The sequence below is a fragment of the Desulfosalsimonas sp. genome (genome assembly GCF_055149105.1).
Map to the genome: position 1 here is coordinate 1 of NZ_JBSRLA010000027.1, position 42,728 is coordinate 42,728.

Genomic DNA, 42,728 nt, shown 5'->3' on the forward strand with positions numbered 1-42,728 from the left:
CCGCACATGGGAGGTTTTTTCAATGCCGTTGTATTCGGCCGCGGTTGCAGCCAGGCCCAGCAAAACATCGCCCAGGGCCGGCTTGCAGCCCGAGTAGCTGTGGCGGTGAAACAGGGCAAACAACAGGGCGCAGATGCCGCCGTGATCGTTTTCCCCGCACAGAAACACCCGCTCCCAGGGAATGAAGGTATCTTCAAACAACAGGTAAGAGTCAGTGTATCCGCCGTCAAAGCCTCTTTGGTAAGCCTCCCGCGGCCTGGAATTGTGCGGGTGAATCACCTGGTAAAGGCCCTCGTGGTCCGCCGGGACGGCAAAGGCCACGGCATAGTCCTTTTCATTGGGCCCCAGGGCCCGGGTGGGCACCACCAGGATTTCGTCGGCAATGGAGGCCTCGGAGATATGCAGTTTGCAGCCCTTGACAACAATGCCGTCCTTTGTTTTCTCTTTGACGTGCAGGTACATGTCCGGATCGGCCTGATCCGCCGGGCGCTTTAGGCGCTCGCCTTTCATATCGGTCTGTGCGCAGCAGCCCACCAGGTCGTTTTTCTGGAAATTTTCCAGCCATTTCAAAAAGTTTTGATGGTACTCGCTGTTGCCGCTGTTGAGCTTGTCGGCTTCAAAGGAAACCGCGTTAATGGCGTTGATGGCGTCCACGCCCATGCAGCGCTGGATGCAGCCGCCGACTTTTTTGCACAGATACCGGGTCATATCCTGTTTTTTATGCAGGTCCTCGGGGGACTGGTGAACGTGGCAGAACCGGTTGATGGTCTCTCCGGTGAGATGGGAGGTGGCTGTGCACAGATCCTTTCCCTCCGGGCTGGCGGCCTGGTCAAAGGTCATGCCCATGACGTTTAAGGCACTCATCTGAACTTCATCGTCGCGGTCGATTTTGCCGCCGTTGAAATACAGGTTGCGCCGCATTTTTTTAAGGCCGTCGATATACTCCTGCTTGGTTCTCATTTTTACTTTCCTCGCTTGTATGGATTGTTGCCATGTTATTTGCCTCCTTTTTCCATTTCAGCACGCGCCTCTTCCTGGACTTTGCGCCAAAGGGTTTTGCCGGTGGCCCCTTTTGGCAGGGAGTCCACAAACAGAACCTGCCGGGGATATTTATAGGCGGCCATCTGTTTTTTTGACCAGTCGATGATGTCTTTTTCCGAGATGCTGTCCCGGTAATCCGCCTTGGGCACGATATAAGCGCGGACCTCTTCGACACGGACGGGATCCGGCACCCCCACCACGCAGGCTTCGAGCACTGCCGGATGGGCGTAAAGGCTGTTTTCCACCTCTGCCGGCCACACCTTGAAGCCCGCGGCATTGATCATCCGCTTGGTGCGGTCCACGATGAAAAAATAACCTTCTTCATCCATGGTGCAGATATCGCCGGTGCGGAAAAACCGTTTGCCGTCTATTTCAATAAACGCATCTTTGCTGTCTTCCGGGCGGTTCCAGTAGCCCTGGAACACTTCCGGTCCGTTGATGACCAGTTCTCCGGAGTTGTTCGGGCCCAGTTCCTCCTGGGTTTCCACGTCAATAATGCGGGCGTCCACCCCGAAATCCGGAATGCCGATGCACTGCATCTTGGGCCGGTCCGGGGGGTTGAAATGGGTCTGGGAAATGGTTTCGGTCAGGCCGTAGCCTTCCACGTAGGAAAGGCCCGTGAGTTCGTTTAAGCGCCGGCCGATGGCTTCCGGCAAGGGCGCCCCGCCCCCGCCGACCACCACCAGGGAACTCAGGTCCCGTCCGGAAATATCCGGGGCGGACAGCAAATCCACCACCATGGTGGAGATGTTGACCCAATGGGTCACCTGGTATTTTTCAATGGCATTCAGGGCGGCAATCCGGTCCCAGCGGGTCAGCAGCACCAGGGTGGCACCGGCAAAAAGCGGGGCCAGCATGCTGTGGATCAGGCCGGTCACATGAAAAAACGGCAGAACCGACAAATGTACGCTGGAGGCCGTGTTGGTCAGCCAGTAGTAGGCACTGACCAGGTTGGCCATGACCGTCCGGTGGGTATGAATGCAGCCCTTTGGCTTGCCTGTTGAGCCGGATGTATAGGGCAGCAGGCACATGTCATCCGGTCCGACAGTCACATCCGGCGCAGGGCTCTGCTTTGCCATCAGGGCGTTCCATTCCAGGCAGGTTTCCGGGCAGGCCGGGGCCTTGAGCATGGGATCGGGCACAGGCAATGCCGGGCTTTCCGGCAGGTAATCGGAATATCGGCCCGCAATAATGAACTTCAGCCCCGCGCTTTGTCCAACGGCCTCTGCTGCGGGCAGCAGGTCAGTGGTGGTGATCAGTGCCGATGCACCGGCATCTTTGAGGATAAAGGCCAGTTCCTTTTCATTGTTCATGGGATTGACCGGCACCACCACGGCATTTGCCCGCATAACCGCATAAAAGGAAATAATATAATGGGGCGTGTTCTGCATGTAAACCGCAACCCGCTGGCCTTTCTGAATGCCGCCTGCTGAAAGGGCACCGGCCAGACTATTGATTTCACCGACCATGCGGCGATAACTCAAAGGCTGGCCGTAATAATTGACAGCGGCTTTTTCCGGGTAAAACTCCGCGGCTGTTTCAATCAGCCGAAAAAGCGGCACTTCGGGATACGTCAGGGTTTTGGGCAGCCGGTTTGGCCAAAAGGGTTCATGAAGCCTGTTCAAGATTTTCCTCCTTGTTATAAAATTTGATATTCGACAGACTGACACTTTTGCTAGCACTGTTTCTTTATTGCACAGCAAAAGCTGTGCCGATCAAGGACAGGACCAAAAACCGGGATTATTCAAAGTTTTCAGGACGGACAAGCCGGGGGCAAAGCAACAGCAATGGCAACAGAGGCAAGCAAAGGCTGGTAAATACAGGCAACCACGCCTGTTGCAAAAAAGCAACAACCGGTGTTGCTTTTTTGCCGGCAGACTAAAGACCGTATTTTCTTTTTTTGCGAAGCACCGTTGAAGGCGCCACTTTCATGGCCCGGGCAGCAGCGCGAATACTGCCGTGGGTTTCCAGGGCCTGCTTGAGCGTTTCGCGATCCCACCGGGTTTTGACCTGCTGATAAGATGTATTTGCCGGACCCGCTGCTGACTCCGGAAAACCGGATCCGTCAATCCACCGGCAGATATCATCCGCAGAGATTTCGTCGTTTTGAACAATGGCATGCAGCCGCTGCATGGTATTTTGAAGCTGCCGCACGTTTCCGGGCCAGGAAAAGGTTTCAAGGGCTCTTTGTGCGGCCCGGGAAAGCGTCTTGCTGCTTGCGCCCCCGGCTGCGGCAGTGGTCAGAAAATGCCGGGCAAGAGGAAAAATGTCCTCTTTTCTGTCCCTTAAAGGCGGAACAAAAATCGGCATGCCGGCCATCCGGTAATAAAGATCCTCCCGGAAACGCCCCTTTGCAACAATATCAGCCAAATCCTGGTTGGTGGCACAGATTACCCGCACATCCACCTGATGCAGACTTGTTGCGCCCACAGGATAATAAGCCATGTCCTGGAGAAACCGCAGCAGCTTGGCCTGGGCGCCCATGGGCATTTCCGCCACCTCGTCGAGAAACAGGGTGCCCCCGTGGGCAAGCTTGACCAATCCCTGTTTCCCGTGGCGGCTGGCCCCTGTAAACGCGCCGCCCTGGTAGCCGAAAAGCTCGGCCTCAAACAGCTGTTCATTGATGGCCGCACAATTGACCGGGATAAAAGGGCCGTTGCACCGGCGGCCGTGTCCGTGAATAAACCGGGCCACCAGGTCCTTGCCGGTACCGGATTCGCCGAGCAGCAATACCGGCAGTTCCGAGGAAGCGATCTGGCGGGATACATCCAGAACCCGAATCATTTCCGGACTTTCCGCAACCATCCGGGGGCTGTGTGCATACGGGTCATGCCCGCAGTCCGGGGCTTCGGCCAGCTGTTGGGTCAGGCGGAGGATATCCGGGTTCCGCACATTGGTCACCACTGCCTGGATGCGGCCCATCTCGTCAAATATGGGATTGCCCGTGACCAGCACCTGTTTTCCGGTCTTGATCCGCTGGACAAGGGTGACCGGCTTTTTCTGCCTGAGCACTTCAACGGTAACAGAGGGGGTGACAATTCCATCGGCAACCAGGTGGTGCATGGGACGTCCCATGGCCGCCTGCACATCCTGATCGCTGACTTCGGTGATTCTGCGATAGCTTTCATTGAGGTTGATGAGAACACCGTTTGCATCACAAAGCACCAGACCGTCATAAGAGCCGGAAAAAGCCATCATCAGGTCCCGGAAACGATTTGCCGAAGACATTGATTTCATCTGAGCCCGCCTTGTTTAAGTTCAGCGCAGCCGCCGGCAGGGCCGGCAGATGATACATACTCCCAAACCAAGCGTTTAGGGTACTGTATTTATGTAGACGGGCAACAGGTATTTGTCAAACCCAAAGCCGGCAGTGCAATCACCCTGTTTTGCGCGGGATGGATTAAAAATGGGACAAAGCCGTATCGCAGTAAATATTGGGTGTTAAAGGCTGATGGTTTCGTAAAAAGTAAGTATTCAGATAGCGCCGTAAAAAGCTTTTTACGGCGCCATCAAAGGCTGTGATCCAGAACGATTTTTCCGGCGGATTCGGCCTTTAAAAACGCCTTTAATGCATCCCCCAGATCCCTGCGTCCGATGACTCGGGTGCGGAAAGTTGCGGGTAACGCCCTTATTGCCGGAGGCGGAAAGGGCATCCTTATAATTCAGCGATGAATGCGTGACCCGGATGAGCACATCGTTTTCAGGCAGATCGGAAATGCTGCAACGCTCTTCTGCACCCTCATACCCGCCGTTTTTCTCATGAACCCGCCATGCCGTGTAAAGATCCTGACTTGTCATATGTCTTCTCCTGCACTGGCTGTTTCAGCCGCGTGAACGGCCGATCTGTTGCAAAGGTGGTGACAATCTGTTTGAAACCCTATAAACTGATATTATCATGAAATATAAAATAACAAACCTAAAAGCCCGGAAGGAGGGAGCATGAAAAAGATCAAAGGATTGTTTTTTGATGTGGGGGGAACGATTTTTGACTGGAAAAACACAGCGCGGGAAAATATCGAAAAACTGGCTGAGAAAAACAATGAGCCAATAGACAGCGAAGCCTTTGCCGTTGACTGGCGCAATGAAATGTTTAAGGTCCATACTCAGGTCAGACAAGGCAACCTGCCCTGGATGAACTCGGATGATATGCATCTTCGGGCCCTTGAAAACATGAAAACCAAATACCCGCTGCTAACCCGCGTCGATCCGGTCTCTTTGACACGATCCACCTGGCATCGCCTCAAACCCTTTAACGGCGCTCCCGAGGCCATCACCCGCCTGCGCACGGGCTATACGGTGGTGGTGCTCACGATCCTGGGCTGGGAGAGCATTGTCAGCAGTTCAAAATCCGCCGGGGTCCAGTGGGACGGCATTCTGTCCTGCGAGTTTCTGGGCTATTACAAGCCCTCTTTGCAGGCCTACATCAAGGCCACCGGTCTTCTGGGGCTCAAGCCGGAACAATCCATGATGGTTGCCGCCCATGAGGGCGACCTGGCAGCCGCCCGGGAAGCCGGCATGCATACGGGTTATGTAAAGGTTCCGGAAAAAGACAGCATGACCGAGGGATTCGGCCAGCCCGAGCAGATTGATTTCGATATCGAAGCACCGGATTTTGAAACACTGTGCAAAAAGCTGGGCGTATAATCCGGCCGGCATGTAAGGATTCAATCAGGGGGGCGAGTTCTCAAACGCGATTTCCACGCGCCTGTTTTTCGCCCTGCCCTGCTCGGTTTCATTGGAGGCAATCGGATCTTGCGAGCCAAGGCCTCTTGAGTCGATCTTTCCGGAATCAACACCGTTTCCGATAAGATAGCTCTTGACGATGTTGGCCCTGATTCTGGAGAGATGGAGATTGTACCGATCATCTCCGAGCGAATCAGTATATCCGGTGATCTCCGCCCGGAGTCCGGAGTGTTGTCTCAGCAGGCGCTTTACCCGGTCCAGGGTTTCAACTGAATCGCTGTCCAGGGCGTAGGCACCGTTTGGAAAATTCACGGCAAATGTTTTATCGGCATGCAGGGCTGCATCGGTTTTGTCAGCCTGCTCTGCCCGGGATTCAGACAAAAGGCCCTGTTCCCCGTCAATGTCACCGGAGGGCCCGGATAAAGATCCGGTTTGTGCAGCATTCTCATCCTGCCTGTTATCCGGCTGATACCTTTGCTCCGGCGGGTCCGGTTCTGATTTGGTTTCCCGGGTGTTTGCAGCCGACGGGGCGGGGGCGGTGTTGTCTGAAACCGGTTTGAGAGTGCTTTCCGGCACAGGCTTGCGGGTTTCTGCAACCTGTTGTGTTTGTCCGGCTGATTTTTCTTTTTCGGCAACCGAATCAAAACTTCCTGTAGATTCAGGAATCCACTGATAAATCAAATAGCCGGAGACCAGGAGAAAAAACGGTATCACCAAAGCGGCCAGCGCCGCTTTTTTACGCCCGGATGGCCGCGCCGCCCCGGCCGGTTGCGACCTGCGCTGAACAGCCGGCCGGGGCGCGGGCTCAGCACTGCGGCCCGCAGGCCTGACAAAGGCCCGCAGCTCCAGGTCATGGGCGCACTCAGAGACGATTTGCTCGGAGATATTTTTTTTGTCCGCGGCATAGGCGCTTAGAAGTGCGTGATCGCAAATAATGTTGATCAGGCGTGGAAAACCCCCTGAAAATTCGTATATGCGGTCAACCGCCTTTGCGGAAAACAGATCCTTTCCTCCCCCTGCCACCTTCTGGCGGTGGCGGATATATTCGCCGGTCTCTTTTCTGTTTAAAGGCTCCAAATGATAGCTGAGGGTGATTCGCTGCCGCAGGGCCCGGCTCCTGTGATCAAGGAGAATGTCGTTGAACTCGCCCTGGCCAACGAAAAAAACATTGAAGAGTTTGGCGTTGGGTTTTTCAAGGTTGGACAGCGCGCGGATCTCTTCAAGCAGTTCATAGGTGAGCCGCTGGGCCTCGTCGATGATCAGCAATACGTTTCTGCCCATATAATGCTGACGGTTGAGAAACTTCTCAAAACTGATAAGAAAGGGGCCCCTGGAGGCAAATGACTCGTTCATGCCCAGCCTGTCGGCCAGGATATTGATAAAATCCATCAAATCAAGCCTGGGGTCGGGTATCCGGGCCACCAGGACATTGGCGTCGTCCAGATTCTGCAGAAGTGCATTTAAAAGCGTTGTCTTGCCGGTGCCCACATCCCCGGTCAGAAGCAAAAATCCCCGGTTTTCCAGAACCCCGTACCTGAGAAACGAAAGCGCCTCTGTATGCTGCTCGCCCAGCCATAAAAACGCCGGATCGGCATTAATCTGAAAGGGTTTGACGTTAAATCCAAAATGCGAATGATACATAACCGCCCTCTTTTCAGGTTTAAAGCCCGGTCAGCACCAGCCACCGGCCGATGCCGGCAGCCCCGCGTGCAAAGACGCAAATACTGCCCTGTATCAAACATAAAAGCAACTGCATCTTTGTCCAACAAAATCCGGTTACTTTTTCGAATCATCCGGATCATCGGCTTCAACCTCCTCGACCACATCCTCGGAAGCCTGCTTTTCAGAGGCAACCTCTATTTGCGGTTCGGCTTCAGGCTCTGGTTCCGGTTCCGGGCCGGGTGCGGATGACGAAGATCCGGTCTTATCCACGGCCAGCCGCATGGGCGGCGCTGTGCCGTCTTTTTCGGCTCCGAACCAGACTGTCCTGTGGGGAAACGGAATTTCAATACCCCTTTCATCAAAAATACGCTTCATCCGCTCCAGAAAGGCACGCTTTACGGCAAATTGCTGCATGGGGCGGGTTTTCAGGCGCACCCGGATTTCAACAGCCGAGTCCCCCAGGTTGTTCATGCCAAAAACCTCCAGTTCCCCGGTTATATGCTGACACCAGGTTTCATCGTCTTTGAGCTCGGCTGCCGTGTCCTGCAGGGCCTGCACCACGTCCCCGTACCGCTCCCGGTAGGCCACGCCGGCATCTATTAACGCATAGGCGTAATCCCGGTTGTAATTGGTTACGGTGGTCACCTCGCTGAAAGGAATCAGGTGCACGGTTCCGCCCAGATCGCGCAAGGTCACGGTGCGGACCGTAAGACGCTCAACCGTGCCGCTGTGCCCGCCGGCCTCCACCCAGTCGCCGACTGCCAGTGCATCTTCGAGCAATATAAAAGCCCCTGTAATCATGTCGCGCACCAGGGTCTGGGCACCAAAACCCACGGCCAGGCCGATGACCCCGGCCCCTGCCAGAAGCGGTCCGATATTGATCCCTATCCGGGAGAGTACCAGCATTGCGGTGATTACAATTAAGATTATGAGAATCACGTTTTTCAGCAGGGGCAGAAGCGTGAACTTTCGCCGGTTTGTCACGGCATCCCCGTCCTCCCTGGAAAGGGAGCGCTCTATGCGAAGATAAACAAACTCCCAGAGGACCACAGCACCTGCAATTATCAGCAAAAGCACGCCCAGTTCCGCGGCCAACGCACCGCCCATGGGTGAGAAAAGAAAGCCGAGGGTGCCAAGGCCCCATGCCTCAAGGACCGCAAAGGCGGCTATCAGGTAAATTACTCCGGAAAGCGCTCCAAGAACAAATGGCTGGTAACGATTTGCCCTTTGCTCAAGCCCGGGATAGTCCTGTTTCAGGCTGTCGCTGATGTAAAACAGTCTGGCTATGCCTTGCCGGAGCAATCGCACAAACATCCCTGCCAGAAATATCACCACAAGGGTTTTTAGCAAGCCGGCCAGTAAAAAACGGTTTCCGCCCGAGATTTCAAGAGCCCAGGTTATATAAAATCCCGCAACCAAAAGTATAGCAATGATGTGCCAGCCATCTGCCAAGCGGCGCAGAAAAGCCCGTCCTGCAAAGGGCCCGGCCATCCTGGTTTTCTTTTGCCCGGGCGCGGCCCGCGGCCGGCCCATCCAGGCGGCGACTTCCTGTTTGTTCTGCAGGAAAACCGACACCAGCAGAACCATTATGGCAAAGCCCAGAAACTTTATCAAAAAAGAATGCAGAGCCCCGGGCATCCCGGTGAGCAGGGCGGCCTCCAGGATGAAATACCCGTAGACCCCCAGAATGGTTATACGCCTTATCCAGATGTAGCAATAGCGCCCGGTTTCCCGGTCTGCGAACAAAAATGCCCGGCCCGAGACTTCATGAAGGCAGATCAGGCGGGCAACAACAAGCACAAAACGCGAGACCGCCACTGCGGCGACCAGACTGACGGCCACCAGACGGGTTTCAGGGCCGGGATCCGTGAAGGGCACAACCGCGTATGCAGCAATGACAAATCCGGCAATCGGCAGCATGTCCATCAGTGTGCGGCCCAGGGCCAGCACTATCCTGAGCCAGTCCCTGTCACCCTCACGGTCCCCGAGAGCAAGGCGGGCACGCCTCAAAAGCCGCCTCAGCACCCATGCCGCAATAAAGCCGGCAAAAAGCGCCAACACCACCTTCAGGCCGGCCGCAGCCCAGGCAAAAAGATTTTCAGGATCCTGCGCCATGACAAGCAGATCCTTTGCCAGGCCGGGAATCTCAGCAAGTCCCCGGGCGGCGCCGGACAACTGCTCTGCGGCCTCTGCCATCTGCGCTGATACAAATTCTGTCAGGCGGCCCCCAATGTCTGCCGGGTCGTCTGCCTGTTGAGAAGCCTGAGCTTCAGAGCCCTGCTGTGCCGGCACGGCTGCGGCTGACAATGCAAAGAATCCGGCAAAAACCAGGATCGCAACAATATACTTACAAGGTGACAAATGCAGCAAAACAACCTCCCTTTATCAGCAATTTTTCAGACTCCGGCTGATATAATCGGCAAATACCGATACAGCTTCATTGGCCGGGCTCGAAGATATGTGCAGGCAGATATCCACCTGCGGCAGATCCGGCAGTCCCTGATCAGGTGCAATGATCTGCATGCTTGCAGAAACCGTGTTTTCCGTTACCACTGTCACGGCCATGGCTGAAGCCACCACGGCCCGGATGCCGGCAAGCCCCCGGCTCGTGCATACCAGGCTCCATCTTCGGCCGCAGCTTTTCAGGGCATCCAGGGCCGATTGCCGGAATACGCACACGCCGTCGGGAAACAGCGCCAGGGGCAGGGGATCTTCATGATGCAGCCCGCACCCGGCCGCCTGAGCCCAGACCATCTGCTCCCTGCGGATCACCACCCCACCGGGTGACTGGGGCTGGCGGGTTGTGACTGCCAAATCCACCTCCCCTTCATCCAAAAGCTGCAGCAGATCCACGCTCAGCTCGCAGCAGACCTCCAGACTGATGCCGGGATACAGCGAGGCAAACCCGGACAGGGCCGAAGGAAGCAGATAGGCCGCGTAATCATCCGGAATGCCCAGCCGCACCCGGCCCTTGACCCGGGGGTCACCGATTTCGGCCATGACCTGGTCATTTAACTTCAGCATCTGCCGGGCATATCCCAGCATGACCCGGCCGCTGTCGGTCAACCCGGCCCCTGCTCTGTTGCGGGTGATCAGGGTTCTTCCCAGGTTCTGCTCCAGTCGCCGGACCTGCATGCTTACAGCCGACTGGGTGCGGTTTAGCCGCGCGGCCGCCCGGGTGAAGCTTTTGAGTTCCGCCACGGTGACAAAAGCGCGCAGCAGATTGATATCCAGATCCGGATTATAGACCATCGATTTCATTTTCCTGTTTTTAACATAATAAACAGGCAATTTATGCCAATATCCGGCCGGGATGCAAGACTAAACCAACCCCGATAACATGCCGTGGTTATAAATTTCCGTGATGGCCATATCACAACTATTCGTTGGCCATCACGATTTGGCTGCATTACATATCAGGGCGGGAAAACCTTGCATCAAATAAGGAGACAGCAGCATATGAAAATACTCCGCACCAGGGCGGTGCCGGCCAATGACATCAACATGTTTATTGTCATTCACTTCTGGGGCCTGACCTTTCTGTTTACCAAGCTGGGGCTCAAAAGCCTGGACCCGCTTTCCTTTGCCAATCTCCGGATGGCCAGTGCAGCCCTTGTGCTCATGATCATGACCGCATTTACCGCGGGCCATCACAGGCAGGTCCGGATGGATTTCCGGGAGCACCTGCTGGCCGTGGGACTGGGTCTTCTGGGAATGGCCTGCTTTCCGTTTTGCTTTAGCCTGGCCATGAAATATACTTCCGCGGCCAATGCAGGACTGATCTTCGGCACCACCCCGGTGGCCGTTGCCCTGATCAGCCGGGTGCTGGGCATGGAACGGCTCAACAAAATACAATGGTCCGGGCTTTTGCTTTCCTTTGCCGGCATTGCAGTGATCCTGCTTCCCCGGGGGGCGGATTTTTCATTCGCCTCCCTGAAAGGAGACCTGCTCATGACCGCGGCCATGCTCAACTGGGCCCTGTATACGGTCGCCAACCGGTTTGTCCCGTCGACACGCTCTGCTCTGAAATTTACCGCTTACGGTGCCATATGGGGATTGGCCGGCCTGAGTCTGCTGAGTTTTAACACCCTGGCGGGCCTGCCCGTGGCGGAAATCAAGCCCGAGTCCTGGCTGGGCGGTTTGTGCGCAGGCGTTCTGGGAACAGCCCTTTCCTATGTGATCTGGAACAATACCGTCCGGAACATGGGGCCGGCCAAAACAGCGGTGTATTTGAACCTGGTGCCCCTGATCGCGGCGGTGAGCGGATTTTTTCTGTTAAACGAGACCCTGGGCCTGCAGCACCTGGCGGCCGTGTGCCTGATTGTTCCCGGGGTGCTGATGACCCGCGGCAGCCGCGGCCCATTGCCGGAAACCGGAAAAAAGCGGTAAGAGCTGTTATAAAACCGGAGAATCCGCTTCCCAATCATCCCGGACCAGGGGCAGATGCACGTGAAAGACGCTGCCGCGGCCGGGTTCGGAGTCCACAGTCAAAAATCCTTTATGCACTTTGACGATACCGTGGACAATGGACAGGCCCAGCCCCGTGCCCGTGCCTTCTTTCCGGGTGGTAAAATACGGCTCAAAAATTTTGTCCAGGTCCTGTTTGTCAATTCCCGGACCGGTATCACTTACTGAAATCCTTGCATAATCTCCCTCCGCGGCATCAGAATGGCAATGCATGGTCTCAGGGTCCGGACAAAACCGGGTCACCTTAACTTCCACCACCCCGTCCCGGCCCTGCATGGCATGGCCGGCGTTGGCCGCCAGATTCGCGATCACCTGGTGGAGCTGAACGGGATCCGCGTTGACGGTCAACTGCTCATGGCAGATGTTTTCCCGCAGGGCAACAGCGGGGGGAAACCCGGCGCGTATGGTTTCCAGAGCTTCCCTGACCAGGCCGGACACGGCCACGGGCCGGAAGGCCTGTTTTTCATTTCGGGTGATGGCCAGAATCTGCCTGACCAGATCCCTGGCACGATTTCCGGCAGCCAGCACCTGGCAGAGATTCTGATGCAGCTGACTGCCTTCAGCCGCTTCATCTATGGCCAATTCGGTATATCCGATCACAGAGAAAAGAATATTGTTGAAATCATGGGCAATGCCGCCGGCCAGGGTTCCAATGGCCTCCATCTGCCGGGCATGTCTGAGCTGTGCCTGGAGCTTTTCCCTTTCCCGGACGGCGGCATTGCGCTCCGTGATATCCCGGGAGACACCGGTAAAGGATACGGGCTTGCCCCCGGCATCCCTGTGGAGCACCGCATTGACCTCCATGCTGACCTTTTGCCCGTTTTTTCCCAGATGATCGGCCTCTGTCATCACCCGGCCGTCACCGTCCGGATCCGCAGCTGCAGTTTCAAAGGCAGTCCTTATTTTCTTTTCAGTTTTTGGGTCAAAAATATCATCAAGCCCCACCCCGCTGGCCTGATCCTGGGGAATGCCAAGGATCCGCTCCACGGACCTGGAAACATAGACAAAAGTCATGGAGGACAAATCAAAGGTCCAGATAATATCATTGGATTCCTCAACCAGAAAACGATATCGCTGTTCGCTTTCCTCCAGTTTCCGGGCCGCCTCCTTTTGTTCGGTGATATCCCTGGCAATGCAGACCACTTCCAGATGCTGCTCTGTTTCCTTGACAATGGTATTTCTCGCAGAAAGCCATTTCCATTGGCCGTCTCTGGTCAGGGCCCGGTATTCCAGGGTCATGCGGCCCACGCCATGGGCGCCCCTGCTTTGATAGCGGATAAAAATCTCAGAAAGGATACCAAGAATGCTTTCCACTTCATCCGGATGCACAAAAGGGACAAAGGGCTTTCCCACAAACTCTTCCTGGCCGTAGCCCAAAATGGCCCGGCAGTTGGGGGAGATATAGACAAACTCGCCGTTTTCATTGACTGTGAAAATCAGATCAGCGGCGTTTTCCACAATCATCCGGTAATATTGCTCGCAGCTTAGCTGTCCGGCATGACTTTGCCCCGCCTCCGAAAGTCCTGACGGCCGGTGCCTGAGAGCTGCGATTTCTTCTTCCAGTTCCCGGATCCGTTGTTTCAAAGATTGTTTTGTTGCCTCTGTAGCCATATTCACCCATTAAAAATCAAGGGATTCATTTACAAGAACAAACTGGCGGCCAATCAATAATGGAAAACGAAACAGTCTTCCATAAAATTTTATTTTATGATAGAGGCCAACATTTCACATTTCCACATTTCAAAGCTGAAAATCTGTATTTGGATCGCGCCCCCAAATCCCAACACGGAGCTTTGCTTGAATATGGCAGACAAAAAATCCATTCTGATTCGCTATACCCTTTATACCCTGCTTTTGCTGCTGCTGGGCGGTTTTTTGAACTACGTGGCCGGATGGGGCGATACCGGGCAGTTCAAAGAAGGCGGCATTGTGGAATGTCTGCAACTCGCTGTTCTGTGCGTCTCGGCAGCACTCATGATGGCCGCGGCAATGCGCCGGAAGCCGGAGGCAAAATTTTTTCCCGTAATAACGGCTTTTGCGGCAATGCTTGCCATGGTCCGCGAGTGCGACGCCCTGCTGGATCAGGCCATACCCGCCGGCGGATGGAAAACACCCGCGGCCATTCTGGTGGTTTCAGCGATTTTGCTGGCCTGGTACAACAGAAGGATCTTTGGCCGGGAACTGGCACGGTTTGCTGCAACGCCTGTTTTCGCCCTCATGTGGGCCGGGCTGATGGTGGTGATATACGGCCAGTTAACCGGGCACGGGCCGTTTCTCGAACCCCTGCTGGGCGACGATTACGCCCGGGACTACAAGCGCCTTTTGGAGGAAAGCCTGGAAATGCTGGGCTACTTTTTCATCCTTGTCGCCGGTATTGAACTGTTTCTGGAACACGGAAACCCGCCTGACACGAATTGATTTTCCGGATCCCGGAAAACGCATCAATATTTTCCGCCGTGCTCATTTTTGACCTGATCCCTGTCGATTTCGCCCTTTCCGGTCTTGGGCAGGGCATCGACAAACACCACGGAGTGCGGCTTCTTGTACCGGGCGATCCGGGAGCCCACAAATTCGATCAGATCCTTTTCCTCTATGGTTTTACCGGACTGTGCCACGCACACGGCCAAAACCGCCTCGCCCCACTGCCGGTCGGGCACGCCGATAACACTGACCTCCGCAATGTCGGGGTGCTCCATGATCACGCCCTCGACCTCCGCGGGGTAGACGTTTTCCCCGCCCGGCTTGATCAGCTCTTTTTCCGGTTTTCGCTTTACATACCAAAGGTAGCCGTCTGCATCAAACCGGCCGATATCCCCGGTATGATGCCAGTTGCTGCGAAACGTATGCGCGGTGTCGGCCACCCGGTTCCAGTAACCGAGAAAAACAGAGGGGCCGCGCACGCAGATCTCGCCCTCCCCGCCGACGGCCACGGGCTGGTCATCGTCGTCAAACAGGGCCACCCGGGCAATGATGGTGGGCTTGCCCGCGCTTCCCGGCCGCTCGTTATACGGAGCCCAGGTCACGGCCATGGCCTCGGTCTGCCCAAATCCCGCACCGAATGAAACATTGGGCGCGATCCGGCTGAACTGCTCCAGGTTTTCGGACTGATCCAGCCCGCCCACGGTGCGCAGGCTCGAAAGATCAATGTTTCCGCCCAATTCCCGGTGCTTGTCGATCAGGCGCTCCAAAATCGGGGAAAAGTTAAAAAACGTGGTGCCTTTTTCCGATTCAATGCCTTTTAACACCTGCTCCGGATCAAAACGTTCAAAAATCACATTTTTCCCGCCTGCATGCATGACCGCCATGAGCCTGGCCAGCCCGGCAATATGGAAAAGGGGCAGAAGGCACATGTGGCAGGACTCCGGGCCAAACCCCTCGCTTGCGATTCGCTGAAAATTAATGGCACAGATGTTTCCCTGGCTTAGCAGCGCCCCGCGCGGCCGGCCCTCAACAGCCGCGGTATGAATGATAACAAAACCCGTGTCCGTGGTGATATCATTTTTATCCTCAGCACCGGGATCATCATACAGCGCGGAAAACGGCTCATAGCCGGCCGGCACATCCCCGCCGCCGATGGCATAATATTTTTCAATGCCGGTTTCAGACTTCAGCGCCAGCACCTGATCCCGGTAATCCGGGCCGGCAAACACGAACACAGGCGTGGCATCTTTCAGGACATATGCCACTTCGTCTGCGGAAAAACGCCAGTTTACCGGCACGACAATGGCGCCGATCTTTGCGGCAGCCCCGTAAAGAATCACGAACTCATCGCAATTGTGGGCCACTACGGCCAGTCGGTCGCCTTGACCAATGCCGGCACGCAAAAGCCCGGCTGCCAGGCTGTCGCACTTTTGCTTGAACGCCCTGTGTGTCAGACGGACGTCCTTATAAACAATTGCCTCCTGATCGGCATACAAAACTGCATTGCGGCAGATAAAATCATAAATGGTATAATCCCGAAGTCCCATCATTCCCCCTTGTTGCACAGCAAGTCATTTATGGCCCAATGATTTTCCGGATTTCCGCATCTGCGATCCAATGTTTTGTCTTGACCCGCAGGACGGATTCGATAGATTTATGGGATAATACATTGTTTTACCCCCCGAACGCAAGTCAAGCTTTCGATACGTGTGAATTCTGGTTTAAATTTATTTCAAAAAGGTTTACAGTGATTTTATTTTGTTCCCTGGTTTAACGTTTAACTGGTTTAACCTTTTTACTGACAGCGCAAGGAGGCATGCATGACGTTTCGAAAAATCGACCCCACCCCCTCGGCCTACAATTATCAGCTGCTGATCAAGCACATCCTGGAAACGCCCCTGATCTATTACCCGGACCGGGAAATCATCTACCGGGACTTAAACCGCTATACCTACCGGGACTTAAACAGAAGAATTCATCAACTGGCAAACACCCTGGCATCCCAGGGCGTGGGCCCGGGCAGCACCGTGGCGGTCATGGACTGGGACAGCCACCGCTACCTGGAATGTTTTTTTGCCGTTCCCATGATGGGTGCGGTGCTTCACACCATCAACATACGTCTTTCCCCTGAGCAGCTGATCTATACCATCAATCATGCCGAAGACGATGTCATTCTGGTAAATGAAGAATTCCTCCCGCTTCTCGAGTCGGTCAAGGACAAGTTCACCACCGTCAAAAAAATCCTTTTGATCAGCGACAGCGGCAAAAGCCCGGACACTTCGCTGACCATAGACGGCGAATACGAAGATCTGGTCAACAAGGCGGAAAAATCCTATGATTTTCCGGACTTTGACGAAAACACCATGGCCACCACCTTCTACACCACCGGAACCACCGGTCTGCCCAAGGGTGTTTTTTTCAGCCACCGGCAGCTGGTGATGCACACCTACGGCATGCTGGCCAACATGGCCGCATTCGAGTCCCAGGCGCCGATCAGCTCCAAAGACGTATACATGCCCATCACCCCCATGTTTCACGTGCATGCCTGGGGCGTTCCCTATGTCATGACCCTGCTGGGGGCCAAGCAGGTCTATCCCGGCCGCTACGAGCCGGAAATGCTGCTCAAGCTGCTGGTCTCGGAAAAAGTGACAATATCTCACTGCGTGCCCACCATCATGCACATGCTGGTCTCCAGCCCGGCCATCAAGAATTTTGATCTCACGGGCTGGAAAGTGATCATCGGCGGTTCGGCCCTGCCGCGGGGACTTTGCAAGGAAGCCCTGAAACTGGGTATTAACATCTATGCCGCCTACGGCATGTCCGAAACCTGTCCGCTGCTGACATCCGCGGTGCTCAAGCCCAAGATGATGGACTGGAGCGAGGACGAGCAGGTCAAGTACCGCTGCCGCACCGGACGTCCCGTGCCCAACGTGTACCTGCGGATCTGGGACCCCCAGGGCAACGCCCTGCCCCATGACGGCCAGTCCACCGGTGAGGTGGTGGTGCGCTCGCCGTGGCTGACCCAGGGCTACACCAAGGATGCGGAAAAAAGCGAGGAGCTCTGGCAGGGCGGATGGCTGCATACCGGGGATATCGGATACGTGGATAAAGAGGGATATCTGCAGATCACCGACCGGTTAAAGGACGTGATCAAAACCGGCGGGGAATGGATTTCCTCGCTGACCCTGGAAGACATCATCAGCCAGCACGAGGCTGTCAGCGAATCAGCCGCCATCGGTGTGCCCGACGAAAAATGGGGCGAGCGGCCCCTGGTGCTGGTGGTGGTCAAAGACAGCCACAAGGACAAGGTGACTGAAGACGAGCTGCGCGACTTTTTCATGAAGTTTGTGGACGCCGGGGAAATTCCCAAGTACGGCGTGCCCAACCGGGTGCAGATCGTTGATGAAATTCCCAAGACCAGCGTTGGCAAAATCAACAAAAAAGACATCCGGACCCAGTTTACTTCCTGATTTTCACGAAAGAACCCGAACCTGTCAACACGGCCGCCTGCACAACAGCGGCAGGCGGCCGTGTTTATCCGGCGGCAAGCCGATAGACTGACCGGGCGATCATGCGCTCTTCGTCTGCGGCGATCACCAGCAGTTTTGCGCGGCTGGTTTCCGCGCTGATGCAGGCGGCAGCGCCGGCGGCAGCCTGGTTTTTTTCCGGGTCCAAAACCAGGCCAAGGGGCTCCAGGGTTGAAAACACCGCCTGGCGCACCCGCCAGGCTTTTTCTCCGATCCCGCCTGTAAACACAATGGCATCCGCCCTGCCGAGGGTGAACAAATAAGCTCCCAGATATTTGCGCAGCACGTGGACAAACATGTCAAAGGCAAGCTTTGCACGTGGGTTTCCCCTGTCCATTTCCGCCACGATCTCACGCATGTCCCGGCTGACGCCGCTGACGCCCAGAAGGCCGCTTCCGGTGTTTAACACATTTAAAATACCGGGCACATCCATACCGGTTTTCTCCATAATATAGGGAAACACGGCCGGGTCGAAATTGCCCGATCGGGTACCCATCATCAGCCCTTCCAACGGGGTGAAGCCCATGCTCGTATCCACCACCCGGCCCCTGTCAAGGGCGGTGATGCTGCTGCCGTTGCCCAGATGGGCCGCGATGATTTTCAGATCTTCCAAAGGCCGGCCCACAAGCCGGCTTGTCTCGCCTGCCACGTATTCATAGGAAATGCCGTGAAAGCCGTATCTGCGGATGGCATATTTCCGTGACCACTCCAGGGGGACCGGATAAAGCCGGGCATGATCGGGCATATCATGGGAAAAGGCCGTATCAAAGCATGCGGCCATGGGAGTTTTGGGCAAAAGCTCCGCACAGGCCCGGATGCACATAACATTGATTGGAAGGTGCAGGGGCGCAAGTTCGGAAAGGCTTTCCAGGTCCTCAATGACATCCTCCCGGAGCATCACTGGAGAAACAAATCGGCTGCCCCCGTGCACCACCCGGTGCCCGATCAGGTCCACGGCGGTTTGCCGCCCCGGCGTTGCCGGATCTGATGCAGAAAGGACCTCAAAAAACCGCCGGACCGCAGCGGCATGGTCCCGGCATTCAAAGGTCTGCCGGACTTCATCTTCCTGTGCACTGCGGTAAGTGAGCACGGCCTTTTTCCCGGCGTTTCCGATACCGATGCCCTCCACCTGCCCCGAGGCCAGAAGGCGCTGCTCCGGCATGGCAAAAAGTTTGTATTTTACCGAGGAACTGCCGCTGTTGATCACCAGTACGTTCATTTTTCTTCCCATGTTTCTGCTGATCGGCTGCAGCCGGACCAACAGGGGTCTTTTTCGGCCGTATCAATCCGGCGGCAGGCAAACCAGGGCTTTTGCGCCTTCATGTGGCAATGCCGCACCGGGCACCACCGGATGGGGTCGCTGTCAGGCACCCGGATCGCCGGGTTTTTTGCGCACTGATTCTGCCGCACCCACTGCTCGGCGGCCTTCCTTGAATCGGCAATACCGGCGTAATAAGTGGTTTTGCCGATGCAATGCATATAACCGTAGATCAGCTCATATGAATTCATTGACAGATATCTCGGATCGGATCGGTTTACTGCAGTTCATCGACAAACTGCCGGATCATCTGGCGCTCATAAAAGCCCGGGGCCAGACGGCTCACCCAGTAGCCCAGTTTGCCCATAAAGGTGAGTACAAGCAGGGGCTTTTTCCGGCAGGCGCCCTGAAAGATGGCTTCTGCGGCGCTTTGGGGCGTATGCTGGCGCCCCACAAAACTCTGGGGCCGGTTTGTAACGCGGCCGTCGGCCCCCAAAGCCCGGTCCTGGAGGTTGGTTCGGATAAAACCGGGGCATACGATCATGACCTGGACGCCGAGATGGCGCACTTCCGCCCGCAGAGAGGTAAACAGGCCGTGCAGGGCGTGTTTGCTGGCGCTGTAGCCGGTACGGCCCACCAGGGGAGCCACGCCGGCAATGCTTTCATTGACAATGATCATGCCCTGTCGGGCAATGATGCTGTCAATGGCGGCCTTGGTGCAGTACAGGGCCCCGAAAAAGTTGACCGCCATGACCCGGCAAAACACATCCACCCGGGTGTCGGCAAACCGGCTGCGCTGAGTGATGCCCGCATTGTTAAACAGCACATCAATGCCTCCGGTCTGCCGGATCACGGATTTGACAGCAGCCTCGCAGTCGCTTTGCCGGGTCACGTCGCAGGCCGCTGTCAATATCTCATAGCCGGCTACCCGGAATTCCTTTTCCCTGAGGGCCAGATTCTGTTCATCCATATCCAGCAGCACGCACCGGGCGCCGGCTTCTGCAAACCGCCGGGCTGTGGCCAGACCAATTCCGCTGGCACCGCCTGTGACCACCACCACCTTGTTTTTGAAATTTCGTTTCAACAAAACCGTTCCTTTTCTTGTCTCAATTCATGATGGCACCGTAAAAAGTCTGATTTCAGATGGTGCCGTAAAAAGTTCAAGATCAAGACTTGCGCAATTTCGAAGAATGCAGCGTAGTTATCCGTACGTGAAATTCTGAGAAATTGCGCGTAACGCAGATATTGGACTTTTTACGGCGCCATCAATTCATGACAGCCGGCAAGCCTCGGGGTCCGTGGCCGCCTCGCCCGGCGGCAGGGGAATGCGGGTGAAAATAAACGCCGTGGCCAGCCCGGCAATGATATGCCAGACCCCCCACCAGGCCACCACAATGGCCATGCCGCCCAGGCCCTCGAAAAAATTGAAAACCAGCACAAGACCCAGAGCCGAATTCTGGATGCCCACCTCGATGCACACCGCCCTGGCATCGGCCTGCCCGAGCCCCGCAACCCGGCCGGTCCAGTATCCCAGATTCAGGGCCAGGGCATTATGGATGAACACGGCAAACATCACCATCCCCACGTAGGCGATAAAATACTTCCAGTTGGCGGCCAGGGCTCCGCACACAATGAGGATGAAAAAAACCAGGGCAAAAATCTTAAACGGGCGGCGCACCCGGTCGGCAAGCCCCGGAAAGGTGCGGGTGAGGACCTGCCCCAGAATCAGGGGGATGCCCAGGATCACAAAGACCGTGACAAACACGTCAATGGGGCTCAGGCTCACAGCCCGCAGGATTTCCGCGGTTTCTGGATTCAGGCTGCCCCAGAGCGACAGGTTCAGGGGGGTCATGAAAATAGCGGCTATGGTGGAAATGGCGGTCATGGTGATGGACACGGCGCAGTTTCCCTTGGCCAGATAGGTCATGATGTTCGACAGGTTGCCGCCCGGACACGAGGCCACCAGGATCATACCCAGGGCCATGGAGGGCAGGGGCTTCAGTATCCAGACCAGCAGAAATGTAAAGGCCGGCAACAGGATAAACTGCGCTGCAAGCCCGATACCCGGCGCCAGGGGCGCGACCAGGATCCGCTTGAAATCTTCCAGCTTCAGATCCAGGGAAACGCCCAGCATCATCAGCCCGATGGCCGCATTGATGACCATGAGCCCCTGGGGACTGAAATTGAGCCGCACCTGGTCAATCTGACCCATTACCGAAGGATCCATGTTTCCCCCTTTATCCTGCTTAGGCTTTATAGGCCCCCACATTGGCCAGGGCCATGCTGCCCGGGCTTACGGTGGTGGGATCGGTCATCACATTGATGCAGCAAACCTTGCCGGATGCAAACGCATCTTCAAGGGCCGGCCGGATATCAGCCGGCGATTCCACCAGATACCCCCTGCCGCCGATGGCTTCGACCATTTTATGATAATTGACCGGGCCGATATAGGTGCCGGCCTCAATGGCATGGCCGATTCGGATCTCCTGGCTGTGGCGGATCATTCCCCAGCCCAGATCATTTGAAATCACTGCCACCACGGCCAGGTTCTTGCGGATCAGGTTTTCAAATTCCATGAAATTAAACCCGATGCTGCCGTCTCCGGAAATCAGCAGCACCCGGCTGTCGGGATAGCGCAGTTTGGCGGCCCCGGCATAGGCCAGGCCCACACCAAGGGATCCGAATATGCCATAATCCAAATACCGGCCCGGGGCATTGATCCGCCGGGTCATTCCCATCCAGGTGGTGGTGTCTCCGCCGTCTGCGGCCACCACATCTTCAGGCCTGTTCATGAATTCATCGATCTCCCGGGCCAGGCGAAGCGGATGGATGGGTACGTGATCCGATGACCAGTCGCCCAGGACCTGTTTTTTGCCGTCTTCATGGGCCTGGTTCAGCTTTTCGATCCAGGGGGAAAACCGGTTTTTCAGGGTGTCTGACAGGTTCTGTTCCGAAATCATCCGGATGCAGGACGTAAGATAGGCCTTCAGGTCGCTGACCACCGGCAGATCCACTTTTCGGTTCCGCCCGATCTCCTCGCCGCTGATGTCCACCTGCACAACCCGGGCAGCCGGATTGAACACGTCGCCAAACATGTAATACAGACAAATGCGGGTGCCCAGCAGGATCACCAGGTCGGTCTCGATATAGGCGGCAAAAGCGCAGCCCGGTCGGATGGCCAGCGCCCCTTCAAAGCAAAGGGGATGGTCGTCTGCAATGGTGCCCCGGCCGGTCAAAGAAGTAAATACAGGCATCCCGGTCTGCTCGATAAACTCCTTGAGTTCGGCTTCAGCACCGGACTGCCATGCGCCGGATCCGGCAATGACCACCGGGTTTTCAGCCTGCTGAATCATTTCCAGCATTCCGGCGGCCGCATCCGTGTCTGCGGCTCTGGAGCAGACGTCAGTGACCGGTGTTCTGATGCTGTCGCGATCCACCTGGGCGTTTAACATGTCCACGGGAAACTCCAGATAGACCGGCCCGGGCCGCCCGCTTGAGGCGGTGCGGAATGCCAGGTCCACGTATTCAAAGATTCGCTCCGGCTTCTGACACACCAAACTTTTCTTGACCATCGGTGCAATCACGGCCTGCTGGGGCATATCCTGAAGATCCAGTTTTTCCTTGCAGTCCAGGCCCACACAGCCGGCAATCAGCACCATAGGCGTATTGGAAAAATAGGCGCTGGCAACCGCGGTCAGGGCATTGGTAAAGCCCGGGCCGGCCGTGACCATGGCCACTGCCGGAGTGCGCGTCATTTTGCCCCAGGCCTCTGCCATAAAAACGGCGGCCTGTTCATGGCGGGTGTCGTAAAGCGTGATATCCGAATTCTCAAGGTACTGATAGATGGGGGTGATATGCCCGCCGCTCAAAGTAAAAATGTATTTGACGTTTCTGGCAATCAGGGCTTCGGCCGCAAGCTGGCCGCCGGCAACAAGGGACATGGCTGACTCCTTTCAAAAAATTTATAGAATACCATTCTAAAATTGATTATTATTTTATTTTTGATAAACTGTCAATAGTCAAAAATAAAAGACCTGAATAAAAGACCTGGATCACTGCCCGGGATTGCGCGTCCGGGCCGGGCATGATATAGGGGGCGCCATTGTGATTTCATGAAAGGAAGGCTTCGGCCATAATGCCTGACATCATCTACCTGCAGCTCATTGCATTTCTCGGGGGCCTGGTCCAGGGCCTGACCGGATTCGGGGTCATGCTGGTGGCCCTGCCCCTGATGGCCTTTTTTATTGACATCAAGACCGCCATTCCGCTGATCGTGCTGTTTGGCATGCTCATCAACCTGATTTTGATCTTTCAGCTCTCCGGCCATTTTGCCTCCCGCAAATGGCTGCCCATGCTCATTGCTTCTGTCCCGGGCATCCCCCTGGGCGTCTGGCTGCACAAATCCGTGTCCCAGCGCCCCCTGGAAGTTCTGGTGGGCGTGGTGCTGATCATCACCACGGCCAACACCTGGCTGAGGATTCGGCCGAAAAACACCTTAAGCCGGCTATGGGCATGGACCGCCGGGTTTGCCGCAGGCATCCTGGCCGGCAGCATCGGCACCTCGGGACCGCCCGTGGTAATCTACACATCCCTCCAACCCTGGACCAAGTCTGAAATCAAGGCGACCCTGGTGGCTTTTTTCATGCTCAACGGCACAGGCGTGGTGGGGTTTTACCTGTTTCACGGCTTTTTTACCGGCCTGGTCCTGGAAATATTTGCATGGTGCATGCTCCCCCTGATACTGGGCGTGGCCGCCGGAAGCCGGCTTTACGGGCGGATTGATGATGAGACCTACCGCAGCGCCGTGATCTGGCTGCTGGGGGTCCTCGGGGTGCTGATGCTCCTAAAGGGGTGAATCCGGAGAACTCCGCCAGAGCCGCCGGCTCCAGAGGACCACCCCTGCGACCAAAAGTACTGCCAGCAGCACCAGACAGACCGATGTCAGGCGCCAGTGCCACCAGAGGGGCACATTGAGAAACAAGGTGAGTCCGCCCACCACCGGCACGGAGAAAATGTTCATAAACCCGATCTCCCTGGCCACCGGTGTTTCAAATTCCGGATCCACGATGCGAAGCAAAAGCAACCCCGAAGAAACCGTTCCCGTGACCACCCCGTACATGGCCACTGTGCGCTCCAGCTGATAATTGGACAGGCGACGGCCGAAAACCACCACCGCAGCCGTTGTCAAAATGCCGGCTGCCAAAGCCATGACCGCTATGGGCACCCCGTACCGGCCGGCCACCACCAGTTCGATGCCGCAGCCCGTGGCCACGATCAGGTAATCCACGGCCGTTCCGGTAATGCGCCGCTGCAGGGGCGCATCCATGAGGCGGGCCATGCCTGCTGCGCCAAAAAGTACGCGAAGCATAATGGCCACCACCAGGCCGAACAAAAAGAAAAACCCCCATAAAATTGCGCCCACATCTTCCGGCACCAGCCGGGTCAAACCAGAGAGCAGAAACCAGGTCAAAACATAGGCCAGCCCGATCTGGGCCAGGTGAAAGGCCAGGCAGTCCACCGTGGCACTGTGGGTGGTCAGGTGCCCGGCCGGCTGGAGATTTCCGCCCTTTGGCAAAATGCCCCGGAGAAAAAACCGATCCGGCGTTTTTTTGAAAAAGCGGTTTTTCCGAACCCCCAGGTTGGCCATGGGCACGCCGACAAAAAATGCAAAAAAGAAACCAATGGTGGCAAAACTCAGCCCGATGGTGGAGGCATCCGCAAAACCGGCCGTTTCCCACACCCGGCCGATGGAAAGGGCCTGGCCCGGCCCCTCGTTAAAGGCCAGGGGCACCAGAAAACCAAAGGTTTCAAACAGAGATGTTCCAAAAAGGGCAAATACAAGGACCAGCAAGCCGCCGGCCAGCGCCTGCAGGGAAAAGGTGGCGGCCTGAAGCACGGCCATCCAGACCGATCCGCGCAGGATGGTTTTTGAATGGCTGCCGCCGGCAGCAGCAGTTGCCGGCGGGGTCAGGCCCACGGAAATAAAGGAGATATTGAAAAAATGGTAGGCAAAGGCCTTGATCAGGTCCGGATCATAACCGAATTCCACGGCATTGACAGCCCCAAAGCCCAAAAGACCCCCGATCAGGCTGGCCGGAAACAAAAGCTTCTGGAAAATGCTGAGCCGGGCCCGCAACAGCACGCCGCAGAGCAGCAGCACGGAAAAAAAACCAAACATCAAAACGGCGTCAAAGGCAAACGGAGGCGTCATGGGCTTGTCTCCGGCTTACGGGTGAAAAAAACGGTTGGTCACCTCCAACAGCATCTTTTCCCGCATCTCCGGGTCCATGGCATCCAGGACCTCGTTGATTGGGGCCATGCGCTCGGGCATTGCTCCGCCCGCCACCCCGGCAAGGGCCAGCAGGTCCCCGGCGTTTTCCAAAAACGCCTGCCGGCCGGAGGCGTCCATCATTTTTTGCACTTCTTTGACAAGGGTTCCGGAAGGCAGTTTTTTGGCCGCTTCCACGCTTTTGTTCAGATCGGCCACAAACGCATCCTCCCGGCCCGCATTGGACAGGTTGATGGAAAGATGGATGTTGGCGCAAGTCCCCTGAAAAGAAAAAGAGGGCTGGATGTACCAGCCCCGGATGCGCATTTCATCAATGATATGGAATATATTGACGTTATCTGATGAAAACGACAGCAGGGTCATCTCCGGATCACCCAAAATATAGAGATCCCCGGCGGCCTCAATGCCCTGCCGGATCCGTTGGGTGGCCGCCATTTTTTTTTGCGCAAAAGAGAGGTAATTTTCATCGCCCACATAGCGGAGCACCGCCCATGCCGCGGCCAGGGGCCCCCCGCTTTTGGTGCTCTGCACTGTTGGATTGATCATGGTATAGCCCAGCCACCGGGAGAAGGCAAACATCTGATACTTTCGCAGCTCAGGGTTGCGATAAAGCACCACCGACGCCCCCTTTGGCGTATAGGCATACTTATGCAGGTCAACAGACAAAGAGCTGACACCGGGCAAAACAAAATCAAAATCCGGTACATCGCGGCCCAGGCGTCTGAAATATGGCAGCAGAAAACCGCCCATGCAGGCATCGGTGTGAAACCAGATGCCGCGTTCTTCGGCCAGGGCTGAAAGTTCGGCTATGGGATCAATGACCCCCTGGGTATAGGAAGGCGCCGATCCGGCCATGAAAATGGTTTCTGCCGTGATGCACCGACGGGTTTCTTCCACGTCGGCCCTGAATGTCTTCGGATCCACGGGCACGGTCACGGCTTTTACGCCAAAATAATGGGCCGCCTTATGAAAAGCCGCATGGGCCGTTGACGGCAAAATCATTTCCGGATTTTCGATCTCCGGCTTGTGCTCCCGGAAATAATCCCGGGCCGCCTTGACTGCCAAAAGGATACTCTCGGTGCCGCCGGAAGTGAAATTGCCCGCCACCTGATCGTTTCCCCGCAAATGGCGGCGTATCATCGCCACCAGGTCGTTTTCCAGGCGCAGCAGGCTCGGATAGACCGTGAAATCCAGGGCATTCTCCGTTAAAAACCGGTTGTAAACCTCTTTTCCAAAGGCCAGGATGTCGGCTCCGGGGTCAAACACATATCCAAACACCCGGCCCGAGGTCCAGTCCACATCGTCTTTTTTGTATTCGGTCAATTGATCGAAAATCGCGTCCCGATCCATTCCTGCTGAAGGAATCTGCATGCCGCCTCCTTTTCCCGGGTTCCGCCTTTCGCCTGTTTTGCCGGGTAGATGATTTACCCGGCGTTTAGGTGCCTGTATTTATCCAGATAGCGCACCGGCGGTTTCAACGCATCCCTTCGAAACGGTTCTGCCAGAACTTTTTCTCCGCCATGGATTCTGGCATCGATCACGCAGGGCTTTTCCGAAGCCACGGCACTGGCCACGGCATCTTTGACCTCTTCCGGTGTTTTCACCACATGGCCGTCTGCGCCCATATCTTTTGCAACCTGCGCAAAATCGGGATTCTCCCGCAGGTTGGCGCCCACAAACCGGTTGTCATAATAATCGATCTGGTTTTTCTTTTCCGCACCCCACTCGTAATTGTTGGCCACCACCGCAATCACCGGGATGTTTTCCCGCACTGCGGTCATGACCTCGGCAATGCCGGAAATCCCCCAGGCCCCGTCGCCCTGGAAGGCAAACGCCGGCTTGTCGGGCCGGCCGATTTTGGCGCCCATTGCAGCCCCGTAGGCAAACCCGCAGTTGCCCCAGCTCAGGGCGGAAATGTGCTGACGGATATCTGAAAATTGAAAATATGCGTTGCACATGGAAGAGGTGTTGCCGATATCCGTGGCCACAATGGAACCTTTGGGCATGGATTCAGACAGGGCTTTTAAAAATGCCCGGGGATGCATGGGAGAGGTCTCAGCACTTGACCAGGATTCGAGTTCCTCGGCCCACCGGGCCTTTTCCCGGGCAATTTCCGCCACTCTGACCGGGGCCTCGGCCGGTTTTCCCATGGCCGCCTTGACAGCCGTCAGCAGGTCTGCGGCATAGTCTTTGACATCAGCGGCGCTTGCCACATCCACCTTTTTGCTCAGACCCAGCACCCGTGCATTGGCATCCACCTGGATGATCCGGGCATTTTTGGGCCAGTAGTCGATATCGTACTGGGGAAGGGTTCCAAAGGGTCCGAGGCGGCAGCCCAGGGCCAGCACCACGTCGGCTTTGGAAAGAATCCGCATGGCGGCCTTGGAGCCGCAGTATCCGATGGGACCGGTTGCCAGGGGGTGATCTGCGGGAAACGAATCATTGTGCAGGTAAGAATTGACCACAGGGGCCTGCAGGTATTCGGCCAGGGCTTGGGTTTCGGCCAGGGCGTCCCCCTGACTGACCCCGCCGCCGGCAATGATCACCGGGTAATTTGCCCCTGCCAGCAGCTTTGACGCCTCTGCCAGGGCCGCACGCGATCCCGGACCACGGGATATTTCAAGAGACGGATAAACCTCATCTTCGAGCTCGCCGTAAAAATAATCCCTGGGGATATTTAACTGGGTGGGACCGTTTTCCAGTTTGGCCATGTAAAAGGCCCTTCTGGCCAGCTCGGCCATTCGCTCGGGCCGGTTGACACGCACCTGCCAGACGGTCTGCTCGGAAAACCATGCCATCTGATCCAGTTCCTGGAAACCGCCGGTGCCGATTCCCATGGAGCCGGTTTCCGGGGTGATGGCCACCACCGGAGAATGGGCCCAGTAGGCCGCGGTAATGGCGGAAACAAAATTGGCCGCACCCGGGCCGTTCTGGGCAATACAGGCCTGGGGCCGGCCCGTGACCCGGGCCAGGCCGTCTGCGGCATGGGCGGCGGCCTGTTCATGGGCAACGGATACAAAACGGATGCCCGCGGCCGGAAAAAGATCCAGGGCGTCCATGTAGGCGGAGCCCACAATACCGAACACGGTTTCCACGCCTTCTGCTGCCAGGGTTTCCACCAATGCTTCGCTGGGTGTCATCTTATTTGTTGTCATCTCTAACCTCCCTGAATTTTATGCTTTCAATGAGTTTATCAACACTGTATTGAAAAAACTGAAAATAATCGTCGGATTCGATAATGATTCCCTGTAGTTTCCGGATCTGCACCAGCCCGTGCAAGGAAGACCAGAAAAACACGGCAAAATTGTTTGGACAGGGCTCATCAAAAACCTTTAGGGCATTTCCCTGCCGGATGATGCCGGCAATTTGCTCCAGGATCAAAAGCCCCTTGGAGCCGATGGTCCGGTTGACATCCTCGGAGAAAAAGACCTGGGGCGAGGAAAGAAAATAATTGATCACGTCAAAATAGTCTTTGTGCGCCCGGCTGAACTGGTAATACGCCTCTGCGCCTTTTTGAAGCTGAACACGGGGATCGGCTACGCCTTCGGTTTCAGAAACCAGGTAAGTATGCAGGATCTCCAGGCCCTCCTGCTGCAGGGAGGCAAAAATTTCAGCCTTGTTGGTGAAATAAAAATAAATGGAGCCGATGGAAAGCTCCGCCTTTTTCGAAATCTTGTTCACAGACGTGCGGGAAAACCCTTCTTTTAAAAGCAGGGCCCTTGCGGCGTTTAAGATCTGGGTGCGTCGCTGCATTTTCTCCCGCTGCCTTCGTTCCTTTTGTCCCATTTTCTGCTTTTTATCTTTATTGGTTGAGCCGACAGCAACCCGGGTCACAATTCCATGAGCTGGCCGCCGGTGATGTTCATTGCCTGGCCGGTAATATAAGAAGATGCCCCTGACGCCAGAAATGCGGCCAGATCGGCCACTTCGGCCGGCTCTCCGATGCGGCCCAGGGGAATGGTGGCACACATTTCCTTCTGCCGCTGCTCGGCCGTGGTGTTGAAAAACTGCGCTTCAAGCTCAAAGCGCCACTTTTCGATATCGGTCATGATCTGCCCCGGACAGATGGCGTTGACCCGAATGCCGGCACCGGCCAGTTCCTTTGCCATGGTCTTGGTGAGCATGATTACCCCGGCCTTGGCCGCGGCATAGGCGGAATTAAACAAGGGCGGCACCTTGCCCGCCCTTGAGGCGATATTGACGATGCATCCGCCGCCTGCCTGCCGCATTTCCGGAATCACGGCCTTTGACACCCGGAACACCCCGTTGAGGTTCACGTCAATGGTTTTGACCCAGGCGGCCTCGTCATAATTTTCAACGTCGCTTGGCACGCCAAAGGAGGCTCCGGCATTGTTGCATAAAATTTCAATACCCCCGAACTCCCTGACCACGGAGGCCACCATCTGCGAAATGGACCCGGAATCGGTGACATCCACGCTCAGAGCCCGGCAGCGCACCTTGAAATCATCTGCAATCTGTTTTTCAATGTCCTGCATCTGCTCGGAGGTGGCCGTGCTGACCTGGCTCTGGTCCGGCTGAGCCCGGCCCAGATCGGCCACCACGATATTGGCCCCGCAGGCCGCCAGCTTGGCGGCAATAGCATATCCAATGCCGGTTTTTTTCCCGGCCCCGGTCACAATAGCGGTCCTGCCTTTCAGATCCGGATACATGGCACCTCGCATTTTTTAAAATTAGAATGGTTCTCAGTTTTAAAATATTATTCTAAACGATACCTGAAAAGTCAAGCCCTGTTTTTGCACTTTTTTTCAAACAGTGTCAGAGCACCAGTTCTTCGATAAAATCAATGAGCTGATTGAGGTTCTGGCAGGTTCGCACTTCGTGGCAGTGGGCCTTGTAGGTATGCATCTCGCTGTCGCCCGTACCCCAGAAGGCTTCGGGTTCGGGATTGAGCCAGATGATGCGCCGGGCTTTTTCGCGGATTTCGGCCAGAATGGATTCCCTGGGGTGCTGGTAGTTGGACCGGCCGTCTCCCACGATGATCACGGTGGTTTTGCGGTTAATCCGGTGCATGTGGTGCTGCCGGAATTCGTAAAACACCTCGCCGTAGTCGGTTAAGGCGTCAAAACCGATATCCGGGCTTGCCAGCACCTTTTCCAGGGCGCAGTTGACCTCGTTGTGCGCAAAGATCTCGGTGATATCCGTGGTGCCTGACACAAAAGCAAAGCTGTGCACAGAAGAAAAACAATCCTGGAGGGAATAGAGCAGATGCAGCATAAAACGGGCCGCAGACCACACCGAGCCGGATACGTCGCACAGGGCCACGATCCGGGTTTTTCGAAGCGGCCGGCGGCGGTAGGAGAGCACCAGGGGCACGCCCTGGAACCGGCCCGCCCGGCGCAGGGTCTTTCGGACATCGAGCCCGCCCCGGCGCGAGGCCGCAAAGCGCCGGCCCATCCGGTCTCTTAGCTTGCGCACCAGCTGCTGGATCACATCGCGCATCTGCTCGATTTCAGCCGGCGTAAGAGACGAAAAGGGCTGTTCTCCCAGGCCCTGGTAATGCTTGTGATGGGAACGCACCTGGCGCAGGCCGTCATTATAGGGCCGGTTTTCGCGGGTCAGAAGCCCCCGGGCCTGATCCAGGCGCCGGGATATGGATGCGGCTGCCGGGGCCTGACCAGTGCCGTCCGGAAGCCGGGCCAGTCCCCGCTGTATGGCGTTTATCCTAAGCATCACCTGCATCCGCCCGGCCAGCTGGCCGAGGTTGGACTTGACCCCGCTTGCCGAAGACGCGTCCGCCTGCTGGTCCAGGTCCTGCAAAACCTGCAGAAAGGATGCGGGATCACCGGTGACAAAATCCAAAAGCGCGGCATCCAGGTCATCGCCGCCAATGCCGGCGCGACTGAACAAATCGGCAACGGCTTCAGCATCCATTTGCTGCGGGCTTTCATCTTCACCGGCGCCCGGGCCGTGGAAAAACAGGTCATAAACCCGGTCAAAGGCGGCCTGGTCCCTGCGGCTTTTGGCGAAATTGGCCCGGAGCACGGTTTTAAAACGGGCTTCATCCACCAGATCCACGCACTGAAGATGCTGGTGGCAGTCGATGAGCTCGGCGGTGGATACCCGAAGATCAGCGGCCCGGCAGGCTGCGGCAAACTGGATCAGCCGGTCGATCATTTCGCCGAAAGCACCTTGTCCATGGATTGGCGCACCAGTTGGGCGTCCGCGCGGTATTTGCAGATCACGTTAAGGGTGTCAGACACGGCCTGACAGGACAATTCCCCGATGTTTAACACCATCAGGGCCTGGGCCCAGTCCAGGGTCTCGGAAATGCAGGGCCGTTTTTTCATGTCCAGCTCCCGGATATGGTTGACAGCACAGACCAGCCGGTCTGCCAGGGCCTCGTCAATGCCCGGCAATTTCAGGCGGATAATGCGTTTTTCCAGCTCCGGCTCCGGATAATCGATATACAGATGGATGCACCGGCGCTTTAATGCATCGCTCATGTCCCGGTAGTTGTTGGAGGTGAGCACCACCATGGGGATATGCCTGGCCTTGCGGATGCCCAGCTCGGGAATCGATACCTGAAATTCCGAAAGCAGCTCGAGCAAAAAGGCCTCAAATTCCGGATCGGCCTTATCGATTTCATCAATGAGCAGCACCACGGGCTTATCCGAGGAAATGGCCTGCAAAAGCGGGCGGGCAAGGATGAAGCGCTCGGAGAAAAACGCGTCCTCCTGCTCGGCAATGCGCTCCACGGCCTCGGCAATGCTGTCAGCCCCGGCGATCAAATCATTGATCTTCTCCTTGATCATCTGGGTGTAGAGCAGCTGCTTGGCATATTCCCATTCATACAAAGCCTTCGCCTCATCTAATCCCTCGTAGCACTGAAGCCGGATCTTGTCCCGGCCCAGGCACCGGGCCACGGCCCGGGCCAGCTCGGTCTTGCCCCCGCCGGCCGGGCCTTCCACAAGAATGGGCTTTTGGGTGGCAGCAGCCAGAAACACCACCGTGGCAATTTCCCGGGAAGGGATGTAGCCGGCGCGTTCAAGCCTGCAGGTCACATCCTCGATGCTTTCAAATTCCATATGTATCCTTCTGCTATGGCCGGATCTGGATGCCCATCTGCTCAAAATAGGTCTTTCGGCAGAGCTGTTCAATGGTCACCATCCGGCCCAGGGCATTGTTAAAATCATTGGCCGCACAGCTAAACACCCCGTGTCCGTAAACAATGGCGGCCTTGTGGGTCTTGATTGCCGGCGGCACGGTTTGGGAAAGCCCGTAAGGACCGCCGCCGGTCTCACCCGAGACCACCGGAACCGCGCACACCTGCCGGGGGCGCGGACAAAGACGGTGGCAGTCGCCGGCATCCGGGCAATCGGTTTCATGGCAGTCCATGGACAGGATTACGGAAAACAGGGGATGGCCGTGGACAATGGCCAAAAAATCGGTATGGGCGGCGATCTGCTCGTGGGCCGGCCGTTCAGATGAAGGCCGGCCGCCGTTCACAGCGCCGGTATCCAGGTTTATTGCTGCAACCGAGTCCTCGAGATCATCCAGAAAGCTACCGGATGTGGTGATATACAGGCTGTTTCCCAGATGGTAGGAAAGATTGCCGAAACTGGCATCCACAAGACCGTGGCCGACAACGGCCCGGCCGGCCTCGACAATGGCCGCGCGCACGTCCGCCTCGGTTTCAAAGGGGCCGCGCATGAGCCCGCCTTCAAACACGGCCGGGTCTGAAAGATAGGTGCAGGCGCTCTGAAATGTTAAAATCCGGTCCCGGCTGATGTCACCTGTCCGGCTTGCCTGGAGAGAGTCTGCAAAAAACTTCACAAACCCGGCAAAACAGGCGGCTGAAAAACAAACACAGGCTTCGGCCATATCTCTGCCTTGGGCAAGGAGGCCAAAACCGGGAATCACGAGACATCTGCGATCCGACAACAAAGGCCCCATGAGCTCCGGGTCCGGATCTTCGGTCACCGGCAGGTCGGTTAAAAACACCCGGGTCTCAGAATCCCGGGGGCGGATCACCCCGTCTGCGGCAGTGCGGGCCAGGTAATCGAAGATCCCGGCATAGGGCTCGGCCGGCCGGCCATAAACCACAGCGCCGATCCCGGGCTTTTCCAGCAGGGGATCGAGCCGGGCGCAAACCGGATGACGGCGGTTCCAGCCGTGCTGACCCTGCCCGGGCGCAGCCCACAAAAGGGTCTCATCTGCGGCCAGGCCGCTTTGGCAGAGTCTTTGGGCATATGCAGAAATATCAGAGTCCATGGCTGTGTTCGAAAAAAACAGGTGTTAACGCCATCCCGGGAACAATCCCGGCTGCATATAATCCTGATAAATGGCGCACTTGCGGTTTTTCCGGCATTTGCGGCAGACATCAATGTGTTTTTTGGGCCTGCCTTTTTTAAACGGACAGACCAGATATGGGGATGCTGGCGCAGGGTTGCTGTGTATACTTGTTTTCATCACAATTGAAGTCCTATCACCGCTGCAGGCGGCAATCAAGGGGAAAAACCCGGGCTTTTTTACCCGGCCGGGATAAATTTTCTTGATCATCCGGGCATTTGACGTTAACGTAAAAAACGGTTTAACGGCGACAAATGGATAAACGTATAAAAATCAACATGTTTTTATAATCTTTACCTGACAGAGACCAATCGGAAAAACGGAGTATCACCATGGAAATCAGCATCCAGAAAGCCGGGTCCCTAAAGGACCTGCCAGACGAATCCGAACTGGCTTTCGGCACCCTTTTTACAGACCACATGTTCAACATGGACTATGATTTGGACAACGGCTGGCACAACCCGCGCATCGAGCCCTACGGACCCATTACCATGGATCCGTCCACCATGGTGCTCCACTACGGCCAGTCCATCTTCGAGGGATTAAAAGCATTTAAAACCCCGGAAGATAAAATCCAGCTGTTCCGCCCGGAGCAGAATTTCACCCGGTTTAACCAGTCGGCCCATCGCATGTGCATTCCGGAAATCGACGAGAATTTGGCCCTCAACGCGCTAAAAGAGCTGCTCAAAATTGAAAAGCGCTGGGTGCCCTCGGCCCCGGGCACGTCTCTTTACATCCGGCCCACCATCATTGCCATGGATCCGTTTCTGGGCGTGCGGGCATCCTACACCTACCGGTTTTTCATCATCCTGAGCCCGGTGGGGGCCTATTACAAGGAAGGGTTCAACCCGGTGAAAATCTGGGTGACGGAAAAATATGTCCGGGCCGTGCCCGGCGGCGTGGGCGAGGTGAAAACCGCGGGCAATTACGCGGCCAGCCTGTATGCCGGAGAAGAGGCCCATCACAAGGGCTATACCCAGGTGCTGTGGTTAGACGGGGTGGAGCGCAAATACGTGGAGGAAGTGGGCTCCATGAACATCTTTTTTGTCATTGACGACGAAATCATCACACCTGCCCTGTCCGGCAGCATCTTATCGGGCATCACCCGGGATTCGGTGATTGCCATGGCCGAAAAATGGGGACATCCGGTCACCCAGCGGCGCATCTCCATTGACGAAGTGGTCCAAGCCCATGAGGCCGGCAAACTCCAGGAATGCTTCGGCTCGGGCACCGCTGCGGTGATCTCGCCGGTGGGCCAGATCAAATACAAGGACAAGACCCTTGCCATTGGCGACGGAAAAGTGGGCTCCTGGGCCCGGAAATTTTTCGACGCCATCACCGACATCCAGTACGGCCGCACACAGGATACCGAGGGCTGGGTTCACAAGGTGGATTAAAATCAGCGTGCAAACAAAAAGCGGGGTACAGACTCCTTGGCGTCTGCACCCCGCTTTTGTTTTACCGGCGCGGTTCTTCCGTCGTGCACCTTCTTACTTGATCTCGACCTTTTTGCCTTTGCTTTGCTCGGTCTTGGGCACTTTCACCTCAAGTACGCCGTCTTTGAATCCGGCTTCGATCTTGTCGGGATCCGCATTATCCGGCAGCGTGAAGGCACGCTGGAACTTGCCGTAAAACCGTTCTTTTCGGTAGTAGTTATCCTCGTTGACATCTTCTTCATGCTTGCGCTCTCCCTTGATGGAAAGCACGCCGTTGTTGACATCAATGGATATATCGTCCTTGTTCACGCCGGGCAGTTCGGCCTTGATCATAATGGCGTCATCCTTTTCATAGGTATCCACCATGGGCCGCCATTCAAACAGGCCCACATCCTCTCTGCCCTCGGTTGCCGGAACCGCATCCTCAAACAGCCGGTTTATCCGATCCTGCAAAGTGGGCAGTGTGGTCCAGGGATTCCACCGTACCAGTGCCATATCCGTCACCTCCTTTTATTTTTATTTAACAATTTGTTTTTGTTGTTCATCCTTTCCTTTCACCCCTATAATAATCACTTCCGGAACCTGTTCAAGGGGGGCGGCTGAAATTTTTTACCCTGTTGCAATCAAATGACTTTTATTTTATTGTTTTGTTATCCGGTGGATTGAAACGCTATCCGTCCACCCTCCTTTCACCGAGGCACGGTTATGAATTACGTGATTATCGGAAACGGTGTTGCAGGCGTCACCGCCGCAGAAGTCATCCGGCGGATCGATGCCCGCGGCCCAATCACCATGATTTCAGACGAAACCCACCCCCCTTACTGCCGTCCCATGATCAGCAACCTTCTGGAAGGGGCCGTGGATGTTTCCAGGCTGCCCATCCGGGGGCCGGACTTCTACGACCGGCTTTCCATCACGCCCGCACTCGGCAGCCGCGTGACATCTTTGGATGCCAACACACGCACCGTAACCACAAAAGACGGTCAAATCTTCGCATATGACCGGCTGCTGATCGCCGCCGGGGCCGATCCCAGGCCTCTTGACGCACAGGGCCTGGATCTCAAAAACATTTTTTTCATGCGCAATATTGCCCAGGTACAGGATATGATCGCCGCCCTGGCCGATACCCGTCATGCCCTGGTCCTCGGCGGCGGGCTCGTGGGGTTTAAGGCCGCCTACAGCCTGCTGAAGCGAAATATTGCCGTAACCATGCTGATCCGTTCGGGCTATCCCCTTTCCATGCAGGTGGATGAAACCGCCGGGGAGATGATCCAGCAGGTGCTCTGCGACCACGGGCTGACCGTGCGCACGGGAATTTCGGTCACCGCTTTTGAGGGCAGCGGCCGGGTGCAGACTGCCCATCTGTCCGACGGCAGCCAGGCCCAGTGCGACATGGCCATTATCGGAAAAGGGGTGTTTCCGGCCCACGGGTTTGTGCCCACAGACCGCATTGATACGGATGCGGGCATCCTGGTCGACGATCACATGGCCACAAACGCACCCGGCATATATGCCGCAGGGGATGTGGCCGAGCACATCGACATTGCCCGCCGGAAACGGTGGGTCAACGCCATCTGGCCCGAAGCCGCGGCCCAGGGCCGGGTCGCGGGATTCAACATGGCCGGCCAGGCCCTTTCTTACCGGGGCAGCCTTTCCAGAAACGTGATTCGCATGTTTGACACAGACGTGATGACCGCCGGCCGGGTCAGCCCCAGGGACACCGACGAGTCCTGCCGGTTTTTCTCCGCCCGTGACCCCGGACGCCAAACCTATCGCAAGCTGGTATTCCAGGATCAAATCCTGGTGGGATTTGTCATGATCAACCAAATCGAACAGGGCGGCGTGCTGACCTCGCTGATCCAGAGCCGCACGCCCGTGAAAATATCTCCACATCACCTGCTGGACCCGGGATTTAACGTCAGCCGGCTTTTTGCCCGGTAACCAAATCACCGGGCAGACCGGTCGCATTGATTTTATATGCCGCCCCCATGCGGCAGGGAGGAAAGCTTATGAAACAGGTCATTGTTCATCCCGAACGCTGCGTGGGATGCATGCAGTGCATGCTTGCCTGCGCGGCCGCCCATTCAAAAACCGGCGCCCTGATTTCAGCCATTTCCGAATCGCCCCGGCCCAGACCGAGAATCCACGTGGGCGCAGGGCGCTATGACGAGGGATTTCCCAACCGCTGCCGGCACTGCGATCCCGCCCCATGCCAGATGGCCTGTCTTCCCGGGGCCATTTACCGGCAGACCACAACCAACACCGTGCTCATCAACCCGGATGTGTGCATCAACTGCGCATCGTGTGCCATGGCCTGTCCCTACGGGGTGATCCGGTATCACGCCGACCCCCTGGCACCTGCGGGCAAAACCATTGCCGTGAAATGCGACAACTGCATTGCCCGCCAGCACAAAGGCCTGATTCCGGCCTGCGTGGCGGTTTGCAAGGTCGGGGCCCTGACATTTGAGGAAATGGATGCGGCCATGAAGAAAAAAACCGACCAAGTGGCCCGCAGCATCAACGCAGAAGCCATTGCGGCCGACCATGCCCCGGGTTTTTCGCTGCTCAACACAATCAAAAGGGCCCAAAAAGAAATCAACCTGTCAAGATAAAGGGAGGACGGGACAATGACGCACCATCATACCTATACCATCACCAAAGACGGCCAGCTGCTGATCAAAAAAATGGAATCCGACCAGGTGGAAACCGTCTGGGACCGCCACGCGGCCCAGCAGCCCCAGTGCGGATTCTGCGACCTGGGTTTGAGCTGCCGGATCTGCGTCATGGGCCCCTGCCGGGTCGATCCGTTCGGCGAAGGTCCCCAGCAGGGCGTATGCGGCGCAGACGCCGATATTATCGTGGCCCGCAACCTTTGCCGGATGATTGCCGCAGGAGCCGCAGCTCATTCGGATCACGGACGGGACCTGGTGGAAGTGCTGGCATCAGTGGCTGAAAACAAGGCCCCGGGTTATGCAATCACGGATACGGAGAAACTCAACCGTGTGGCTGCCGAATACGGTATTGCCGCAGACGGTAAAACGCCGGAACAAGTTGCCGGAGAACTGGCCCATGCCATGCAGGAGGATTTCGGCACCCGCAAAAAGGAACTGGCCCTTGTTGCCCGGGCTCCTGAAAAAAGACAGCAGTTGTGGCGCAAGCTCAATATCATGCCCCGGGGCATTGACAGGGAGACCTCAGAGGCCATGCACCGCACCCATATGGGCGTGGACAACGGCTGGCAGAGCCTGCTGCTCCACGGCCTGCGAAACGCCCTGTCAGACGGCTGGGGCGGATCCATGATCGCCACGGAAGTCTCAGACATTCTTTTTGGCACCCCCAAACCCGCCCCCACAAAGGTCAATGCCGGGGTGCTCAAGGCAGACCAGGTCAATGTGGTGGTCCACGGGCACAATCCTGTGGTTTCGGAAATGGTCATGGCCGCCTGCCAGGACCCGGAAATGACAAAGCTGGCCGAGGAAAAGGGCGCAAAAGGCATCAATCTGTGCGGCCTGTGCTGCACCGGAAATGAACTGCTCATGCGCCACGGCATTCCCATGGCCGGCAACCACCTGATGACCGAGCTCATCATTGCCACCGGTGCCATTGAAATGATGATTGTGGATTATCAATGCATCATGCCCGCGCTTTCAAAGGTGGCGGCCTGCTATCACACAAAAATGATCAGCACCAGTGACAAGGCCCGGTTTCCCGGCATGGAGCACGTGGAATTCCACCCGGACAACGCGCAGAAAAAAGCCTATGACGTGGTCAAGGCCGCCATTGAAAACTTTGCCAATCGCGGTGAGACCTATATCCCGGTGGAGCCGCTGGATGCAGTGGGCGGTTTTTCCGTGGAAGCGGTTGTGGGTGCTTTGGGCGGCACGCCCGAGCCTTTGCTCGATGCGATAAAGTCGGGCAAAATCCGTGGGGCTGCGGGCATTGTGGGCTGCAACAATCCCAAGATCAAGCATGACTACGGCCATGTAACCCTGACAAAGCGGCTGATTGAAAACGATATCCTGGTGGTGGACACGGGATGTGCGGCCGTGGCCACTGCCAAGGCCGGGTTCAAAGTGGCAGATGCCATATCCCATGCCGGGCCCGGCTTAAAGGAAGTGTGCGGGTCTTTGGGAATACCGCCGGTGCTGCATTTCGGCTCATGTGTGGACAACGTGCGCATCCTGGTGCTGGCCGCATCCCTGGCCAACGCCCTTGGAACCGATATCAGCGACCTGCCCCTGGCCGGGGCCGCGCCAGAGTGGTACTCGGAAAAAGCCGTTTCCATCGGTGCCTATGTGGTGGCATCGGGGATTTACACGGTCCTGGGCCCCATGCCGCCCATTGCCGGCAGCATGAACGTGGTGGGGCTGCTCACGGAAGGCCTTGGGGAAGTGGTGGGGGCCACATTTGCCGTGGAGCCGGACCCGGAAAAAGCCGCCCTGCTCATCCGCGGCCACATTGAAAACCAGCGCAGAAAACTTGGCTTGGACGCGGCAGCGGTGTAGTTTCGCAGGCAACCGAGTGATCAGTGGCCGGCTGGCGCTTCTGCAGATTGACATGATAGACTCACCTCCGGCCATTTATCACTGAGCATCCAATACCCTGCCGCCTCAGGGCTTTGGAGCATCCGGATCCACCTTTGCTTTGCCGGTTTTTGCCCGGACAAAATTGACGGTTTTTTTCACCGCCAGGGGGAAAATGCCGAGGATTACAAAGGAAATGATCAGCGAGGGGGAGAGAATGTCGCCCATTTTGCTGATCTGGCCCAATTGGTTGCCTGCATTGATAAAAACAGCCGTTCCCGCAAGCATGCCCACCTGGGAGACCCAGTAAAAGGTCCACAGCCGCATTTCGGTCAGGGCCATGCCCAGGTTGATGGCAAAAAACGGAACCGCGGGAATCAGGCGCAGGGTAAACAGGTAAAACGCGCCCTCTTTTTTAATCCCCGCATTGATCTTGTCATACCACGCGCCCATCTTTTGTTTTGTCCAGTCCCGAAACAGGTATCTGGCCACTGCGCAGGCAAGGGTTGCGCCGATGGAACTGGCAAAAGAGACAATCACAAGGCCGGTCCAGAATCCGAACAAGGCCCCGCCCGCCAGTGTCATGACCGCCGCGCCCGGAAGGCTCAAGGCTGTCACCACGATATAGACGATAAAAAACGCACCTGTAACCAGCACGGGGTGTTGTGCAAGCAGTGCCTGGAAATTTTCCCGGGATTCTTTTATATATGCCAGGTTCATGTACTGCTGCAGGTCCAGGACAAAAAACAGCACCACAATGACCACAATCACGCCGATTACAGCGAGTTTTTTGGTATCCGGAATTTTCATGGACATATCTTTCTATTCCCCGTCCTTCCCACAGGCTCTGCCCTTTAAGGCGAAAAAGAATTTAAGCCCCTTTTTGATGCGCTCGGAAAAGATTTTCGGTGTCAGATATGCACCAGCCACGCGCTTGTTGATCTCGCCCAGGGTGGGATAGGGATGAACAGCCGAGGCCAGGGTGGACAGCTTGACGCCGCCGGCTGCCACCGCAACCCACTCGTTTATCAGATCGCCCGCGTTGGGCCCCAGAATCTGGACGCCCATGAGGTTTTCCTTTTCATCAAGGATCATTTTGATTTTTCCGGCACTATTGCCCATGGCCAGGCTCCGGTCGTTGTTTTTGAAATCCTCGCTCCAGACCGTGTATGATATGCCCGCTTGTTTTGCGCTTTTCTCGTTCATGCCGATACTTGCCAATTCGGGATCAGTGTAGGTGCACCAGGGCAGAAACGTGTAATCGGCTTTTCTGGGCAGGCGGAAGACGGCATTTGCGATCACGATGGAGCCTTCATATCCCGCGGCATGGGTAAACAAAAACGATCCGGTGACATCGCCTGCGGCAAAAATGTGATTCTGGGAAGTGCGCATCCGGGCGTCCACCTGGATGCCCCGGCCGGTAAAATCGACCCCGGCCTTTTCAAGGGCCAGTCCCTCGATGTTTGGCGTTCTGCCGGCGGCCACCAGCAGGGTTTGGGCATGGACCTGTTTTTCCTCTCCCTTGCCATTTTCAAACACCACTTCCTTTTTGCGCCCCAAGTCTTTTGCAGATAAAATTTTGGAGTTGAGATGAAAGGTCATGTTCGGAGACGCCGCAAGCAACCCCAGCAGTTCGTCTGCCAGGTCCTTGTCCTCCCGGCCAGGATCTGGTCTGCGCGTTCGATAACGGTCACCTGTGTGCCCAGCCGGGAAAAAGCCTGCCCCATTTCCACGGCAATGGGGCCGCCGCCGATAATCGCCATGGAGGCCGGCAGTTTTTCCAGGGAAAATATTTCACGGTTGGTGATATAACCGGCCGCCTCCAGGCCGGGCACAGGGGGCGCGCCCGGGGAAGAGCCGGTGGCAATGAGCCATTTTTTGGCAGACACGGTGTTTCCGTTTAAGTAAATTGCATGTTCATCCACAAATTCGGGACTGCCGAATTCAACCCTGGCCCCGAGCCCGCAAAACCGCTCCTCGGAATCATGCTCCTGAATGGTGGAAATAACATTTTCAATGCGGTTTCGAATGCCGGCAAAATCCACGGGCGGGGCATCCACGTCCGGCAATCCGTGTTTGCCGGCGTTGACAATGGTATGATATGCCCGGGCCGAGTTGATCAGCGTCTTGCTGGGCACGCATCCGAAATGCAAACAGTCGCCGCCAAGATCCTTTTCCTTTTCAATCAAAAGGGTTTTGGCCCCGAGCTGGGCCGCGCCCGAAGCTGTTGTCAGCCCTGCAGCCCCGCCGCCGATAATACCGATGTCATAATCGTATGGCTTTGCCATATTGCCTCCCGCAATTGCCGGTTGTTTTCTTTCCCATTGCCCCGGCAAACGCCGGCAAGGTCGTGTTTTTTCCATGGGGGCAACTTTTTATGCGCCCTTTTTGCCTTCCCGGCGCAAATCCACAGACAACAGGTATCAATTACGTAACAGAATACTTTAAATCGTAACCATAATACACAAACACGCCAGAAACCGATCTCATGGCATTGAGGTTTTTCTGTCTCTCCTTGGTTTTGGAACGGCCTTTCGGCTGTGATGGAAAAAATGAGTCGGAAATAATTTGTCACAGTCGTTTGCCCCGGGCGTATAAACATTATCAGACTGGAGAAATGGCCCGGGTATTTTTTGGCTCAACAGTTATGATGAGCCTGTAAAAAGTCTTTTTTACAGGCAGTGTTAAGTTTTAAGTGATTAAGTGTTAAGTAAAATCAATAACTTATTTATTCATTGGTTAGCGGTTATATCCGATTTGGGCCTTTTTACGATTCCATCAGTTATGAAGAGTTAACAATGCAGGGGGAAAAACAGGTGAAGGATCTAAAGATGAATCCGGTGATAATGAGGTAAACAAAATTCTGAAAATCATCTTGCCGGATGAACAGCTTCATGCAAATCTTTATAAAGCGTATTTTCCCACTTAATTGTGAAGCTTGCCGGCAAAAAAAGCATAACCGGAAACCATCAATAACTTGGGACAGGATTGGACGTATATTTAGTGCCTGTCCAATAACACTACAGCGACATTTCAATGCCTAAATTTATCGCCTCCTGGACGCGTTTTTTTCTATGCGAAAGATAGGCGGTATAATTGCGGCTGATACAA

33 protein-coding genes and 1 pseudogene are annotated in these 42,728 nt (G+C 56.1%); 9 read left to right on the forward strand and 25 right to left on the reverse strand.

Features of this window, described 5'->3' with window-relative positions; translation table 11 throughout:
• From ACTCIA_RS08145 to ACTCIA_RS08155, 3 genes are all read right to left on the reverse strand, one after another.
• On the reverse strand, positions 1-960 hold a 960-nt coding region (locus ACTCIA_RS08145; protein ID WP_463001312.1), incomplete at its 3' end, for a 4-hydroxyphenylacetate 3-hydroxylase N-terminal domain-containing protein.
• A gap of 35 nt (positions 961-995) precedes the next feature.
• Positions 996-2,666 carry a long-chain-fatty-acid--CoA ligase gene (locus ACTCIA_RS08150; protein WP_463001313.1) on the reverse strand — a complete coding sequence of 557 codons (1,671 nt, stop codon included), beginning with the start codon at positions 2,664-2,666 and terminating at the stop codon, positions 996-998.
• A 253-nt stretch (positions 2,667-2,919) separates the two neighbouring features.
• On the reverse strand, positions 2,920-4,278 hold the full coding sequence (locus ACTCIA_RS08155) for a sigma-54 interaction domain-containing protein (protein WP_463001314.1): 1,359 nt from the start codon (positions 4,276-4,278) through the stop codon (positions 2,920-2,922).
• 702 nt (positions 4,279-4,980) lie between these two features.
• Here ACTCIA_RS08155 and ACTCIA_RS08160 point away from each other — a divergent pair.
• Positions 4,981-5,685, forward strand: a complete 705-nt coding sequence (locus ACTCIA_RS08160; protein ID WP_463001315.1) for an HAD family hydrolase — start codon at positions 4,981-4,983, stop codon at positions 5,683-5,685.
• A 24-nt stretch (positions 5,686-5,709) separates the two neighbouring features.
• Here the strand turns inward: ACTCIA_RS08160 and ACTCIA_RS08165 are convergent, their stop codons facing one another.
• From ACTCIA_RS08165 to ACTCIA_RS08175, 3 genes are all read right to left on the reverse strand, one after another.
• Entirely contained in the window at positions 5,710-7,365 is a 1,656-nt protein-coding gene (locus tag ACTCIA_RS08165; protein ID WP_463001316.1) for an AAA family ATPase, read from the reverse strand.
• A 135-nt stretch (positions 7,366-7,500) separates the two neighbouring features.
• The gene (locus tag ACTCIA_RS08170) at positions 7,501-9,693 is read right to left on the reverse strand and encodes a mechanosensitive ion channel family protein (protein WP_463001317.1); all 2,193 of its coding nucleotides are present in this window, start codon (positions 9,691-9,693) and stop codon (positions 7,501-7,503) included.
• A gap of 78 nt (positions 9,694-9,771) precedes the next feature.
• Positions 9,772-10,647, reverse strand: coding sequence for a LysR substrate-binding domain-containing protein (locus ACTCIA_RS08175; protein ID WP_463001318.1), 876 nt, complete (start codon positions 10,645-10,647; stop codon positions 9,772-9,774).
• 198 nt (positions 10,648-10,845) lie between these two features.
• On the opposite strand from ACTCIA_RS08175, the gene ACTCIA_RS08180 reads away from it, so the two are divergent.
• Positions 10,846-11,775 (forward strand): DMT family transporter, encoded by a 930-nt coding sequence (locus ACTCIA_RS08180; RefSeq protein WP_463001319.1) that lies wholly within the window; start codon positions 10,846-10,848, stop codon positions 11,773-11,775.
• A 6-nt stretch (positions 11,776-11,781) separates the two neighbouring features.
• Here ACTCIA_RS08180 and ACTCIA_RS08185 read toward each other — a convergent pair whose 3' ends face one another.
• Complete coding sequence (locus tag ACTCIA_RS08185; RefSeq protein ID WP_463001320.1) at positions 11,782-13,464, reverse strand: PAS domain S-box protein; 1,683 nt, start codon at positions 13,462-13,464, stop codon at positions 11,782-11,784.
• A 192-nt stretch (positions 13,465-13,656) separates the two neighbouring features.
• Here ACTCIA_RS08185 and ACTCIA_RS08190 point away from each other — a divergent pair, with 192 nt between their 5' ends.
• The gene (locus ACTCIA_RS08190) at positions 13,657-14,271 is read left to right on the forward strand and encodes a hypothetical protein (RefSeq protein ID WP_463001321.1); all 615 of its coding nucleotides are present in this window, start codon (positions 13,657-13,659) and stop codon (positions 14,269-14,271) included.
• 23 nt (positions 14,272-14,294) lie between these two features.
• Here ACTCIA_RS08190 and ACTCIA_RS08195 read toward each other — a convergent pair whose 3' ends face one another.
• Complete coding sequence (locus tag ACTCIA_RS08195) at positions 14,295-15,821, reverse strand: AMP-binding protein (protein WP_463001322.1); 1,527 nt, start codon at positions 15,819-15,821, stop codon at positions 14,295-14,297.
• A gap of 273 nt (positions 15,822-16,094) precedes the next feature.
• Here ACTCIA_RS08195 and ACTCIA_RS08200 point away from each other — a divergent pair, with 273 nt between their 5' ends.
• On the forward strand, positions 16,095-17,744 hold the full coding sequence (locus tag ACTCIA_RS08200) for a fatty acid--CoA ligase (protein WP_463001323.1): 1,650 nt from the start codon (positions 16,095-16,097) through the stop codon (positions 17,742-17,744).
• A gap of 64 nt (positions 17,745-17,808) precedes the next feature.
• Here ACTCIA_RS08200 and ACTCIA_RS08205 read toward each other — a convergent pair whose 3' ends face one another.
• From ACTCIA_RS08205 to ACTCIA_RS08225, 5 genes are all read right to left on the reverse strand, one after another.
• Positions 17,809-19,020, reverse strand: a complete 1,212-nt coding sequence (locus tag ACTCIA_RS08205; RefSeq protein ID WP_463001324.1) for an acetate/propionate family kinase — start codon at positions 19,018-19,020, stop codon at positions 17,809-17,811.
• Entirely contained in the window at positions 19,017-19,310 is a 294-nt protein-coding gene (locus tag ACTCIA_RS08210) for a hypothetical protein (RefSeq protein WP_463001325.1), read from the reverse strand. Before ACTCIA_RS08210 ends, ACTCIA_RS08205 begins: the two co-directional genes overlap by 4 nt.
• Before the next feature lie 26 nt (positions 19,311-19,336).
• The gene (locus tag ACTCIA_RS08215; protein ID WP_463001326.1) at positions 19,337-20,143 is read right to left on the reverse strand and encodes an SDR family oxidoreductase; all 807 of its coding nucleotides are present in this window, start codon (positions 20,141-20,143) and stop codon (positions 19,337-19,339) included.
• A gap of 186 nt (positions 20,144-20,329) precedes the next feature.
• A complete protein-coding gene (locus ACTCIA_RS08220) occupies positions 20,330-21,286 on the reverse strand; it encodes a bile acid:sodium symporter family protein (protein ID WP_463001327.1) in 957 nt (318 codons plus the stop codon).
• Positions 21,287-21,305: 19 nt separating this feature from the next.
• Positions 21,306-23,000, reverse strand: a complete 1,695-nt coding sequence (locus ACTCIA_RS08225; protein ID WP_463001328.1) for a thiamine pyrophosphate-binding protein — start codon at positions 22,998-23,000, stop codon at positions 21,306-21,308.
• A 194-nt stretch (positions 23,001-23,194) separates the two neighbouring features.
• On the opposite strand from ACTCIA_RS08225, the gene ACTCIA_RS08230 reads away from it, so the two are divergent.
• Positions 23,195-23,914 carry a sulfite exporter TauE/SafE family protein gene (locus ACTCIA_RS08230; protein ID WP_463001329.1) on the forward strand — a complete coding sequence of 240 codons (720 nt, stop codon included), beginning with the start codon at positions 23,195-23,197 and terminating at the stop codon, positions 23,912-23,914.
• Here ACTCIA_RS08230 and ACTCIA_RS08235 read toward each other — a convergent pair.
• The 8 genes from ACTCIA_RS08235 to ACTCIA_RS08270 form a co-directional block, all read right to left on the reverse strand.
• Positions 23,903-25,270, reverse strand: coding sequence for a sodium/glutamate symporter family protein (locus ACTCIA_RS08235; protein WP_463001330.1), 1,368 nt, complete (start codon positions 25,268-25,270; stop codon positions 23,903-23,905). The genes ACTCIA_RS08230 and ACTCIA_RS08235 overlap by 12 nt on opposite strands.
• Before the next feature lie 15 nt (positions 25,271-25,285).
• Entirely contained in the window at positions 25,286-26,719 is a 1,434-nt protein-coding gene (locus ACTCIA_RS08240) for a pyridoxal phosphate-dependent decarboxylase family protein (RefSeq protein WP_463001331.1), read from the reverse strand.
• 53 nt (positions 26,720-26,772) lie between these two features.
• Positions 26,773-28,503, reverse strand: a complete 1,731-nt coding sequence (xsc, locus tag ACTCIA_RS08245) for a sulfoacetaldehyde acetyltransferase (RefSeq protein ID WP_463001332.1) — start codon at positions 28,501-28,503, stop codon at positions 26,773-26,775.
• On the reverse strand, positions 28,490-29,134 hold the full coding sequence (locus tag ACTCIA_RS08250) for a TetR/AcrR family transcriptional regulator (protein WP_463001333.1): 645 nt from the start codon (positions 29,132-29,134) through the stop codon (positions 28,490-28,492). The genes xsc and ACTCIA_RS08250 overlap by 14 nt, the downstream gene beginning before the upstream one ends.
• A gap of 44 nt (positions 29,135-29,178) precedes the next feature.
• Positions 29,179-30,018 (reverse strand): SDR family NAD(P)-dependent oxidoreductase, encoded by an 840-nt coding sequence (locus ACTCIA_RS08255; protein WP_463001334.1) that lies wholly within the window; start codon positions 30,016-30,018, stop codon positions 29,179-29,181.
• A gap of 106 nt (positions 30,019-30,124) precedes the next feature.
• Positions 30,125-31,483 (reverse strand): vWA domain-containing protein, encoded by a 1,359-nt coding sequence (locus tag ACTCIA_RS08260; protein WP_463001335.1) that lies wholly within the window; start codon positions 31,481-31,483, stop codon positions 30,125-30,127.
• Complete coding sequence (locus ACTCIA_RS08265; RefSeq protein WP_463001336.1) at positions 31,480-32,394, reverse strand: AAA family ATPase; 915 nt, start codon at positions 32,392-32,394, stop codon at positions 31,480-31,482. Before ACTCIA_RS08265 ends, ACTCIA_RS08260 begins: the two co-directional genes overlap by 4 nt.
• Positions 32,395-32,407: 13 nt before the next feature.
• The gene (locus ACTCIA_RS08270; protein WP_463001337.1) at positions 32,408-33,580 is read right to left on the reverse strand and encodes a class II aldolase/adducin family protein; all 1,173 of its coding nucleotides are present in this window, start codon (positions 33,578-33,580) and stop codon (positions 32,408-32,410) included.
• A 410-nt stretch (positions 33,581-33,990) separates the two neighbouring features.
• On the opposite strand from ACTCIA_RS08270, the gene ACTCIA_RS08275 reads away from it, so the two are divergent.
• Entirely contained in the window at positions 33,991-35,055 is a 1,065-nt protein-coding gene (locus ACTCIA_RS08275) for a branched-chain amino acid aminotransferase (protein WP_463001338.1), read from the forward strand.
• 93 nt (positions 35,056-35,148) lie between these two features.
• Here ACTCIA_RS08275 and ACTCIA_RS08280 read toward each other — a convergent pair whose 3' ends face one another.
• Positions 35,149-35,589, reverse strand: a complete 441-nt coding sequence (locus ACTCIA_RS08280) for an Hsp20/alpha crystallin family protein (RefSeq protein WP_463001339.1) — start codon at positions 35,587-35,589, stop codon at positions 35,149-35,151.
• A 210-nt stretch (positions 35,590-35,799) separates the two neighbouring features.
• Here ACTCIA_RS08280 and ACTCIA_RS08285 point away from each other — a divergent pair, with 210 nt between their 5' ends.
• The 3 genes from ACTCIA_RS08285 (at position 35,800) to cooS (ending at position 39,599) form a co-directional block, all read left to right on the forward strand.
• A complete protein-coding gene (locus ACTCIA_RS08285) occupies positions 35,800-37,035 on the forward strand; it encodes an NAD(P)/FAD-dependent oxidoreductase (RefSeq protein ID WP_463001340.1) in 1,236 nt (411 codons plus the stop codon).
• 68 nt (positions 37,036-37,103) lie between these two features.
• Entirely contained in the window at positions 37,104-37,706 is a 603-nt protein-coding gene (locus ACTCIA_RS08290; protein ID WP_463001341.1) for a 4Fe-4S dicluster domain-containing protein, read from the forward strand.
• A gap of 15 nt (positions 37,707-37,721) precedes the next feature.
• Positions 37,722-39,599 (forward strand): anaerobic carbon-monoxide dehydrogenase catalytic subunit, encoded by a 1,878-nt coding sequence (gene cooS, locus ACTCIA_RS08295; RefSeq protein WP_463001342.1) that lies wholly within the window; start codon positions 37,722-37,724, stop codon positions 39,597-39,599.
• 105 nt (positions 39,600-39,704) lie between these two features.
• Here the strand turns inward: cooS and ACTCIA_RS08300 are convergent, their stop codons facing one another.
• The 3 genes and pseudogenes from ACTCIA_RS08300 to ACTCIA_RS08310 form a co-directional block, all read right to left on the reverse strand.
• A complete protein-coding gene (locus ACTCIA_RS08300) occupies positions 39,705-40,427 on the reverse strand; it encodes a TVP38/TMEM64 family protein (protein WP_463001343.1) in 723 nt (240 codons plus the stop codon).
• 12 nt (positions 40,428-40,439) lie between these two features.
• Positions 40,440-41,009, reverse strand: coding sequence for a hypothetical protein (locus tag ACTCIA_RS08305; RefSeq protein ID WP_463001344.1), 570 nt, complete (start codon positions 41,007-41,009; stop codon positions 40,440-40,442).
• Positions 40,986-41,980: pseudogene (locus ACTCIA_RS08310) on the reverse strand (dihydrolipoyl dehydrogenase family protein); the annotation flags it as partial. The pseudogene ACTCIA_RS08310 and the gene ACTCIA_RS08305, both read right to left, overlap by 24 nt.
• Between the last annotated feature and the right edge of the window lie 748 nt (positions 41,981-42,728).

Excerpts from the sequence above, each read along its gene's own strand:
- ACTCIA_RS08290 (WP_463001341.1), top strand. The coding sequence starts at position 37,104 with ATGAAACAGGTCATTGTTCATCCCGAACGCTGCGTGGGATGCATGCAG.
- ACTCIA_RS08305 (WP_463001344.1), bottom strand. The coding sequence starts at position 41,009 with ATGCGCACTTCCCAGAATCACATTTTTGCCGCAGGCGATGTCACCGGA.
- ACTCIA_RS08220 (WP_463001327.1), bottom strand. The coding sequence starts at position 21,286 with ATGGATCCTTCGGTAATGGGTCAGATTGACCAGGTGCGGCTCAATTTC.
- ACTCIA_RS08240 (WP_463001331.1), bottom strand. The coding sequence starts at position 26,719 with ATGCAGATTCCTTCAGCAGGAATGGATCGGGACGCGATTTTCGATCAA.
- ACTCIA_RS08265 (WP_463001336.1), bottom strand. The coding sequence starts at position 32,394 with ATGGAATTTGAAAGCATCGAGGATGTGACCTGCAGGCTTGAACGCGCC.
- ACTCIA_RS08195 (WP_463001322.1), bottom strand. The coding sequence starts at position 15,821 with ATGGGACTTCGGGATTATACCATTTATGATTTTATCTGCCGCAATGCA.
- cooS (WP_463001342.1), top strand. The coding sequence starts at position 37,722 with ATGACGCACCATCATACCTATACCATCACCAAAGACGGCCAGCTGCTG.
- ACTCIA_RS08190 (WP_463001321.1), top strand. The coding sequence starts at position 13,657 with ATGGCAGACAAAAAATCCATTCTGATTCGCTATACCCTTTATACCCTG.
- ACTCIA_RS08155 (WP_463001314.1), bottom strand. The coding sequence starts at position 4,278 with ATGAAATCAATGTCTTCGGCAAATCGTTTCCGGGACCTGATGATGGCT.
- ACTCIA_RS08250 (WP_463001333.1), bottom strand. The coding sequence starts at position 29,134 with ATGGGACAAAAGGAACGAAGGCAGCGGGAGAAAATGCAGCGACGCACC.
- ACTCIA_RS08270 (WP_463001337.1), bottom strand. The coding sequence starts at position 33,580 with ATGGACTCTGATATTTCTGCATATGCCCAAAGACTCTGCCAAAGCGGC.
- ACTCIA_RS08175 (WP_463001318.1), bottom strand. The coding sequence starts at position 10,647 with ATGAAATCGATGGTCTATAATCCGGATCTGGATATCAATCTGCTGCGC.
- ACTCIA_RS08235 (WP_463001330.1), bottom strand. The coding sequence starts at position 25,270 with ATGACGCCTCCGTTTGCCTTTGACGCCGTTTTGATGTTTGGTTTTTTT.
- ACTCIA_RS08165 (WP_463001316.1), bottom strand. The coding sequence starts at position 7,365 with ATGTATCATTCGCATTTTGGATTTAACGTCAAACCCTTTCAGATTAAT.
- ACTCIA_RS08200 (WP_463001323.1), top strand. The coding sequence starts at position 16,095 with ATGACGTTTCGAAAAATCGACCCCACCCCCTCGGCCTACAATTATCAG.
- ACTCIA_RS08160 (WP_463001315.1), top strand. The coding sequence starts at position 4,981 with ATGAAAAAGATCAAAGGATTGTTTTTTGATGTGGGGGGAACGATTTTT.
- ACTCIA_RS08275 (WP_463001338.1), top strand. The coding sequence starts at position 33,991 with ATGGAAATCAGCATCCAGAAAGCCGGGTCCCTAAAGGACCTGCCAGAC.
- ACTCIA_RS08185 (WP_463001320.1), bottom strand. The coding sequence starts at position 13,464 with ATGGCTACAGAGGCAACAAAACAATCTTTGAAACAACGGATCCGGGAA.
- ACTCIA_RS08285 (WP_463001340.1), top strand. The coding sequence starts at position 35,800 with ATGAATTACGTGATTATCGGAAACGGTGTTGCAGGCGTCACCGCCGCA.
- ACTCIA_RS08300 (WP_463001343.1), bottom strand. The coding sequence starts at position 40,427 with ATGAAAATTCCGGATACCAAAAAACTCGCTGTAATCGGCGTGATTGTG.
- ACTCIA_RS08180 (WP_463001319.1), top strand. The coding sequence starts at position 10,846 with ATGAAAATACTCCGCACCAGGGCGGTGCCGGCCAATGACATCAACATG.
- ACTCIA_RS08210 (WP_463001325.1), bottom strand. The coding sequence starts at position 19,310 with ATGAATTCATATGAGCTGATCTACGGTTATATGCATTGCATCGGCAAA.
- xsc (WP_463001332.1), bottom strand. The coding sequence starts at position 28,503 with ATGACAACAAATAAGATGACACCCAGCGAAGCATTGGTGGAAACCCTG.
- ACTCIA_RS08255 (WP_463001334.1), bottom strand. The coding sequence starts at position 30,018 with ATGTATCCGGATCTGAAAGGCAGGACCGCTATTGTGACCGGGGCCGGG.
- ACTCIA_RS08225 (WP_463001328.1), bottom strand. The coding sequence starts at position 23,000 with ATGTCCCTTGTTGCCGGCGGCCAGCTTGCGGCCGAAGCCCTGATTGCC.
- ACTCIA_RS08260 (WP_463001335.1), bottom strand. The coding sequence starts at position 31,483 with ATGATCGACCGGCTGATCCAGTTTGCCGCAGCCTGCCGGGCCGCTGAT.
- ACTCIA_RS08230 (WP_463001329.1), top strand. The coding sequence starts at position 23,195 with ATGCCTGACATCATCTACCTGCAGCTCATTGCATTTCTCGGGGGCCTG.
- ACTCIA_RS08280 (WP_463001339.1), bottom strand. The coding sequence starts at position 35,589 with ATGGCACTGGTACGGTGGAATCCCTGGACCACACTGCCCACTTTGCAG.
- ACTCIA_RS08205 (WP_463001324.1), bottom strand. The coding sequence starts at position 19,020 with ATGAACGTACTGGTGATCAACAGCGGCAGTTCCTCGGTAAAATACAAA.